At 67.7% G+C, this 55,790-nt stretch carries 47 protein-coding genes and 1 tRNA gene; 25 read left to right on the top strand and 23 right to left on the bottom strand.

Annotated elements, in window-relative coordinates; translation table 11 throughout:
* Positions 1–2 precede the first annotated feature (2 nt).
* Positions 3–87: transfer RNA gene (locus tag HMPREF9710_RS21440), tRNA-Leu, on the top strand.
* 89 nt (positions 88–176) lie between these two features.
* Here the strand turns inward: HMPREF9710_RS21440 and cueR are convergent.
* Complete coding sequence (gene cueR / locus HMPREF9710_RS21435; RefSeq protein WP_005669875.1) at positions 177–584, bottom strand: Cu(I)-responsive transcriptional regulator; 408 nt, start codon at positions 582–584, stop codon at positions 177–179.
* Here cueR and HMPREF9710_RS28685 point away from each other — a divergent pair.
* Positions 583–903 (top strand): hypothetical protein, encoded by a 321-nt coding sequence (locus HMPREF9710_RS28685; protein WP_229409906.1) that lies wholly within the window; start codon positions 583–585, stop codon positions 901–903. The two genes, cueR and HMPREF9710_RS28685, sit on opposite strands and share 2 nt — an antisense overlap.
* An 81-nt stretch (positions 904–984) precedes the next feature.
* On the top strand, positions 985–1,557 hold the full coding sequence (phaP, locus tag HMPREF9710_RS21425) for a TIGR01841 family phasin (RefSeq protein ID WP_005669871.1): 573 nt from the start codon (positions 985–987) through the stop codon (positions 1,555–1,557).
* A gap of 22 nt (positions 1,558–1,579) precedes the next feature.
* Here phaP and tssA read toward each other — a convergent pair whose 3' ends face one another.
* The 7 genes from tssA to HMPREF9710_RS21390 all read right to left on the bottom strand — a co-directional run bounded on the left by tssA (position 1,580) and on the right by HMPREF9710_RS21390 (position 8,969).
* Positions 1,580–2,569, bottom strand: coding sequence for a type VI secretion system protein TssA (gene tssA / locus HMPREF9710_RS21420; RefSeq protein ID WP_005669869.1), 990 nt, complete (start codon positions 2,567–2,569; stop codon positions 1,580–1,582).
* A gap of 10 nt (positions 2,570–2,579) precedes the next feature.
* Entirely contained in the window at positions 2,580–5,252 is a 2,673-nt protein-coding gene (gene tssH, locus HMPREF9710_RS21415; RefSeq protein WP_005669867.1) for a type VI secretion system ATPase TssH, read from the bottom strand.
* A gap of 40 nt (positions 5,253–5,292) precedes the next feature.
* Complete coding sequence (tssE, locus tag HMPREF9710_RS21410) at positions 5,293–5,763, bottom strand: type VI secretion system baseplate subunit TssE (RefSeq protein ID WP_005669865.1); 471 nt, start codon at positions 5,761–5,763, stop codon at positions 5,293–5,295.
* Positions 5,764–5,846: 83 nt separating this feature from the next.
* Positions 5,847–6,338: an Hcp family type VI secretion system effector gene (locus HMPREF9710_RS21405; RefSeq protein ID WP_005669863.1), complete on the bottom strand. Its 492-nt coding sequence runs from the start codon at positions 6,336–6,338 to the stop codon at positions 5,847–5,849.
* Between the two features lie 30 nt (positions 6,339–6,368).
* A complete protein-coding gene (gene tssC / locus HMPREF9710_RS21400) occupies positions 6,369–7,859 on the bottom strand; it encodes a type VI secretion system contractile sheath large subunit (RefSeq protein WP_005669861.1) in 1,491 nt (496 codons plus the stop codon).
* A gap of 1 nt (position 7,860) precedes the next feature.
* Positions 7,861–8,364, bottom strand: coding sequence for a type VI secretion system contractile sheath small subunit (tssB, locus tag HMPREF9710_RS21395; protein ID WP_005669860.1), 504 nt, complete (start codon positions 8,362–8,364; stop codon positions 7,861–7,863).
* Positions 8,365–8,390: 26 nt separating this feature from the next.
* Complete coding sequence (locus tag HMPREF9710_RS21390) at positions 8,391–8,969, bottom strand: tetratricopeptide repeat protein (RefSeq protein WP_005669858.1); 579 nt, start codon at positions 8,967–8,969, stop codon at positions 8,391–8,393.
* Between the two features lie 196 nt (positions 8,970–9,165).
* Between HMPREF9710_RS21390 and tssJ the strand changes: the two genes are divergently transcribed.
* Genes tssJ through icmH form a run of 3 tightly spaced genes read left to right on the top strand, consistent with a single transcriptional unit; the run spans position 9,166 to position 11,911 of the window.
* Positions 9,166–9,744 (top strand): type VI secretion system lipoprotein TssJ, encoded by a 579-nt coding sequence (gene tssJ / locus HMPREF9710_RS21385; RefSeq protein WP_005669857.1) that lies wholly within the window; start codon positions 9,166–9,168, stop codon positions 9,742–9,744.
* A 56-nt stretch (positions 9,745–9,800) separates the two neighbouring features.
* Positions 9,801–11,159: a type VI secretion system baseplate subunit TssK gene (gene tssK, locus HMPREF9710_RS21380; protein ID WP_005669855.1), complete on the top strand. Its 1,359-nt coding sequence runs from the start codon at positions 9,801–9,803 to the stop codon at positions 11,157–11,159.
* Positions 11,156–11,911, top strand: a complete 756-nt coding sequence (gene icmH / locus HMPREF9710_RS21375; RefSeq protein ID WP_005669854.1) for a type IVB secretion system protein IcmH/DotU — start codon at positions 11,156–11,158, stop codon at positions 11,909–11,911. Before tssK ends, icmH begins: the two co-directional genes overlap by 4 nt.
* 43 nt (positions 11,912–11,954) lie before the next feature.
* On the opposite strand, the gene HMPREF9710_RS21370 is transcribed toward icmH, so the two are convergent.
* From HMPREF9710_RS21370 to HMPREF9710_RS21355, 4 genes are all read right to left on the bottom strand, one after another.
* On the bottom strand, positions 11,955–12,740 hold the full coding sequence (locus HMPREF9710_RS21370) for an OmpA family protein (protein ID WP_005669852.1): 786 nt from the start codon (positions 12,738–12,740) through the stop codon (positions 11,955–11,957).
* A gap of 1 nt (position 12,741) precedes the next feature.
* The gene (tagF, locus tag HMPREF9710_RS21365; protein WP_040777698.1) at positions 12,742–13,716 is read right to left on the bottom strand and encodes a type VI secretion system-associated protein TagF; all 975 of its coding nucleotides are present in this window, start codon (positions 13,714–13,716) and stop codon (positions 12,742–12,744) included.
* On the bottom strand, positions 13,713–17,489 hold the full coding sequence (gene tssM, locus HMPREF9710_RS21360) for a type VI secretion system membrane subunit TssM (RefSeq protein ID WP_005669849.1): 3,777 nt from the start codon (positions 17,487–17,489) through the stop codon (positions 13,713–13,715). The genes tagF and tssM overlap by 4 nt, the downstream gene beginning before the upstream one ends.
* Before the next feature lie 124 nt (positions 17,490–17,613).
* Positions 17,614–18,453 (bottom strand): M15 family metallopeptidase, encoded by an 840-nt coding sequence (locus HMPREF9710_RS21355; RefSeq protein ID WP_040777695.1) that lies wholly within the window; start codon positions 18,451–18,453, stop codon positions 17,614–17,616.
* Positions 18,454–18,545: 92 nt separating this feature from the next.
* Here HMPREF9710_RS21355 and HMPREF9710_RS21350 point away from each other — a divergent pair, with 92 nt between their 5' ends.
* The 3 genes from HMPREF9710_RS21350 to HMPREF9710_RS21340 all read left to right on the top strand — a co-directional run bounded on the left by HMPREF9710_RS21350 (position 18,546) and on the right by HMPREF9710_RS21340 (position 23,196).
* Positions 18,546–19,190: a hypothetical protein gene (locus tag HMPREF9710_RS21350; protein WP_040777692.1), complete on the top strand. Its 645-nt coding sequence runs from the start codon at positions 18,546–18,548 to the stop codon at positions 19,188–19,190.
* Positions 19,191–19,272: 82 nt separating this feature from the next.
* The gene (locus HMPREF9710_RS21345) at positions 19,273–20,931 is read left to right on the top strand and encodes a VRR-NUC domain-containing protein (protein ID WP_005669845.1); all 1,659 of its coding nucleotides are present in this window, start codon (positions 19,273–19,275) and stop codon (positions 20,929–20,931) included.
* 6 nt (positions 20,932–20,937) lie between these two features.
* On the top strand, positions 20,938–23,196 hold the full coding sequence (locus tag HMPREF9710_RS21340) for an ATP-dependent DNA helicase (protein ID WP_005669844.1): 2,259 nt from the start codon (positions 20,938–20,940) through the stop codon (positions 23,194–23,196).
* A 3-nt stretch (positions 23,197–23,199) separates the two neighbouring features.
* On the opposite strand, the gene HMPREF9710_RS21335 is transcribed toward HMPREF9710_RS21340, so the two are convergent.
* The 7 genes from HMPREF9710_RS21335 to HMPREF9710_RS21315 all read right to left on the bottom strand — a co-directional run bounded on the left by HMPREF9710_RS21335 (position 23,200) and on the right by HMPREF9710_RS21315 (position 30,015).
* A complete protein-coding gene (locus HMPREF9710_RS21335; RefSeq protein WP_005669843.1) occupies positions 23,200–23,934 on the bottom strand; it encodes a LytR/AlgR family response regulator transcription factor in 735 nt (244 codons plus the stop codon).
* Between the two features lie 3 nt (positions 23,935–23,937).
* Positions 23,938–25,014 carry a sensor histidine kinase gene (locus HMPREF9710_RS21330; RefSeq protein WP_005669841.1) on the bottom strand — a complete coding sequence of 359 codons (1,077 nt, stop codon included), beginning with the start codon at positions 25,012–25,014 and terminating at the stop codon, positions 23,938–23,940.
* Positions 25,014–25,730 carry a LiaI-LiaF-like domain-containing protein gene (locus HMPREF9710_RS21325; RefSeq protein ID WP_005669840.1) on the bottom strand — a complete coding sequence of 239 codons (717 nt, stop codon included), beginning with the start codon at positions 25,728–25,730 and terminating at the stop codon, positions 25,014–25,016. The genes HMPREF9710_RS21330 and HMPREF9710_RS21325 overlap by 1 nt, the downstream gene beginning before the upstream one ends.
* Positions 25,720–26,094, bottom strand: a complete 375-nt coding sequence (locus HMPREF9710_RS21320; protein WP_005669839.1) for a LiaI-LiaF-like domain-containing protein — start codon at positions 26,092–26,094, stop codon at positions 25,720–25,722. The genes HMPREF9710_RS21325 and HMPREF9710_RS21320 overlap by 11 nt, the downstream gene beginning before the upstream one ends.
* Before the next feature lie 212 nt (positions 26,095–26,306).
* Positions 26,307–26,483, bottom strand: coding sequence for a hypothetical protein (locus HMPREF9710_RS28305; protein WP_005669837.1), 177 nt, complete (start codon positions 26,481–26,483; stop codon positions 26,307–26,309).
* Between the two features lie 66 nt (positions 26,484–26,549).
* Positions 26,550–26,711 (bottom strand): hypothetical protein, encoded by a 162-nt coding sequence (locus HMPREF9710_RS28300; protein WP_005669836.1) that lies wholly within the window; start codon positions 26,709–26,711, stop codon positions 26,550–26,552.
* Positions 26,712–27,012: 301 nt separating this feature from the next.
* Positions 27,013–30,015 (bottom strand): TonB-dependent receptor, encoded by a 3,003-nt coding sequence (locus HMPREF9710_RS21315; protein ID WP_005669835.1) that lies wholly within the window; start codon positions 30,013–30,015, stop codon positions 27,013–27,015.
* A gap of 239 nt (positions 30,016–30,254) precedes the next feature.
* Between HMPREF9710_RS21315 and HMPREF9710_RS21310 the strand changes: the two genes are divergently transcribed.
* From HMPREF9710_RS21310 to HMPREF9710_RS21270, 9 genes are all read left to right on the top strand, one after another.
* A complete protein-coding gene (locus HMPREF9710_RS21310; RefSeq protein ID WP_157225707.1) occupies positions 30,255–31,208 on the top strand; it encodes an N-acetylmuramoyl-L-alanine amidase-like domain-containing protein in 954 nt (317 codons plus the stop codon).
* 387 nt (positions 31,209–31,595) lie between these two features.
* Positions 31,596–33,647: a polysaccharide biosynthesis protein gene (locus tag HMPREF9710_RS21305; RefSeq protein WP_051205171.1), complete on the top strand. Its 2,052-nt coding sequence runs from the start codon at positions 31,596–31,598 to the stop codon at positions 33,645–33,647.
* 81 nt (positions 33,648–33,728) lie between these two features.
* Positions 33,729–35,057 carry a nucleotide sugar dehydrogenase gene (locus tag HMPREF9710_RS21300; RefSeq protein WP_005669830.1) on the top strand — a complete coding sequence of 443 codons (1,329 nt, stop codon included), beginning with the start codon at positions 33,729–33,731 and terminating at the stop codon, positions 35,055–35,057.
* Between the two features lie 60 nt (positions 35,058–35,117).
* Positions 35,118–36,179 (top strand): Gfo/Idh/MocA family protein, encoded by a 1,062-nt coding sequence (locus HMPREF9710_RS21295; protein WP_005669828.1) that lies wholly within the window; start codon positions 35,118–35,120, stop codon positions 36,177–36,179.
* A gap of 2 nt (positions 36,180–36,181) precedes the next feature.
* A complete protein-coding gene (locus HMPREF9710_RS21290; RefSeq protein ID WP_005669826.1) occupies positions 36,182–36,844 on the top strand; it encodes an acyltransferase in 663 nt (220 codons plus the stop codon).
* A 3-nt stretch (positions 36,845–36,847) separates the two neighbouring features.
* Entirely contained in the window at positions 36,848–38,071 is a 1,224-nt protein-coding gene (locus HMPREF9710_RS21285; RefSeq protein ID WP_005669824.1) for a DegT/DnrJ/EryC1/StrS family aminotransferase, read from the top strand.
* Positions 38,068–39,315 carry a lipopolysaccharide biosynthesis protein gene (locus tag HMPREF9710_RS21280; RefSeq protein WP_005669822.1) on the top strand — a complete coding sequence of 416 codons (1,248 nt, stop codon included), beginning with the start codon at positions 38,068–38,070 and terminating at the stop codon, positions 39,313–39,315. Before HMPREF9710_RS21285 ends, HMPREF9710_RS21280 begins: the two co-directional genes overlap by 4 nt.
* Positions 39,312–40,700: an O-antigen ligase family protein gene (locus HMPREF9710_RS21275; protein WP_005669820.1), complete on the top strand. Its 1,389-nt coding sequence runs from the start codon at positions 39,312–39,314 to the stop codon at positions 40,698–40,700. The genes HMPREF9710_RS21280 and HMPREF9710_RS21275 overlap by 4 nt, the downstream gene beginning before the upstream one ends.
* On the top strand, positions 40,606–41,799 hold the full coding sequence (locus HMPREF9710_RS21270; RefSeq protein ID WP_040777686.1) for a glycosyltransferase: 1,194 nt from the start codon (positions 40,606–40,608) through the stop codon (positions 41,797–41,799). Before HMPREF9710_RS21275 ends, HMPREF9710_RS21270 begins: the two co-directional genes overlap by 95 nt.
* Positions 41,800–41,897: 98 nt before the next feature.
* Here the strand turns inward: HMPREF9710_RS21270 and HMPREF9710_RS21265 are convergent, their stop codons facing one another.
* On the bottom strand, positions 41,898–43,232 hold the full coding sequence (locus HMPREF9710_RS21265) for an IS4 family transposase (RefSeq protein ID WP_040775003.1): 1,335 nt from the start codon (positions 43,230–43,232) through the stop codon (positions 41,898–41,900).
* A 241-nt stretch (positions 43,233–43,473) separates the two neighbouring features.
* On the opposite strand from HMPREF9710_RS21265, the gene HMPREF9710_RS21260 reads away from it, so the two are divergent.
* The 7 genes from HMPREF9710_RS21260 to HMPREF9710_RS26715 are packed head-to-tail and all read left to right on the top strand — an operon-like array spanning position 43,474 to position 49,846.
* Positions 43,474–44,118, top strand: coding sequence for a hypothetical protein (locus HMPREF9710_RS21260; RefSeq protein ID WP_157225688.1), 645 nt, complete (start codon positions 43,474–43,476; stop codon positions 44,116–44,118).
* Positions 44,115–44,897, top strand: a complete 783-nt coding sequence (locus HMPREF9710_RS21255; RefSeq protein ID WP_005669815.1) for a hypothetical protein — start codon at positions 44,115–44,117, stop codon at positions 44,895–44,897. The genes HMPREF9710_RS21260 and HMPREF9710_RS21255 overlap by 4 nt, the downstream gene beginning before the upstream one ends.
* A 20-nt stretch (positions 44,898–44,917) precedes the next feature.
* Positions 44,918–46,210 (top strand): glycosyltransferase family 4 protein, encoded by a 1,293-nt coding sequence (locus tag HMPREF9710_RS21250; RefSeq protein WP_040777862.1) that lies wholly within the window; start codon positions 44,918–44,920, stop codon positions 46,208–46,210.
* The gene (locus HMPREF9710_RS21245; RefSeq protein WP_005669812.1) at positions 46,203–47,420 is read left to right on the top strand and encodes a DegT/DnrJ/EryC1/StrS family aminotransferase; all 1,218 of its coding nucleotides are present in this window, start codon (positions 46,203–46,205) and stop codon (positions 47,418–47,420) included. The genes HMPREF9710_RS21250 and HMPREF9710_RS21245 overlap by 8 nt, the downstream gene beginning before the upstream one ends.
* A complete protein-coding gene (locus HMPREF9710_RS21240; RefSeq protein WP_005669810.1) occupies positions 47,417–48,007 on the top strand; it encodes a sugar transferase in 591 nt (196 codons plus the stop codon). Before HMPREF9710_RS21245 ends, HMPREF9710_RS21240 begins: the two co-directional genes overlap by 4 nt.
* A gap of 2 nt (positions 48,008–48,009) precedes the next feature.
* The gene (locus tag HMPREF9710_RS21235) at positions 48,010–48,624 is read left to right on the top strand and encodes a hypothetical protein (protein ID WP_051205155.1); all 615 of its coding nucleotides are present in this window, start codon (positions 48,010–48,012) and stop codon (positions 48,622–48,624) included.
* 22 nt (positions 48,625–48,646) lie between these two features.
* Positions 48,647–49,846: an acyltransferase family protein gene (locus tag HMPREF9710_RS26715; protein WP_005669806.1), complete on the top strand. Its 1,200-nt coding sequence runs from the start codon at positions 48,647–48,649 to the stop codon at positions 49,844–49,846.
* Positions 49,847–50,760: 914 nt separating this feature from the next.
* Here the strand turns inward: HMPREF9710_RS26715 and HMPREF9710_RS21225 are convergent.
* The 3 genes from HMPREF9710_RS21225 to HMPREF9710_RS26710 form a co-directional block, all read right to left on the bottom strand.
* Positions 50,761–53,034, bottom strand: a complete 2,274-nt coding sequence (locus HMPREF9710_RS21225; RefSeq protein ID WP_005669805.1) for a polysaccharide biosynthesis tyrosine autokinase — start codon at positions 53,032–53,034, stop codon at positions 50,761–50,763.
* A gap of 33 nt (positions 53,035–53,067) precedes the next feature.
* The gene (locus HMPREF9710_RS21220) at positions 53,068–54,177 is read right to left on the bottom strand and encodes a polysaccharide biosynthesis/export family protein (RefSeq protein ID WP_040777683.1); all 1,110 of its coding nucleotides are present in this window, start codon (positions 54,175–54,177) and stop codon (positions 53,068–53,070) included.
* A 229-nt stretch (positions 54,178–54,406) separates the two neighbouring features.
* On the bottom strand, positions 54,407–55,790 hold a 1,384-nt coding region (locus HMPREF9710_RS26710), incomplete at its 5' end, for an energy transducer TonB (RefSeq protein ID WP_005669801.1).

The raw sequence follows: 55,790 nt of genomic DNA, 5'->3' as shown, positions 1-55,790 counted from the left end.
GTGCCCACGTGGCGGAATTGGTAGACGCGCATGGTTCAGGTCCATGTGCCGCGAGGTGTGGGGGTTCGAGTCCCTCCGTGGGCACCAAAATCTACTTGTTTTTCGGACGCATCGTCCCGCAAAACGCCGTAGCCTTCTCATGAGGACTACGGCGTTTTGCGTTTTACCCTCTGTTTTCAATGCGTCGCCAGGTCGTCCAGGATCGGACAATCCGAACGATCGTCGCCATGACAGGATGCGGCGAGGCTCTCCAGCGTCCTGCGCATCGCTGCCATTTCCGCGATCTTGCGATCCAGCTCGGCGATATGCGCCAGCGCCATCGCGCGCACGTCGGCGCTGGCCCGGCGTTTATCTTCCCATAGCGCCAGCAAATCCCTGATCTGGTCCAGCGAAAACCCGAGCGCACGGCCGCGGTGGATGAATTGCAGCACCCGCACGTCCTGTTCGCCGTACAGGCGATATCCGGCCCCGGTGCGGTGCGGCGCTTTCACCAGGCCGATCGATTCGTAATGGCGAATCATCTTCGCCGTCACGCCGGACGCGCGCGCGGCGTCGCCGATGTTCAGCTTGGGTGTGGACTGCATGGCATTTCTCCCGTTGTTTTCCGACCTTTTTCCCGAGCAAGCATACACCTTCCCACCGTGGGAAGCTCAAGCGACGCTTGACTTGCGGTCGAGAACGTCCGAGCATGGAGCCATGCAGATTCTCCGACCCGCGGCCCTCGGGCTGGCACTCGTCCTCATCCTCTCCTCCGCCCTGGCCGGACCGGCGCCTTATTACCAATGGCGCAGCAAGCTCACCGGCGAGCTGGCCTGTTCCCAGACCCCGCTGGGCGAAGGCTGGGAAAAATCAAACGGCCCCTATCGGGACATGCGTTGCGAAAAACTCATTGTTGTTAAATAATGAAAGTGGAAGGCGCGGCGTGTTGACAAACATCGCCGTTCGATCTCATACCATAACAGAGCAGCCACTGAGGAGACGACCATGTTCACCAACCCGGAGCAGTTCGCAAACGCCACGAAAACCCTGTTCGACCTGCAGATGCAGACCTTCAACGCCCTGGCCGGCAAGACCGTCAAGGGCGTCGAGCAGGTCGTCGCCCTCAACCTGAACGCCGCCAAGACCTCGGTCGACAGCACGATGGCGGCCGGCCGCAGCATGGCCGAAGCCACCCAGGCCGGCAATCCGAAAGCGGCGTTCGACACCCTGGCCGCGCGCATGCAGCCGGCCGCCGGCGTCACCAATGCCACCGAATACGCGGCCCAGCTCAAGGCCATCATCGACGAGATGCACGACGAATTCCGCGGCGCCGCCGATGCCCACGTGGCGGAAGCGAAAAACACGCTGTCGGCGCTGATCTACGACGTCACCCAGAACGTCAAGCCGGGCTCGGAAAACGCGGTCGAGATCATCAAGGCCGCGATCGAGAATGCCTTCAAGGGCTACGAGCAGGTGACCCAGGCCACCCGCCAGGCGGTGCAGACCGTCGAAGCCCAGTTCGAGCGCGCCAGCGCGATGGTGACGCCGGGCGCCGCCAGGACCGAAAAAGCCGAGTAACCGGCCCCATGGACGTCCGGCGTCACGGCGCCGGATGTTCGATCCCCAGCAAGTCTTCCAGCCGCGCCAGCGAGGCGTCATCCTTGATCACCGAACGCAGCCAGGCGTGCAGCGGCTGCTCGCCCCAGCGCGCGGCTTTCTCGGCCAGGTAAGCCACCGGGCTATGCGGCTCGGTGCGGCGGAAAAATTCGGCGACCTGGCGCAGCTGGGCCAGCGCCTGGTCACGGTGCGCCACCTGTCCGTCGACCCGCGCCGGCAGCGCCGCCGTCGACGCCATACCCGCGCCGCCGGCCGCCGCCGCCTCGGTCGGCGCCGCTCCCGCCATCGCCACCGGCTTGATCAGGTCGTCCACGTCGCGCAGCGCGGCGCGTCCGACGCTGAATCCCGGCCCATCGGCGCCGAGCTGGGCGTCGACCACCCGTTCCAGCTCTTGCAAGGCGGCCTGGCAGGCTTCGCAATCGGCCAGCAGCGCCTGCACGACATCGCCCTTGATCCGCGCGCGCGCGGTCTCCAGTTCGGCCACCGCTTCCGGTCCCCTGGCGCGCGCGACTTCCCATGCCTGCAGGGTCAGCACGCCGTTCTCCGCCAGCGGCATGGTCTTGACCAGCGGCGCGATCCGGCCCGCCAGCCAGGCCAGGACCCCGATGCGGCGCTCGAAGCCATCCTCGTCGGCCTGCGGGTGCAGGCCTTCCCAGTAGCGCTCGCACAGCGCCGCCACCAGTCCCAGGCCCTCGGCCAGGCCGCGCATGCCGCCGGTCTTCGCGTTCGCCTCGGCCAGCCACACGGCCAGTTGCAAGTCCTTGCTGCGGGTTTGCAGCAAGCCGGCGCAGCGCTTGCCGACCAGCTTCCAGTCGGCTTCCTTGAGCGCCGTGACCCAGGCACCCTGCTCCAGCGACGGGTCGTCGGCCAGGCGCGCGCGTGCGATCTCGTCGACCTCGGGCGAGAAAGCCAGGTCGTCGCCGCAAGGATTGTCGGGCGCGATCGGCGCCAGCAAAGCATCGGTGTCCAGCATGGCGTCCTCCTCAGGCTTCTCTCGGTTCGATCGCGTACTTGAACTTGCCGGCCTTGGTGGCGCCGACTTTCACGCGGGCGATGCCGCCGCCGTCGGCCATGCGCGCCAGCACGTTGTCGGCGATCTCCGGCAGCAAGGTGCCGTTCAAGACATTGTCGACGTTGCGCGCGCCGGAATCGACTTCGGTGCAGCGCCGCAGCACGGCCTCCACCAGCGCGTCGTCGTATTCGAAGCTGGCCTTGTGGTTGTCCAGCACGCGCGCGCCGATGCGCGCCAGCTTGAGACGGATGATGTTGGCCAGCACCTCGTCGCCGATCGGGTAGAACGGCACCACCGCCAGGCGGCCCAGGAAGGCCGGCTTGAAGTGCTTCATCAACGCCGGCCGCAGCAGTTCGGCCAGCTGCTCGGGCGTGGGCAGCTCGCTCGCCGCCTTGTTCAGGCAGGCCGCCATCAGCTGGCTCGAGCCGGCGTTCGAGGTCAGGATGATGATCGTGTTGCGAAAGTCGATCTGGCGTCCTTCGGCATCGTCCATCACGCCCTTGTCGAACACCTGGAAGAACATCTCGAGCACGTCGGGATGCGCCTTCTCGGCCTCGTCGAGCAGCACCACGCTGTAGGGATTGCGCCGCACCGCCTCGGTCAGCACCCCGCCCTCGCCATAGCCGACGTAGCCCGGCGGCGAGCCTTTCAGGCCGGAGACGCTGTGCGCTTCCTGGTATTCGCTCATATTGATGGTGATGAGCTTGCGTTCGCCGCCGTACAGGATGTCGGCCAGCGCCAGCGCGGTCTCGGTCTTGCCCACGCCCGAGGTGCCGACGAACAGGAACACGCCCTTGGGCTTGTTCGGATCATCGAGGTTGGCGCGCGCGGTGCGCACGCGCTGGGCCACCACATGGCTGGCGTGGCCCTGGCCCAGGATGCGCTCGTCCAGCATCGATTTCAGGTTGACCACGGTGCGGATCTCGTCCTTGACCATGCGGCCCAGCGGAATGCCGGTCCAGGCGGCGACGATCTCGGCCACCGTATGGCCATCCACCTGCACCGGCACCAGCGGCGCCTCGCCCTGCAGCGCGCGCAGGGCTTCGTTCAGCGCGCGCAGATCCTTCGCGCCGCTGTTCTCGTCGCGGCTGCCGGAGGCCTCCAGTTCGGCGCGCAGCTTGCCGATCTGGCCGGCCAGCGCCTGCTCTTCTTCCCACCTGCGCTGCAGCATCTCCTGCTCGGCCGCGGCGCTGGCGCGCTGCTGGCCCAGCGCCGCCAGCACCTCGGCATGGTTCGAATTTGCGTCACTCTTTGCGCTGCCGTCGCGGTTCAGGGCGCTGATCCGGGCATCCAGCCGTTCGATGCGGCGCACGCAGTCTTCCAGCAGCGCCGGCGTGGCGCTTTGACCCAGCGCCACCTTGGCGCAGGCGGTGTCCAGCACGCTGATCGCCTTGTCCGGCAGCTGGCGGCCGCTGATGTAGCGGTGCGACAGGCGCACCGCCTCGGTGATGGCGTCGTCGTAGACGCGCACGCCGAAGTGCTGTTCCATCAGCGGCGCCATGGCGCGCAGCATGGCCGCCGCCGTGTCTTCGTCCGGCTCCTCGACCTTGATCACCTGGAAGCGGCGCGCCAGCGCGGCGTCCTTCTCGAAATACTTCTTGTACTCGCCCCAGGTCGTGGCCGCGATCGTGCGCAGCTCGCCGCGCGCCAGCGCGGGCTTGAGCAGGTTGGCGGCGTCGTTCTGGCCGGCCGTGCCGCCGGCGCCGATCATCGTGTGGGCCTCGTCGATGAACAGGATGATCGCGTGTGGACTCTTCTTCACTTCGTCGATGACGTTCTTGAGGCGGTTCTCGAACTCGCCCTTCACGCTGGCCCCGGCCTGCAGCAGGCCCATGTCGAGCGTATGGATCTCAACGCCCTTCAGCACGTCCGGCACGTCGCCCTGGGCGATGCGCAGCGCCAGGCCCTCGACCACGGCGGTCTTGCCGACGCCGGCCTCGCCGGTGAGGATCGGGTTGTTCTGGCGCCGCCGCATCAGGATGTCGATCGCCTGGCGGATTTCCATGTCGCGGCCGATCACCGGGTCGACCTTGCCGTCGCGCGCGCGCCCGGTCAGGCAGGTGGTGTACTGGTCGAGGGCCGGCGTGGCCCGGGTGGCGGCCTGGCTCAGTTCCGAGGCGGGGTCCGGCCCGGCGCCGACCGCTTCCTCGGCCTTGAGCTCGGGCGCCTCGACCGAGCCGCGCGTCAGGCGCTCCAGGTCGTGTTTCAGGCGGTCGAGCGGGAAGCGTCCGAACAGCGGCGATGCGCGCTGCGCCAGCTGGGCCAGCGACGGCTCGGTCAGCAACGCCAGCAGCAGATGGGCGCTGCGGATGCGGTTCGGCTGGCCCGAACCCAATGATGCGATCAGCCAGGCATGTTCGAACAGCAGCGGCAGGTGGCGCGAGAACACGGGCGTGCGCGCGCTGCCGGTGGCGAAACGCTCCACTTCGCGCCGCAGGTCGGCTTCCAGGCCGGTCAGGCTGATGTCGCACTGGCGCGCGATCGCGGCCAGATCGCTGCCCGGCTGTTCGATCAGGCCCAGGAACAGGTGCTCGACGTCGACCTCGTACTGGCCCAGCCCCATGCAGATGCTGGCGGCGCGGCTGGCGGCCGCGCGGGTGGTGTCGTTCAGCTTGGAGATGAGCGTCTTGAGGTTGATGTCCATCGTGGCTCCCTTGTCATGGTGGCGTGGTGGCGCCGCTTCTTCAGCCCCGGGGCGGCCGGGCGGCGCGGTTGATTTCGTAGTGCAGCGACGACGGCTGCAGCACCGCATTGAAGTTGACCGGCTCGAGCAGGCCGTCGACCGCCAGCCGGGCATGGATCGCGAAGTGCAGGCGGTTGACGTCGCCCGCCTCCGGCTCGAGCACGGCGCGCGCGTCGAGCAGGCGCGGCTCGTGGGTGGCGATCGCATCTTCGATGCTGGCGCAGACGGCGGCGCGGTCGATGCTGCTGGTCAGGCAGAAACCGGCGAAGTCGATCAGGCCGTAGTGCAGGATCGAGGTGCGCGCCGCCGGATAGCCTTCGAGGTGGGCGACGTCCAGCGCGATGCGGGTATTGAGCAGGGCTTCCAGGTCGCGCGCGACGCTGTCCTTGAGCTGCTCGACGCCCAGCGCGGCGCCGGCCGCGCCCTCGTCGACCATCAGGCGGTCGAGCAGGCCCGGCGTGAAGCCTTTCATGGTGCCTCCCGGGGATGTCGGATGCGCGGCGCGCTGCAATGCAAAAAGCGCAGCCGCCGCGCGAACGAGAGCGGCGACGCCGCTCAGACGACCTTGTTGGCCGCCAGGTCCCAGCCGCCGGAGGTGTTGCCGCCGGCGCCGCCGGTGACCTTCTGCTGGGTGTACTTCCATTTGATCTTCGAGAACTTCAGGCCGACCTGCTCCTGGATGATGCTGCCTTCGGATACGCTGGGGCTGATGCCGCCGATCAGGACGTTCTCGAGCTCGATCTCGAAATACTTGATGCGCTCGCCCTGGCCGTCGGCGCGCATGAATTCCAGCTTGGCTTTCGGGATCGTCTTGCCGGCCGAGCAGGTCTGCAGCAGGATCGGCGACGACAGGTCGGCCAGCTTGGTCAGCGCGATCTCCTGGTGCTCGCAGCGCTCGGCCGTGTGGCCGCCGCCGGTGGACGCGGTGGCCGAACGCGGCTGGCTCACGCCCCACGCCACCGAGGTGCACTCGATCCAGTCCTTGTGCTTGTCGTCCATCGATTCGCCCTTGATCCCGTCGATCTGCAGGTACACGTCAATTGCCATGTTCTACTCCAAGTAAGTTAAGAATAAGTGCTAGCTTTTGGTCGACTGCGGCAGCTCCGCGACCAAACGGAGCGAAACGGAAAGCTCATCGAGCTGGAAGTGCGGCCGCAGGAACGACACGGCGCGATACACGCCGGGGCGGCCCGGCACCTCGGACACCTGCACGCTGGCTTCGCGCAGCGGGAATTGCGCCTTCTGGTCCTGGCTCGCGTTATCGTCGAGCAGGACGTACTGGGTCAGCCAGCGGTTCAGGTAATCCTCGACGTTGGAGGCGGCGGCGAAGCTGCCGATCTTGTCGCGCATCATGGACTTCATGTAGTGCGCGATGCGCGACACGGCGAAGATGTACTGCAGCTGCGACGACAGCACGGCATTGGCATTGGCCGCCTCGTTGTTGTACTTGCGCGCCTTCTGGGCCGATTGGGCGCCGAAGAAGGCCGCATACGAGGTGTTCTTGCAATGCACCAGCGAGATGAAGCCGAGATCGGACAGCTCCTTCTCGCGGCGGTCGGTGATCGCGACCTCGGTCGGGCATTTCAGCGCCACTTCTCCTTCGTCGGTCTTGAAGGTGTGGGTCGGCAGGTTCTCGACCAGGCCGCCGCCTTCGACGCCGCGGATCGCGGCGCACCAGCCATAGTCCTCGAAGGCGCGCGTCAGGCGCGCGCCGAAGGCATAGGCCGCGTTGCACCACAGGTATTTGGAGTGGTCGCTGCCGTCCACGTCCTCGACGTAGTTGAAACCTTCGGTCGTCATGCCGTCGGCCGGGTGGTATGGCAGGCGCCCCAGGAAGCGCGGCAGGCACAGGCCGACGTAGCGCGAATCCTCGGATTCCCTGAACGCCTTCCACTTGGCGTATTCGACGGTGTCGAACACCTTGGCCAGGTCGCGCGGCTTGCCCAGGTCGCCGAAACTCTCGACGCCGAACAATTCGGGACTGCTCGAGGTGATGAAGGGCGCGTGGCTGGCCGCGGCCACATGCGACATCTGCTCGAGGAAGTAGATGTCCTCGGGCTGGCGCGAGATCTCGAAGTCGCCGATCAGGGTGCCGTACGGCGCGCCGCCGAAGGTGCCGAATTCTTCCTCGTAGATCTTCTTGAACATCGTGCTCTGGTCGAACTCCATCGCCGACTGGAAGTCCTTGACCAGCTCGCGCTTGCTGGCATTGAGCATGCGGATCTGCAGGTTGGCGCTCGTGGTGCTGTTCCTGACCAGGTAGTTGAGGCCAGTCCAGCTGCGCTCGAGCTTCTGGAATTCGGGCGCATGCATGATCGCCGAGAGCTGATCGGAGATCATGCGGTCCAGTTCCGCCAGGCGCGCATCGATGGTGGCCGACAGGTTGGACGAGATCACCATCGTCCCCTGCATCACCTGGGTCACCAGTTCCGAGATCAGGTCGCGCGCGCGTTCGTGCTCGCTGCTCGACGCCGCCACGCGGCTTTCTTCGACGATCTGGTCGAGCAGCGAAGCGTCCAGTTCCGGCGCCGCCGCCGCAGCTTGGGTGGATTCGAATACCGCCGCCATCTCACTCTCCCTTGCCCGATTTGCGCAGGCTGTCGAGTTTTTCGGTGTTGCCCAGCACCTCGGTCAGGATGTCTTCGAGCTTGTCGTTCCCGGCCAGCTTGTTGCGCAGGTCGGCCAGCTTGGTGCGCGCATCGAGCAGCCCGGCCAGCGGCGCCACCTGGCGCACCACCGACTCGGGCCGGAAGTCGTTCATCTCGCGAAACTGCAGCTGCACCCCGAACTGGCCGCCGTCCGGCGACAGGTGGTTGTCGACCTTGAAGGTGGCCACGGGCGCGACGGCGCCCAGCACCTCGTCGAAGTTGCCGGCGTCGACATTGACGAACTTGCGGTCCTTGAGGCGCTTCTTCTCGGCCTTGGGATCCAGGCCGAAGTCGCCGACCACGCCGACCACGAAGGGCAGCTCCTTGTTCTCGATCGCGTCGCCGATCTCGACGTCATAGGTCATCTGCACGCGCGGCGCGCGCACCTTCTGCAAGCGTTTTTGTACGCTTTCGCTCTTGGCCATGTCGACTCCAGTGGGGGAAGATGGATTTATTTCAGCACGTCGAACGGACTGCCGCTGCTGGCCGCCGGACGCGGCGGCGCCGCCACCGCCGGCTGGCTCGGGGTCCTGCGGCTCGACGCCGGGCGCGCGGCCGGGCGGGTCGTGACCAGCACCTCTTCGCCCAGGCTGGTGCGCAGCAGCTTGGCCAGGTCTTGCGCTTCGCTGCGCACCGAACCCTGCAGATTGTTCTTGCGCGTCAGGTCGGCCAGCGCCTTGCTGGCCACGCGCAGGCCGCTGACGGCCAGGATGCTGTAGGCCAGCGTGTCGTCGGGGTCGCGCGCCAGCGCTTCCTGCGCGCTGCTGATGGCGTCGCCGTACTGGGTGGCGTCGAAGCGGATCTGGGCCATGCGCACCCAGGGCTTCTTGTCGACCGGATGCGCCCTGCTCGCGTCCTTGAGCAGGCTCACGGCCTTGTCGCTCTGCCCGGCCGCGAGGGCGGCATCGGCTTCGGCATAGATATTCTCGGACACGGCGGCGCGCTTGGCGGTCGTGCCCGTGCCGTCGGTGGCGCACCCGGCCAGGGCGGCGACCCCGACCAGCAGGGGTAACAGGCGTTTGCGGATCATGTTCGTCTCTCCAGTGGGTGAACAAGCCCCCATTATTCGCATCGTGCTTGCCAAGAAGTTGTGCACTGTCAATGAAAAGCGAGTTCAAGCAAGCACTGTTGGATGTCGCTTGCGTTTGCGCGGTGTCAGCGTGCACCGGCGGGGATCGGGTTCAATCCAAGCCTGGTGCCTTAGGACAATTGCGAGGAGATCGTTGATGGGGACGCCCAACCCGTTCAAGCTGCCGGTCGTGGCGATCGCGCTGGCAGCGGCGCTCGCCGGTTGCGGCGGCGCCGCGCTGGCGCCGCTGGCGGGCGTGGCGCTGGAGGCGGCCGGCCTGCGCAAGCCGGCCGAACTGCCCGAGTCGCAAAAGCCGCCGCGCAACGTGCCGCTCAGGCTGCACGCCGCCACGCGCTTGAACGTGGACGCGCGCGGCCAGCCGCTGGCGCTGGCGGTGCGCCTGTACAAGCTGCGCCAGAAGGATGCCTTCGAGGGCGCGCCCTACGCCACCTTCCTCGATCCGCGCCTCGAGCGCGAGAGCCTGGGCGCCGACCTGGTCGAGGTGCGCGAGATCATGCTGGTGCCGGGCCAGCGCTACGAGGTCACGGAAAAAGTCGCGCGCGAAGCCGGCCACGTCGGCATCGTGGCCCTGTTCCATACCCCGGCCGCCGGCCGCTGGCGCACCGCGGTGAGCAGCCTGGAGGCCGAGCGCGACGGCCTGAACGTCGGCCTGCACGCCTGCGCGATGAGCGTCGGTTCCGGTACGGCGGCGCTGGGCTCTGTGCGCTGTCAATAATCGTTGTCGACTTTCCTGCAAGCTAGTCTTTTCTGAACGACGAGGAGGCGATTGTGATGCCATCCAAGGTCTTATGGGGCGAGGGATTGTTCCTGCGGCCCCAGCATTTCCAGCAGCAGGACCGCTACCACGAGGCGCGCCTGAACCAGACCGCCTGTGCGCTGCATCCGTATTGCTGGGGCGTGCGCAAGCTGGCGGTCGACCTCGACGCGCTGCGCAGCGACATCCTGCGCATCGACGAGCTGTCGCTGCTGTTCCCCGACGGCGAAGTGGTGCGCGCGCCGGGCGACGACGTGCTGCCGCCGCAGGTGCGACTTGGCGACCTGCCGCCGGCGCAGCAGACGGTTACCTACCACGCCGCCCTGCCGGCGCTGCGCACGCATGGCGACAATTGCGGCAACGGCCTGGAAGGACTGGAGACCATCGACGTGCGCTTCGGGCGCATCGACCGCGAGACCCAGGATTTATATACCCAGGCCGCCGACGCCCCCGTCACCTACCTGCGCAAGGCGCTGCGCCTGGTGGCCGACAGCGAGCCGCTGGAAGCCTATGAAAGCTTCGCGCTGCTGCGCCTGCGGCGCGTGGCCACCGGCGGCTTCGAGATCGACCCCGGTTTCATTCCACCCAGCCTGTCGATCGACGCCGTGACGATGCCCGGCGCCGGCCTTTACGTCGGCCTGGCGCGGCTGATGGAAAAGCTGCTGGCCAAGGTCAATGCGCTGTACGGCGATCTGCGCGAGCCGAGCCGCAACGTGGTCGAGATCCGCGGCGGCGACGTGTCCTCGTTCTGGCTGCTGCACACGGCCAGCGCCGGCTATGCGGCGCTGGCCCACTACCTGCACCACCGCGAGCTGCATCCCGAGTGCCTGTACGGCGCCATGCTCGAGCTGGCCGGCGGCCTGATGACCTATTCGCGCAGCTACCGGCTCGAAGACCTGCCTTCCTACGTCCACGCCGATCCCGGCCCGCAGTTCGCGCGCCTGGACGGCATCATCCGCGACCTGTTGGATACCGTGATCTCGTCCCGCTACTTCACCATCGCCCTGCACAAGGACCGCCCGTCCTACTACCTGGGCGCGCTCGATTCGGGCCGCATCAATGCCCAGACCACCCTGTACCTGGCGGTGGCGGCCGACATGCCGGCGCTGCGCCTGGTCGAGGCGGTGCCGCTGCAGTTCAAGGTCGGCGCGCCGGAAGACGTCGACAAGTTCGTGCTGTCGGCGCTGCCCGGCGTGAAGCTGGTGCATGCGCCCCAGGTGCCGAGCGCGATTCCGGTGCGGCCCGACACCTATTACTTCGTGCTCGAAGGCCGCGGCGCGCTGTACGAGGCGATGCTCAAGACCCAGGCGATCTCGGTCTACGTGCCGAACGGCGTGCGCGAGCTGCGCCTCGAACTGATCGCGGTGTCGGCATGAGCGCCTTCGTCGAGCGCCGCGCCGCGCACCGGGGCGAAGCCGCCAACCGCCGCCAGCGGCTGGTGGACATCATGTACGAAGGCTTCCACGCCCTGTTCCTGCTGAAGAACGGCTGCGGGCCGCAGGACAAGGGCGCCTTCGCCGACAATATGACCGCCTTCCTGGCCGACGTCGACCGCAGCGCCAAGGCGCTCGGCATCGCGGCCGAGGACGTGACGGCGGCCAAGTACGCCTATTGCTCGGCGGTGGACGAGATCATCCTGCGCTCGAGCTACGAGGTGCGCGAGGCCTGGGAAACCCGTCCGCTGCAGCTGCGCGTGTTCGGCGACCAGCTCGCCGGCGAGCATTTCTTCCACCGCCTGGAAGACTTGCGCGCCAAGGGCGCGCAGCAGGTCGAGGCGCTGGAGGTCTTCCATATGTGCCTGCTGCTGGGCTTCCAGGGCCGCTATGCGCTGGACGGCAAGGACAAGCTGGACTACCTGGTGGCGCGCCTGGGCGACGAGATCGCGCGCATGCGCGGCCGCACCCGCGGCTTCGCGCCGCACGCCGAGCGCCCGGACCAGGTGGTCAACCGGCTGCGCAGCGACCTCTCGCTGTGGGTGCTGGCCACGGTGTTCACGCTGGCCGGGCTGGGCGCCTACGTGGGTTTCCGCACCGTGCTGGGCAACGAGTCCGAGTTCGCGCTGGCGCACTACAACGACCTGGTCAAGCTGCCGCCGAAGGCGGCGCATGTGACCATCACCCTGCCCTGAAATGGGGAATGGCCCCGGGATCATCGGTCCCGGGGCCGCTGTTCTACTGGATGACCTTGAACTCGATGCGCCGGTTGCGCGCCTTGCCCTCCGGCGTGCGGTTGTCGGCCACCGGCCGGTCCGGGCCTTCGCCCGACACCGCGATCGATTCTTCCGCGATCCCCTGGCTTACCACATAGGCCTTCACCGCCTCGGCGCGCGCCTGGCTCAGCGACAGGTTGCCGGCGCGCGAGCCGGCGTTGTCGGTGTGGCCGATCACCTCGACCTTCACGCCGTTGAGCTTTTTCAGGGCCGCCGTCATCCCATCCAGCACCTCGGTGCCGGCCGGGGTCAGGGTCGCCTTGCCCGACTCGAATTCGATGATGCGGTCGGCCAGCGCCGCATCCAGCACGCTCTGCTGCGAGACGGTCACCCGCAGGCCGTTGTTGACCGTATAGGTCGGATTGAGCCGGGCCGCGATCTCGCCGGCGATCTGCTGGCGCTGGGCTTCGCTCGCCACGTCACCGCGCAGGCTGACGCTGTTGCCCTCGACTTTCAGCTGGCCGCCCTTCACCAGGCGCAGGTTCGGCCCGATCAGGCTGCCCACGTAATTGTTCCAGTTGGCAGGCGTCGAGACGGTGCCGACCGACAGCTGGTCGACCACGCGCTGCGCACCGTACACGGCGCGCAGGCGCTCGAGCAGCGCGGCCTTGGCGGCTTCGTCGGCCACCATGCCGCTGACCACGACCGGGGCCTCGGCCGCGCCTGGCGCCGTCTGCGCGGCCAGCGGCAATCCGGCGGCCAATCCGGCGGCCAATCCAAGCAACAGGGTCAGGGTGCGAAGTTTCACGTCAGGCTCCGATGAAGGTCTTCATGAACAGGTCGCGCGCCAGCGACAGCGGCAGGTCGGGCTGGGCCAGGTGGCTGGAGAGCTGGCGCACGTCGGCGTCGAACTGCAGCTGCTCGTCGATCCAGTCCGTGTCCAGCAGGCGCACCTGCAGCTCGGCGCCGACCAGGGGATCGATCACGGCGCGCAGGGTTTCGGCCAGCGCCGCGCAAAAGCCCACCACCAGCACCGGCCGTTCTTCCTGGCGCGTGATGAACAGCGCCAGGTCGAATTGCGCGCGGCGCAGGAAAGGCGTGATCAGCTCGAGCCAGAAGGCGGCCACCGGATAGCGCGCCGACGCGTTGTGCGGCAGCGGCAGCACCAGGCTCTTATGCAGCTCGGCCGGCTGGCTGTGCATGACCGGCTGCAGCAGCAATCCCAGCGCCAGCACCAGGCGCGCCGCGCTGGCATTCGCGCTGGCGCTCGACACTGCGCGGCCCAGCAGGCCGTCGAGCGAGGCGATCGTGCCGTGCTCCATCCAGCGCGCCAGCGCCGCCTCGTCTCCCAACCCGATCGCGCTGTCGGCGATCGCCTGCAGGTAGGCGGCGGGGTCGCCCTCGCCCAGCACCTTGGGGCAGATCTCTTCCAGGAACACCCAGAGCGGCGCGAACGCCAGCGGACAACGCGCGACGAAGGCGGCGGGATCGCTCACCGCCAGCGTGCGGGTGGCGAGAAAGGGAAAGCGCCGCCCCGACTGGTCGTGGCTGGCCAGCAGGTGGCCGGCCACCGCGTGGTGCCGCGCCGGGCCGACCAGGGCGAAGCTCACCGGCGCCATCGCATCGTAGTGAAAGCGCCAGCGCGCGTCCGACGGCAGCAGGGTCATCACCTGCGCCAGCCAGGCGTCGAGCATGCCGATCGCGGCCGGGTCGTGGGCCAGCTTGACGAAGTCGGCGCGCGCCGGGACCTTGCCGAAGTAGCCGATGCGGTCGGCGCGCATCATTGGCCTCCCGCGCTGGCCAGCGCCGGCGCCGCGTCCTGGGCTTCATGGCGGCCGACGATCGCCGGCGGCAGGCGCAGGCCGCGGAAACCCTGGGCCTGGCTCTGGCCGCCCCCGGTGGACTGCGGGCTGCTGACGATCTTCAGGTCGACCGCCACCGAGACGTTCTGCGCGCTCCAGCGCAGCTCGAACACCCCGCCGTCCTTGCGCTTGCGCTGGGCCGCCTCGAACAGGCGCTGCAGGCCGAACTGGCCCGGCTGGTTGAACAGCTCCACCGTGCGGCCATCGAAGGTGACCGCCGAGACCCGCGCGCCCGAGACGCCCTGCGGGCCCGGATGGACCATATTGTTCCAGCTGGGCGGCGTGTTCCGGTAGCGCAGCTGCTGGCCGTCGATCTCGAGCGTGTACTCGAGCGTGCCGGGCGCGCTCAGGGGCAACACCTGGAACACGGTCTGGGCCGCCCCGCTGGCCGCCACGCCGTTGTTCGACAGCGGCGCCACCCAGCCGGGGAAGGCGGCCACCGCCTGCGGCGCCAGCGAGATGCCGATGTCGGCCCAGGTGCGCGCCGCCAGTACGTCGCCGCGCCGCACCACCAGCGGCCCCATCGCCGTGCCCACGAACTTGGCCACTGCGCCTTCGGGGCCGAACACCTGGCCGATCTCGCCGGGCGTCGCCTCGACGCTGGAATCCTGGGCGAACGGGTACTTGGCGGCGAGCGTGCGGGTAAACGGCTCGACCACCTGCGCCTGCCAGGTCTTGTTGATCTCGGCCTCGGACGGCAGCACGATCATGGCGAAGGTCTGGGTGAGCGGGCGCACCAGCAGCGGGCGCAGCGCCTGTTTCTGGCTGTCGCTCATCCCGGTCAGCATCTGTTCGTCGACGTAGCGCAGCGCGTCGGCCAGCTCCGAGCCGCTGCCCTCCAGCGTCTGCTGCATGAACTGCTTGGCGCCGGGACCCGGATCGCCCTGGTTCTTCAATGCGTTGAGCCGCGTGCGCAGCCGCGACAGCGCGTCGAGATAGCCGGTCATCAGCGACGCTTCCTTTTCCCTGGCGCCGACCAGGCGCGCCACGCCGGCGAACTCGCGTCCGATCGGGCCGGCCCCCTGTTGTTGCTGGGCCAGCAGCTGGGACGGGTCGACGCTGTCGGCCAGCGTGCGCGCGTCGGACGGCGCCCGCCGCAAGACCACCTGCTTGAACCACTCGATCACGCCGCGCTCGGTCTTGCCGATGGGCGCGCGCAGGCCGCCCGGATTGTCCCAGGCCGTCTCTTCATAGATGGTGCGCAGCAGCTTGGCGATCGGCGAGGATTGCGGGTCGCCCAGGCGGTTCATGGCCTGCACGCTGGCGTCGAAGCCGCGCAGGTCGGCGATCGCCACGCCCTGCACGAACTTCGACCATTCGCGCGCATAGTCGGCCTTGTACAGGTCGATCAGCGCCTTCTGGATCTGTTCGGGGCTGCCCTCCAGGGTCAGGTCGTCGCGCGCGGTGGTCTTGAGCACCCAGTCGACCGTGTTCAGTTCCTTGTTCGAGGCATCCCGGATGGCGCCGAGCACGAACTTGTCCCAGGCCGCGCGGGTGAAGGCGCCGCTGACGGCGTGGCTGCCGGCCACCAGCGCCGCATCCTGCTCGCCGACGATGCGCGCCACCGTCACCGCCGGGAAGCGGGTGGCGGTGCGGGTCTTGATGTCGGCGTACACGCGCTCGCGCGCCGGCGTGCCGCGCACCACGCGGCGCAGGTGCTCGCGCGTGGTGTCGAGCAGGCTCAGTTTGGGCGAAATCTGCGGCCAGGCCGGGTCGTCGATGTGGGCCAGGTGGAAGGTCATCAGGCGCTCGGCGCTGCGGATCATCTGCTCGCGCGGCATGCTGCCGCGGTTCGCCTCCAGCCAGCCGCGCCAGTAGCGCGTGAGCTGATCGTTCAGGTGGCCCGGCTCGGCATACGATTTAGTGCCCAGCATCAGATAGGTCTTGAGCGCGTTGTAGGCGTCGCCGACATCCGTGGGCGACGCGTCCTGGTAAGGCTGGCCAAGCCTGGGCGCGCTGGCGGACACGGACGCGGGCGCGGCCACCTGGCGCCCCGGATCGAGGGCGGCTGCATTGTTGTTGACCTCCGTGAGCATGGTCTCGAGCGCGCCGGCGACCGGTTCGACCATCACCGCGCGCACCCCGGCGAAGTATTCGTCGCGCAGCTTGCGCGCCAGAATATCGCCCTGGTACAGGCCGAAGCCCAGCGCCCACGGCTTGTCGTCGGCATAGCGCTCCAGTTGCTCGATGCGGTCCTGCAGGATGTCGAGGGCCTCCAGGCGCGACTGCAGGTCGATGCGGCCCGCCTGCAGCTTCATCACCTTGTCGAGATCCGACTGCACGTTGGCGACCAGCTGGCGGTTGCCCATGTACGACCACGACCAGCCGCCCATCGCGCAGCCCAGCAGGATGGTGGCGGCGAAGAAGGCGCCCAGCTTCCAGCGCGCCGCGGCCGGATTCGTGTAGCGCTTGACCAGTTCGCGGTCGGCGAAGACCACCTTGCGGAACAGCTCGAGCAAGAAATAACCGGATTGCGCCCCCGCCTGCGAACCTGCCGGCTCCCCGGCACCCTCGCCCCCCTTTCTCTCCTGCAGCGCCAGGTCGAAACGGCTGGCCACGCGCCGGCTCGACAGGTCTTGCACGCTGCCTTCCTGCAACGCGCTGGTGAAGTAAAAGCCGCGGAACACCGGCTTGAACTGATAGGTGTTCTCTTCGAACAGCGTGGCCAGGAAGGCGCGCAGCGGCGTGCGCAGCGCCGCGAATTCCAGCGGGAAGGTGAACACGCCGGAACGCAGCGTCGTGCTGCGGTTGGCGCCCATGCCGGCCAGGCTCATTTCCTTCAGGCCGTCGACCAGTTCGTCGAAATGCTCGTCGAAGAAGGCCAGCACGTCCTGCGGCGCGGCGCGCCGGTTGTAGCGCAGGGTCGCGCCCCAGATCCGCTCGCGCTCGGCCTGTTCGCTGTCGTGGAAGAAGTCGAGGAAGCCGGCGACCAGGTCGGCCTTGGTGAACACCACGTACACCGGCGCGTGCACGCCCAGGCGCTCGGTCAGCTCCTGCACCCGGGTGCGCAGGTTCTTGGCCAGTTCGTGCGAGGCGGTGGCCGGGCCGGCCATCAGCTCGGCCACGCTGACCGCGATCAGGATGCCGTTGATCGGCGCACGCTGGCGGTATCGCTTGAGCAGGTCGAGGAAGCCGAACCACTCGGCGCGGTCGGCGTCCTGCACCGAGTAGCGCCCCGCGGTGTCGAGCAGGATGCCGTCGGTGGTGAAGAACCAGTCGCAGTTGCGGGTGCCGCCCACGCCCTGCAGCGCCTTGTTGCCGGGGATCGGGAAGCTCAGCCCCGAGTGCACGATGGCGCTGCTCTTGCCGGCCGCCGGGTTCCCGATGATCATGTACCAGGGCAGCTCGTACAGGGCCGCGGCGCCGCGGGTCAGGCCCAGCTTGGAGGTCTTGATGGTGCCGACCGCCTCCAGCAGGTTCTTGCGCAGCACCGCGACTTCGTCCTTGCCGTCGTCGTCGGTGGCGCCGGCGCCGGCGATGGCGCCCGCCAGCTTGCGCGCACGACGAGCGCGCCAGGCGCGGCGCAGCATCCACCAGATGCCCCAGCCGGCCAGCAGCGCCAGGGCGCCGATGGCGGCCCACACGATGCCGAGGCCGAGCAGGCCGGCGCCGATTACCAGGATGGCCGCCAGCGCGGCGAGACCGATCGCGGCCAGCACGCGGCTGTCGGTCAGATACTTCCAGAGTCGTGCCATGGCGGGATCTCTTGTAGAAAAATCTCACAGGAAATGGTCGCATGGGCATACGACGCGCTGCTTGACTCTGCGCAATGCAGCCAAAATCCGAAAAATCACGCAACAGCCCGCCGACGCTGGCGCCTCAGCGCCCCATCACGCCGCGCATGCGCAGCTCGATGTGGCCGAAATCCATCATCTTCCAGCGCCCGCCCCAGGTCAGGCCCAGCGATTCGGCCACCTGGCCATACAGCTGGTAGCCGCGCATGGCCCACGGGTCTTTTTCCGAGATCACCAGCTTGCCGTCGCGCAGGAAGGCGCAATCGGCCGCCAGGCCATACTGGTGCCAGCTCTGGAAGGCGCGCGCATTGGTGACGTGGCCGCCGGTCGCGGCCAGCTCATCCTGGCGCGCCGGACTGCGGTAGCCCTCGAGCAGCGCCATCTCGTAGCCATGCTGTTCCTTCATGATCTTGAACGCCAGCAGCAGGCGCTGGCTGAAGTCGGGATGCAGCAAGCCCCAGTTACGGCTGGCGCCGACCAGCATCGGCCGCACCAGCTCGACCTCGGCCGTGGTGAACACGCTGGGCGGCAGCGCCACCGGCGGCACCAGCTGCTCGCCGGCCAGCAGCGCCGCCACCTGTTCGTCGGGCAAGGCGCTGCTGCCCTCGTACACCGGCAGCATGGCCGGATTGCTCAGCGCCAGCGCCAGCAGCGAAGGAATCAACACCGCCGGCGCGCCGATGGCCAGCAGCACCTGGTGGCGGCGCACTCCCTGCACCACCCGCTCGCGCAGCGACAGGGTGACGCTGTCGCGCATGGCGCCGGCGGCGCGCGTGCCGGCATGGCTCCAGGCACCGGCGCGGCCGGCCAGGCCACGCATGGCATGCATCCCGCGCGCCATCCAGGCCCGTCCACTTGGAAAAAGAACAAGCCAAGCCAGGCCTGAAGCGAGACAAACGTACAGAAGGGCGATCAAGATCAGCATCGGACTCCCCAGGATTGTTTCTAATCAGAACAGGAGAAGCCAATCTTAGGAGTAATGTCGTGCGTCCATCAGACGAAAATCAAGACAACCGCATGCATGCCCATATGCGTCCCAACCTGATGTCGTCGGCGCGCCGCGGCGGCCGCGAAGACAGCATCCTCGCCAAGCTCGAGCGCGAGCCGGCGCGGCGCGCGGGCGCCGGTCACGGCGCGCGCCTGGCCTGGTATGGCGCGGCGGTGGCGGTCGCCGTCGGTTTGACGGCGACCCTGGCCTGGCTGGCGGCCGGCGCCGGTCCCGCGCCGATGGAAGTGGCGCGGCACGATGCGGCGCCCGCCCCGATCGCGAGCATGGACCCGGCGCCGGTCGAGACGGCCTTGATCGTCGACACGGCGCCCCAACCGGAGCCAGACCCGGTGCTGGCGGCGGCGCCTGCGCCCGTTCCGCCGCTGCGCCTGCTCGAACCGGCCGCCGCGCCTACGACGGCCCCAGCCAAGGCCGCGCCGGCGTCCGTCAAGACGGCCCCGGCGCGCCGTCCGGAAGCGCGCGCCGCCGCCCCAGCCCGCTCTCGCGTCCAGGCGCCACGCCAGGCCGCGCGTCAGGCCCGGACGGTGAATCCCGCACGCGCCGGCGAGGCCCAGGACGACAGCGACGTCGCCCTGATCTCGGCCGTGATCTACCATGCCAACGGTCATGCCGCGCCGGCGGAAGATGAAACCCCTGCCCCTCCTGCACGCTAGGCGTGGCAAATAGGCCGCACCTGGCGGGCGGCCGCCGCCAGAAAACGCTATACTGTATATAAGTACAGGTGGGCGTTCGGTGATGATCAGGGTGTTGGAAAACGAGTTTTATTATCTGGATAACTTCCAGCGGGTTCTCGATTGGATCGGCGAACGCTATGGCGATTTGCTCGACGACGGCGAACAGGCCTTCCTGGCCCGGTTCCCGACCTTGCCGCACAATGCGCGCGCCCTGTTCGTGCGCATGGTCATGCGCAAAGGTAACCTGTTCCGCGCCAGCAAACTGAGCTATGCCGAGATCGGTTGTCCGGTCGAGGCTGCCTCCCACCTGCTCGGCACCGGCTGGATCGAACCCGACCCCGAACTCACGCTCGACGAATTGTTCGACCTGCTGTCCAAGCCCGAGATCCTCGACGCCTTCGGCGCGCAGTTGCCGCGCAAGACAGCGCGCAAGGACGAACAGCTGGACGCCCTGCGCCCCGCATTCCCCGAGGCGCGCCGCTTCTCCGGCTGGCATCCGGCCTGTCCCGACGTCGCCTGGCGCATCCTGGTCAAGCCGCTGTGCGACCGCCTGCGCCTGGTCTTTTTCGGCAACCTGCACCAGGGCTGGACCGACTTCGTGCTGTCCGACCTCGGCCTGTTCCGCTACGAGAGCGTGGACATCTCGCCCGCCTCGCGCGGTTTTCGCCGCCGTGCCGACGTCGACCACTACCTGCAGCTGCATGCCTGCCGCGAGCGCTTCGCCGCCGGCGAAGACGTCGACGAGGTGGTGCGCGACCTGCCCGTGCACGCCTTCGACAACGACTGGCTCGAGAGCCGGCGCGAAAAACTGACGTTCCAGATCGGCCAGCACTACGAAAAGCTGAAGGACTGGGACGGCGCCTACGCCGCCTACGCGCGCTGCCGCTTTCCCGGCGCGCGGGCGCGCGCGATCCGCGTGCTCGAAAAACACGAGCGCTTCGAGCAGGCCCATGCCCTGTTGCTTGCAGCTCAGTGCGCGCCCGAGAACGAAGCCGAGCGCCAGCACCTGTCCCGCATCGCGCCGCGCCTGGCGCGCCGCCTTGGCCACGCGCGCCTGGCGCCGCGCGCCAAGACGCAGGTAGAGCGCATCGAGCTGTCGCTGGCGCCGCCGAACGGCGAACGCTGGGTCGAGGGCGCCGTGCGCGGCCACCTGCACGGGAGCGATGCGCCCGTGTTCTACGTCGAGAACGCGCTCGCCAACACCCTGTTCGGCCTGCTGTGCTGGCGCGCCGTGTTCGCCGCCATTCCCGGCGCCTTCTTCCACCCTTTCCACCGCGGCCCGGCCGACCTGCACAGCGCCGACTTCCACCAGCGCCGGCAGGCCGAATTCGCCGCCTGCCTGGCGGAGCTGGACAGCGGCAGCTACCGCGACACGATCCTGCGCACGTACCAGGAAAAAACCGGCCTGCAATCGCCCTTCGTGCACTGGGAGGGCGTCACGCCCGAGCTCATCGAGCTGGCCCTGGCCTGCATCCCGGCCGCCCACCTGCGCAAGTGGTGCGAACGCATCCTGGCCGACGTCAAGGAAAACCGCACGGGCTTTCCCGACCTGATCCAGTTCTGGCCAAGCGAAGGCCGTTACCTGATGATCGAAGTGAAAGGCCCGGGCGACCGCCTGCAGGACAACCAGCTGCGCTGGATCGACTACTGCGCGGCGCATGACATGCCGGTCGCCGTGTGCTACCTGCAGTGGATCGAGCCTACCGAGATGGCGGCCTGAGATTACGTGAGCTACACCATCGCCGTACGCGCCCTGTGCGAGTTCACCGCCAAGCAGGGTGACCTCGACCTGCGCTTCACCCCCTCCCCCAGCGCCCAGGAAGGCATTGCCGGCCATGCCGTCGTGGCCGGCCGCCGCGGCGACGGCTACCGCAGCGAGGTCGCGCTGTCCGGCCAATGGAACGAATTGCACGTGCGCGGCCGGGCCGACGGCTACGACGCCAATGAAAATCTGATCGAAGAGGTCAAGACCCATCGCGGCCGGGTGGACGCCATTCCCGACAACCACCGCCACCTGCACTGGGCCCAGCTGCGCGTCTATGGCCACCTGCTGTGCCAGGAACAGGGCATGGAGTCGGTCAACCTGGCCCTGGTCTACTACGACATCGTCAGCGGCGTCGAAACCGTGCTGCGCGAGACGCGCGACAGCGCCTGGCTGCGCGCGCACTTCGAAGAGCTGTGCCAGCGCTTCTCGGGCTGGGCCGCCAGCGAAGCGGCGCACCGCGCGGCGCGCGACGCCGCATTGCAGTCGCTGTCGTTCCCGCATGCCGACTTCCGCCCCGGCCAGCGCCAGCTCGCCGAAAGCATCTACCGCGCCAACGCCAGTGGGCGCTGCCTGCTGGCGCAGGCCCCGACCGGCATCGGCAAGACCGTGGGCAGCCTGTTCCCGGTGCTCAAGGCCATGCCGCGCGAGAAGCTGGACAAGGTCTTCTTCCTGGCCGCGAAGACCCCCGGCCGGCGCCTGGCGCTGGACGGCGCCGCGACCCTGTGCGCCGGCAGCAAAGCCCCGTTGCGCGTGCTCGAACTCACCGCGCGCGACAAGGCCTGCGAGCATCCCGACAAGGAGTGTCATGGCGAATCCTGTCCGCTGGCGCGCGGCTTCTACGATCGCCTGCCGGCCGCCCGCGCGGCCGCGACGGCCGTGCCCGTGCTGGACCGCGAGGCGCTGCGCGAGGTCGCGCTGGCGCACGAAGTCTGCCCCTATTACCTGGGCAGCGAGATGGCGCGCTGGTCCGACATGATCGTCGGCGACTATAACTATTATTTCGACGGCAGCGCCATGCTGTACGCGCTGGCGCTCGCCAACGGCTGGAAAACCAGCCTGCTGGTCGACGAGGCCCACAACCTGGTCGGCCGCGCGCGCTCGATGTACAGCACCGAGCTCGATCGCGAGCTGCTGCGCCTGGCCCGCGCCGGCTCGCCGCCAGCCGTCAAGAAGGTGCTGGAGCGCGTGGGCCGCGCCTGGACCGCGGTCGACAAGACGGCGCCGGCGCCCTACCAGCTGCTCGAGAAGATTCCAGCGAAGCTGGTCGACGCGCTGCAGGAAGCGGGCAGCGCCATCAACGAACACCTGGCGGCCTTTCCCGGCCCGCTCGACCCCGACCTGCAGCGCTTTTACTTCGACGCCATGGGGTTCGTGCGGCTGGCCGAATCGTTCGGGCCACACTCGCTGTGCGACCTGAGCCGGCACGCCGACCGTCCCACCGTACGCGATTCGACGATCTGCATCCGCAACGTGGTGCCGGCGCCCTTCCTCGGGCCGCGCTTCGCCGCCACCCATTCGAGCACGCTGTTCTCGGCCACGCTCGGGCCCTGGCACTACTGCCTCGACACCCTCGGCATGCCCGAAGACACGGCCTGGGTCGAGGTCGACTCGCCGTTCAGGGCGAGCCAGCTCGAGGTCCACGTCGCGCGCGGTATCTCGACCCGCTACCAGGTGCGCGCCGCCTCGGTCCAGCCCATCGCCGAACTGATCGCGCGCCAGTACCGCGAACGTCCCGGCAACTACCTGGCCTTCTTCAGCAGCTTCGACTATCTCGACAAGGTGGCGAACGCGCTGGAGCGGCTGGATCCGGCCATCCCGGCCTGGCGCCAGGAACGCCGCATGAGCGAGCACGAACGCCAGGGCTTCATCGACCGCTTCGACGTCAAAGGCGCGGGGGTCGGCTTCGCGGTGCTGGGCGGCGCCTTCGGCGAAGGCGTGGACCTGCCGGGCGAGCGCCTGATCGGCGCCTTCGTCGCCACCCTCGGCCTGCCCCAGGTCAATCCCGTCAACGAGCAGCTGCGCGAACGGATGCAGGCGCTGTTCGGCGCCGGCTACGATTACACCTATCTGTATCCCGGCATCCAGAAGGTGGTGCAGGCGGCCGGGCGCGTGATCCGCACCGAGCAGGATCGCGGCGTGGTGTGGCTGATCGACGACCGCTTCGCCCAGCCGGGCATCCGGAACCTGATGCCGGCCTGGTGGGAGCTCGGGTCCCGGTGAACCTCACGCCAGCCGTTCGCGTATCTTCTGGTAGCCGCTGCGGCTGATCGGCAACCTGACGCCGCCCCTGAGCACCGCGCAATGGTTGTCCTTGCTGACCGGCTCGATGCGTTCGACCGCGCAGACATTGACGATGAACGAGCGGTGGATGCGCACGAACACGACGCCGTCGAGCTGCGCCTCGAGCTCGGACAGGCGCTGGTGCTTCAGGTAGCCCTTCCCGCCCGCCATGATGCGCACGTAGTCGTCCTGGGCCTCGATGTAGTCGACGTTGCCGGCGGCGACCACGTGCACGCGGGCGCCGTCGCGGATCAGGATCCGTTCGAGCGGCTGCTGGCGTGCCTGCGCATCCTTCACCGCCGCGGCGATGCCGGCCCGGGCCGGCTGCGGCGCGCGCAGGCGCGCCTGCGCCAGCGCCTCGGCCAGGCGCTCGCGCGAGAACGGCTTGAGCAGGTAGTCGAGCGCGTGCACCTCGAAGGCGCGCAATGCGAACTGGTCGTAGGCGGTGGCGAAGATATAGTGCGGCCTGGCGCCGGCCAGCTCCACCACCTCGAAGCCGTCCAGCCTGGGCATCTGGATGTCCAGGAAGACCAGGTCGGGATCGTGCTCGGCGATCGCCTTCACCGCCTCGAACCCATTGGCGCATTCGCCCACGATCTCGACGTCGGGATGCGCCGCCAGGTACTCGCGCAGCAGCGCGCGCGCCAGGTGTTCATCGTCCACGATCAGGGTTCGCATCCCTCATTCTCCTGTGTCGGCGGGCAGCGCCAGCTCCACCCTGAAAATATTGTCGACGCGCGCCGCATGCACGCTCGCGTCGATCCCGTACTCCGCCAGCAGGCGCGCACGCACATTGGCCAGGCCGACGCCGCCGCCCGCAGCCGCATTGGTCCCATCCGCGCCATCCGGGTCGACGTCGTTTTCCACCCGCAGCCTGAGCCGCGAACCGGCGCGCTCGACGTGCACCCGCACCACGCCGCCCTCGGGCAGCTGGCCGATGCCGTGCTTGACCGCGTTCTCGACCAGCGGCTGCAGGATCATGGGCGGCAGCAGGCAAGCCTCGGCCTCCCGGTCCACGTGGCGCTCGACGCCCAGGCGTGGCCCGAAGCGCACCTGCTCGATCGCCACGAAGCGCCCGACCAGCGCCACCTCCTGGGCCAGCGTCACCTTGCGGTGCGCCTCGAGTCCCAGCGTATGGCGAAAGAAGCCCGCCAGCTGCAAGGTCATGTCGCGCGCCGCGCCGGCGTCGATCGCGGTCAGCGCGCTGATCGAATTGAGGCTGTTGAACAGGAAATGCGGATCGACCTGGGTGCGCAGCATGCGCAGTTCGGCGTCCTGGGCCAGGAGCTTGAGTTCGAGCTCGCGCCGCTCAAGGCCGCGCGCGCGCTCGAACTCCAGCGCCAGGTAGTGGGCGCAGGCGGTCATCCCGTACAGCAGCACGCCGACGCCGAACATCACCGCCGTCAGCGGCCGCGACATCGTCACGCCGTCACCGGCCGGCGCCAGCCACTGCCACCAGGCGGCCCAGCCGGACGCCGCGGCGCACCACAGCAGGGCCGCGCACACGGCGGTGAGGAAGAACACGCCCAGCACCGCCGGCGTCGACTTGCGCGCCAGCGGATAGGCGCGGCACAGGTAATACGCCGAGAAGCCGCACACGGCGGCGTAGACCAGCACGAGCGGCAGCACGAACAGGAGACTGGGCGCCAGGCCGGCGCCGCCGGTGGCGGACAGCAGCCCGGCCAGCATCAGCCCCAGCATCAGCCAGGCCGCCAGGTACAGCGCGGCGCCGCGCCGCGCCCAGAATCCGCCGCCCATCAGTTGCGGATTTCCACGCCACCCATGATCGCGTAGCCGCGGATGACCAGCCGCTTGGCGTCGTCCGGCGGCGCGATGGTCTTTTCCTCGAAGCCGCCCAGGATCGGCGTGCCGTGCAACACGATGGCCCAGTCGGGCGGGCACTTGATGGAAACGCCGCCCCAGAAGGCGAACACATTGATCACCGCCTCGCCCTGGATCGACGCGCCGCGCATATCGAGTTCGCAGCCGCCCATCACCGCCGTGATCTCGCCGCCGCGAAAGTTCCGGGTCGTGACGCGGCGCTCGTAGCCGCCCAGGATGGCGGTGATGTCCAGCACCTCGCCGGCGCCGGCGGGCGCGCCGTCGGCCAACGCCACGCCGTGTTCCAGCGCGCGCTTGCTGCGCACCGCCTTCGCCACCAGCAAGGCGCCGAAGCCGATCAGGACCAGCGGCCAGATGGTGCGCCAGCTGAAGTCGATGATGTCCATCCGGTCCAGCATCAGGAGGATGCCCACGCCGACCAGCCCGGCCCCGAGCAGCGTGCCGCCCTGGGTGCGGGTGTCGCACAGCTTGACGGCGCCGACGATGACGAACAACATCGGCCAGAACGAAAACGCGCGGTGCATGTCGACGAAGCCCAGGTTATCGAGCAGGAACAGCAACCCCATCCCGATCACGAGCAGGCCGAGCACGACCTGGCTCGTCACGCCTTTGGCATGCGGATCATTTTTCATGGCGGTTCCTCTGGTTGTTGGCGAAGCGGCGCGCGATGAATGGATCCAGCACCAGCTTGACGCCCCACATCAGGATGAACAGCGGCCAGCTGTTGCGAAAGGTCAGGCCGAAGGCGTTCTCCAGCACCGCGAACAGCCACAGGCCGGTGAACACGGTCCACAAGCCGCTGCTGAACTCCTTCGGGCTCGGGTAGCCGATGGTCTGGCCGATGCCGACCACGACCAGCAGCAAGGGGGCGTAATGCCAGTAGTCCTGGGCATCGATATAGTGCAGGCGGTCGAGCAGCACCACCGCGCCCACCACGATCAGGAGCAGGCCCCACAGCACCTGCTTGCGCCAGCGATAGGCGTCTTCAGTATCCATTGCGTCACTCCTCTCGTTATCGAACTGGATACACGATAACAAGCGGGAAGGCAATCGCGAAAGCGCTATTCGGCGAATGGCGGGTGGAAGGCGGCGAATGGCGAGCGCGCGCGGCGCGCGGCGGCGAATGAAGAAGATCGGGGACGATGGACGTAAAAAAGCCCGCCTCGCGGGCGGGCCGCAGGCGGGCCAAATAAGGCGTACGACGTGGATCAGGCGGCCGTCTGCGCCTGCTCGCGCTGGGTCTGGCCTTTCGGCTGGTTGCGGTACTTGGCGCGGGCTTCAGCCTGGCGTACCGCTTCGCGCGCCACGTTGGCGCGCTTGATCTCGAGGCGTTCCTTCTTGCCGCGGTGCTGGGCGATGTGTTTGCTGCCGATCTTGCTGGTCATGGATGTCTCCTGTGGTGGGGCTGGGCGCCGCGTCCTCGCGGGACGTCGGCGCGGAAAAAGTGACATTCAGGAGCGGTTGGTGCCCAACTTGAGGTCGGCCGGCATCAGCATGCCCCAGCCAAGCTGGCGCCGGATTTCTTCCGGGGTCGGCGGCGGTTTCGGGTCGCGCGAGCGACGTTCGAGATAGGCGCGCACCAGGTGCTTGGGTGGATGCTTGACATCGTACATGGCAACCTCCGCTTCCGTTACGGGCCGCGCCTGCACCAGCGGCGGCGCGGCCCTGAAATTGGTGCCGATCCTCGAGGCGACCGGCTAACCTGTTGAGGTTTCGGATGGCAGCGAATCGAATCGCGCGTTCCTCACTCAGACAGGTGCATCTTATCGAAACCCGGACAGGCGCACCGTTAGGTGACGCACACTGTGCGCGTCAATACGGCCGAGCAGGCCAGGTGACATGCGCGCGGCGGGACCGCCACGCCCGAAAAAAAAAAGGGAAGCCGAAGCTTCCCTTTTACCGTGCCCTGCCCGATCAGAACTTGTAGCGCAGGTTCAGGTAGTACTGGCGACCGCTGACATCCAGCTTCTGCTGCTCTTCTTCGCTGTAGCGATACTGGGCGCGCTTGGCATTGGTCAGGTTGGTCGCGCTGAACGCGAGTTCCAGGTTCTTGGTGAAGTAGTAGTTGGCGGAGAACGCCAGCGTGGTCACCGCGTCGGCATAGGTCGGCGCGGTCGGCATCGCGATGCCGTTGATCACCGAGAGACCCTGGCTGTTGGCGGTCGGCGACGGCGCGGTGGTGCTGTTCACGTACTCGCCACGGTAGTTCGCCACCAGACGTGTCGACAGCTTGTCGTCTTCGTAGTACAGGCCGACGTTGCCGGTCCATTCGGATGCGCCCACCATCGGACGGCCGTCGTCGACCTTGGTCTTGGCGCGGCTGACGTTGGAGGTGAAGCCGAAATTGGTCTTGCCGAACGGCTGCTCGTACTGCAGCTCGATGCCGTTGATCCTGGCGCCCTGCTGCGAGGCCGTGTTGATGAAGAAGGTCTTCACGGTCTGGTCGCGCGGATCGAGCAGGTCGACGGTGGCGCTGCCGACCGCGCCGGTCTTCGGATAACCGTCGATCGACGAGTGGAACACGCTCACCGCGACGATCGAACGCGGCGCGAAATACCACGACCACGACAGGTCGACGTTGTCCGAGGTTTGCGGCTCCATGTCCGGGTTCGGACCGGTCACGCGGCAGCCGTTGGCGTCGCAGCCCGGCGTGCCGAAGCCGCTGCCCAGCAGGTTGTAGTTCTGGCGGCCGATGGTGCGGCTGACGCCGAAGCGCGCCAGCATGTCGTTGCCCATGTCGTAGCGCAGGTTCATGCTCGGCAGCCAGTTGTCGAAGGTGCGCTTGGTCGGCGTCTTGTAGTACAGGATGCCGGCATTCGGATTGAACGGCACGCCGTCGAAGTAGGCGGTGGCGTCGCCGGCATCGGTGATCGCGCCCGGATAGGCGGCGCAGGTGATCGCCGGCTGGCCCGGCTCCACGCGCTGGCAGGCGCCGGACGGGATCGGGGTGGCGATGTTCGCCTTGACCTCGGTGCGGGTGAAGCGCACGCCGACGTCGCCCGACCAGCGCTCGCCTTCCAGGTTGGCCATCACGTAGGCCGCGCTCTGGCGCTCCTGCATGTCGATCTCGGAGTTCACGCGGCGTTCCCAGGCGTCGCTGGTGACCTTGGTATTGCTGGCGATGTAGTCCTTGATGCCTTCCGGGGTGTAGGTGAAGCCGGTGTTGTCCCAGCCGGCAGGGCCGTCGAGGTCCTTGCCGAAGTCGCCCGGGAATGCCTGCCAGCCGGTGAGCGGCGTCGGCGTGTTGGAGATCACGCGGCCGGTGACCGCATCGAGCGTGATGCCGTTGCGGAAGGCAGGGCCGCGGCGGCCGCTGGTGCGCTTGTGGTCGGCGAAGCGCACGCCGCTTGCCAGCGACTGCAGGAAACCGCGGTCGACGCGGTATTCGGCGTCGAACTGCGCGCTCCACTCCTTGTCGACGGTCTTGACGCCCGACGCGGCGCGGTCGACGATGGTGTAGCCGCTGCCATCCGCGTTCAGGCCGGGCTGGTTGCTGCCGGCGTTATGGTACTGCACGAACGGCGCGTCGTGCAGGTCGCCCAGCGCGTACGAGATGCCGGTGCCGTAGCGCGCCAGGGTCAGGCCCTGGTCGAGCCGGGTCTGGCCGACGCCGCGCGTGGTCGACAGCAGGGTCTTGACGGTGAGGTCGTCGTTGACGCGGTACTTCGCATCGAGGTCGAGGAAGGAGCTCTCGGCCTTGGCGCCGTCGCGGTAGAAGCCTTCCGAATTGCCCACGTACTGGGGGCTGGTGCCGTCGGCGAAGACGATGTCGGCGGCCTTCAGCACCTTCAGCGGGTGGCCGTAGACAGTGGTTTCGTCGACGATGACCGGGTTGCGGATCTGGGCGAACACCTGCTGGCCGTTGTGACTGGTGTTGACGGCGGCGGCGGTGGTGCCGCCCAGCGGCGCGTTCTTACCGAGCAGCATGGAGTAGATGGCGCTCGACGTCAGGCGGCCGTGGTTGTTGGCCTCCATCGCGGAGTGGAAACCGGTCATGGTGACGTCGAGGTCGCGGTTCGGCTTGAACTGCAGCGACAGCATGCCGCCCTTGCGGTCACGCACGCCTTCCACGAATTCCGAGCTCATCGAACCCGGGAGGCGCACGCCGTTCAGGTCCGCCGCGGTATAGCCGGTGCCGGCCAGCGATTCGTCGGTGATGCCCTTCATGGTGCTGGTGTTGATCACGTCCCAGCCGCTGTTGGTGCCGTAGGCGAAGCGCGACACCGAGTCGCGCCGCACATGGCGTTTTTCCGCGAACAGCGCGGCCAGCACGCCGAAGGTGCCCGCCTCGTTCTTCCAGGTGACCGAACCGTTCATGTCCGGCGCATAGCGGCCCGGCAGGTCGGCGTAGCTGGCGCCGACGCTGACCACGCCCGAGAAGCGCTCTTTCTGCGCCAGCGGCTTGCGGGTGCTGACGTTGATGGTGCCGGCCAGGCCGCCGTCGACGATGTTCGCCTGCGAGGTCTTGTACACGACCGCCTGCTGCAGCACGTGCGACGGCATCAGCGACAGGCTGGTCGAACGCGAGCTCGAGGCCTGGTCGGCGACGTACCAGTCGGCGCTGCTGACCGCATGGCCATTGAAGATGATCAGCGACATGTCCGGATTGGTGCCGCGCATCGACACCTTTTCCGCTTCGTCGTAGTCGGTGCGCACCGCCACGCCCGCCAGGCGCTGCAGGGAGTCCGCCAGGTTCTTGTCCGGCATCTTGCCCACGTCTTCGGCCGTGATCACCTCGACGTTGGCCGAGGCGTCCCGCTTGACCGACAGGGACTTGGCCAGCGAGGCACGGATGCCCGTCACTTCCACGGTCTGCATCGGCACCGGCGCTGCGGCTTCCTGGGCCATGGCCGGCAGGGCTGCGAGGCTCCAGACTGCCATCGATACGGCCGCTGCGAGCGGCTTCTGCTTGAACATGCTCTCTCTCCTGGGAATAGTGCTATCGTTATTGCTTAAGGCAGGCTGAAGGCTGCCATGCTCGGAGTATTCATGTTCATTTCACCGGTGAATAATCACTTGTGTTCGCTTCTATATAACTTGAAGGAATGTACATAAATGGCGCCCTTCCCGCGGTTATGGCTGGGCGAAGAAATTTCATTACCCAAGCCGGGCGCACCAGATTAGCTTGACGTTTTTACCCCACATTGATGAACGCCATGCGCCTTGCCTGCCTGCTGCTTGCCAGCGCCGTCCTGACCGGGTGCGCGACCGCGCCCGCCACCAAACCCATCCCGGGCGCGCCGCCGCCGCCCACGCCCCTGGCGGCGCTGCTGCAAAAGCAGGTCTACCAGATGACGCCGTTCGAGGCCGGCCAGTACATCGCCCACATGCAGGGCGCCGAGCCGGACCTGCGCAAGCGTATCGCCGCGATCGGCCGCCAGAACATCGGCCAGCCCTACTCGCTGCACCTGCTGGGGGAATTCCCCTACGAGATCCACGACAGCCTGCCTTTGTATAGCCTGGCGCAAAGCGACTGCGTGGTGTTCGCCGAGCACACCTATGCGATGGCCTTGTCCGGCTCGTGGGAGGAGTTCTTCTGGATGCTGCAGCGGATCCGCTACCGCGACGGCGTGATCGGCGTGGCCACGCGCAACCACTACACCGAGATGGACTGGAACGTGGCCAACGGGTGGCTGGTGACCGACGTCAGCGGCGAGCTGGCCGGAGCGGGCGGCCCGTGGTACGACATGAAGGTCGACCGCGCGCGCTTCCTGGCCACCCGCCACAACACGGTGCGCGACATCCCGGTCGAGACCAGCCGCCAGGCCTATGTGCCGAAGGAACAGGTGGCGGCCATCGCCAGCCAGTTGCAGGAAGGCGATTTCGTGAACGTGATCTCGACCCGCGACGGCGAGTACTGGGCCTCGCACGTGGGCCTGGTGGTGCTGGGACCGAACGGCGAGCGCCACTTCCTGCATTCGTCCGAACCGCAGGTGCGCGAGGAAACGTTCGAATCGTATATCGGGCGCACGCTCGAACGCCAGGAACGCAATGCGCGCGCGGGCAAGCGCGGCCAGGCGCTGGCCGGCTTCAAGTTCCTGCGCCTGAACGAACCGATCACGGTGCCGTCGATGGCGCCGCAGCCGCGTCCGGGGCGTCCCGCGGCCTGAGGCCCGACCTGACAGCGTCGCCAGCGTTCCGGCCTGCCGGGTCGGGACGCCTTGTTGTTTCCGCCATTCCCGTCGGCATTCGCCGATCCCGCCCTTGCCTGAATACGCCAGATTAAATAAATAGTAGCTGGAAATTATTATTCGAGGCCATTTCTTATATTCACTTCTTCACTTCAACTTCTCTATTCACGCATTATATCCCTGACCGCTGTTGAGTGACCTCAAGCCTGCCATTCAATCGCAGACAGATAATAAGCTTATACACACAAAACCAATCGGCTCAGCCCTATTCGACACAGCACATTATTCAAAACGACTGATCGTGCAGTAAACCACTATTTTGATTGCAGCAGCATGTCGTTCTCTTTCAGCGAGAAGCCGATTGCCATGTCAATTCAACGCCACACCCTGTCTCACCAGTTTTGCGCAAGAATCGTCTCCATGCATCGCACTGCGAAGGCCGCCCTGGCCATCGCGGTCGACCTGGTTGCGCTTCCCATGTGTTTTTTAATCGCAATGATATTGCGCGGTGGCGATTTACAGCTTGCAAAACAATTCAGCCCCGGCTCTTATTTACTAGTGGCGGTGCTGACGATTGCGGCTTTCTGGCTATCCGATTTATACCGGGCCGTCATCCGCTTTATCGACCATCGCCTGCTCACCCTCACCGGCCTGGCATTGGGCATTGCCGTATTATGCGCCTATCTCACTTTGGTATTCCTCAATGAGGCGAGATTTCCGCGCAGTGCGCTGGCAATATATTGGTTTATCGCTTTTTCTTATGTCGTCATGTCGCGTATCGGTGTGCGCAAGCTGCTGCGCAGCAAGCGCGGCCCCTGCGCCGGCAAGGCGCTGGCGGTCGCCATCTACGGCGCCGGCGAGGCCGGCGCCCGGCTGGCCCAGACCATGCGCGACGGCGACGAATACCGCCCCCTGTGCTTCTTCGATGACAAGCACGCGCTGAACGAGCGCACCGTGGCCGGCCTGCGCGTGTTCCACACCTCGCGCCTGGTCGAGCTCGGCGCCGCGCTCGGCATCCGCACCATCGTCATCGCCCTGCCCGCCGCCGCGCCCGAGCGCCTGCGCGAACTGATGCAGCGCCTGGGCCAGGCCGGCGTGCCCACCAAGATCCTTACCCGGCTGGTCGACCTGGCCGACGACAAGGCAAGCGACAAGTCGGTCCTGCGCGACGCCATCCGCGAAATCAAGTTCGAAGACCTGCTCGGCCGGCCGCCGGTGCCGCCGCGGCTCGACCTGTTCGCGCGCTGCGTGCGCGGCAAGGGGGTGCTGGTGACGGGCGCCGGCGGTTCCATCGGCAGCGAGCTGTGTCGCCAGATCGTCACCCTGAGCCCGGCGCGCCTGCACCTGATCGACCATTCCGAATACGCGCTGTACACCATCCGGCAAGAGCTGGCGGCGCGCTTTCCCGACCTGCCCATCCACGCCCACCTGGGCTCGGTCTGCAATGCCGACCTGGTCGAGCGCGTGCTGGCCGCCGGCGGCATCGACACCATCTACCATGCCGCCGCCTACAAGCACGTGCCCCTGGTCGAGACCAATATCGTCGAAGGCCTGCGCAACAATGTGCTGGGGGCCCAGATCATCGCCGCCGGCGCGGCGCACCACGGCGTCCAGACCTGCGTGCTGATCTCCAGCGACAAGGCGGTGCGGCCGACCAATATCATGGGCGCCAGCAAGCGCATCGCCGAGCTGATCTTCCAGGCCGCCGCCGCCCGCGCCGCCGGTGGCCGCGCACCTGGCGACGGCGCCGGCACTGGCGCCGCCAATGGCCCGACCCATGGGACAGGCAACCGGACGGGCACGACCTTCTGCATGGTCCGCTTCGGCAATGTGCTGGGTTCCTCGGGCTCGGTGATTCCCCTGTTCCAGCGCCAGATCACGCGCGGCGGGCCGGTGACGATCACCCATCCCGAGGTGTCGCGCTACTTCATGCTCATCCCCGAGGCGGCCCAGCTGGTGATCCAGGCCGGCGCCATGGCCAAGGGCGGCGACGTGTTCGTGCTCGACATGGGCGAACCGGTGCGCATCCTCGACCTGGCGCGCACCATGATCGCCATGCACGGCCTCACCGAGCGCACGCCCCAGCAGCCGCGCGGCGACATCGAGATCCAGTTCATCGGCCTGTTCCCGGGCGAAAAACTGCATGAAGAACTGCTCACCGACGGCACCGTCTTCCCGAGCGAGCACCCGCGCATCATGCGCATGAAGGAAAGCGCGCTGCGGCCCAATGTGCTCGAGACCTGCATCACCTGTCTCATGATGGCCTGCGAGACCCACGAGCGCGGCCCCATCGAGTCGATGGTCAAGGCCATCGTGTCCGAATACCTGCCATCGACGCCGGCGCCGTTGCCGCAGGCGCCCGCCGAGGAGCCCGCGCCTGCCGGCCTGATCCGCAGGTTCGTGCCATTCCGCATCTAGGGCCGGCCAGCGCCGCCAATCCACGCCGCCACCATCGTTGCCGTCCTACCCGCTGTCATACCGTCACTGTCGAGGAAACCCATGCGAGACGAGAACCAATCAATTCACCTGGAACAGCTGCTGGCCCGGCTGCGCGACCGCCATGCCGTGATCGGCATCATCGGCCTCGGCTACGTCGGCCTGCCGCTGGCGCTGCGCTACGCCGCCGAGGGCTTCCGCGTCCTCGGGATCGACGTCGACGCCGACAAGGTCGCGCGGCTCAACCGCGGCGGCAGCTATATCGCCCACATCGGCGCCCCCGCCATCGAGGCGGCGCGCGCCGCCGGCTTCATGGCCAGCACCGACTTCGCGCGCACGGGCGAGGCCGACGCCCTGATCATCTGCGTTCCGACCCCGCTCACCGCCTACCGCGAACCCGACCTGTCGTTCGTGATCGGCACCGTCGAATCCCTGCTGCCGCACATGCGGCCCGGCCAGCTGCTGTCGCTCGAGAGCACCACCTATCCCGGCACCACCGAGGAAGAACTGCGCCCGCGCCTGGAGTCGCGCGGCCTGCGCGTCGGCCAGGACGTGTTCCTCGTGTTCTCGCCCGAGCGCGAAGACCCGGGCAATCCCGATTTCCATACCCGCACCATCCCCAAGGTATGCGGCGGCTCCACCAGCGCCTGCCTCGAAGCCGGCCTGGCCCTGTACCGCGCCGCGATCGACACGGTGGTGCCGGTCAGCTCGACCCGCGCGGCCGAACTGACCAAGCTGCTCGAGAACATCCACCGCGCCGTCAACATCGGCCTGGTCAATGAAATGAAGATCATCGCCGACCGCATGGGCATCGACATCCATGAAGTGATCCGCGCCGCCGCCACCAAGCCGTTCGGTTTCACCCCGTATTACCCCGGCCCCGGCCTGGGCGGGCATTGCATCCCGATCGATCCCTTCTATCTCACCTGGAAGGCGCGCCAGTATGGCCTGCACACCCGCTTCATCGAACTGGCCGGCGAGATCAATAGCGACATGCCGGGCTGGGTGGTCGGCAAGGTGGCCGACGCCCTCAACGAGCGCGGCCGCGCGGTGATGGGCAGCCGCATCCTGGTGCTGGGCATCTCCTACAAGAAGGACGTCGAAGACATGCGCGAATCGCCCTCGGTGGCGCTGATGGAGCTGCTGCGCGCGCGCGGCGCCGCGGTCGACTATTCCGACCCGCACGTCCCGGTCTTCCCGCGCATGCGCGAGCACCGCTTCGAACTGTCGAGCGTGCCCTTGAGCCCTTCCTCGCTCGCGTCCTACGATGTCGTGCTGCTGGCCACCAGCCATAGCGCCTTCGACTACGACCTGGTGCGCCAGTACGCCAACCTGATCGTGGACACCCGCGGCGTCTACCCGAACCGGCTGCCGAACGTGGTGCAGGCCTGAGCGGCCGGCCGATCGTCCATGTCCCACATCATCGATCCCACCGCCACGCCCGGAGCCCGCATGCGCCACTACCCTCCCCCCATCCTCGACCGCAAGATCCGCTTCGCCCTGGTCGGCTGCGGCCGCATCGCCCGCAACCACATGAACGCCATGCGCGAGCACGCCGACCGCTGCGAGCTGGCCGGCGTCTGCGACATCGACCCGCGCGCGCGCGAAGAAGCGGCCGGCATCACCGGCGCCCGCCCGTATGCCAGCCTCGACCGCATGCTGGCCGAGCTCGACGCCGACGCCTTCGTGCTCGCCACCCCGTCCGGGCTGCACCCGGGCCAGGCGATCCGCATCGCCGCGGCCGGCCGCCACGTGATCACCGAGAAGCCGATGGCCACGCGCTGGGAAGACGGCAAGCGCATGGTCGCCGCCGCCGACGAGGCCGGGGTGCGGCTGTTCGTGGTCAAGCAGAACCGCCGCAACGCCACCCTGCAGCTGCTCAAGCGCGCGGTCGACAAGAAGCGCTTCGGCCGCATCTACATGGTCAACCTCAATGTGTTCTGGACCCGCCCCGACGAGTACTACCGCAGCGCCGGCTGGCGCGGCACCTGGGAATTCGACGGCGGCGCCTTCATGAACCAGGCCAGCCACTACGTCGACCTGCTCGAATGGATCGTCGGCCCGATCGAAAGCCTGCAAGCCTATACCGCCACCCTGGCGCGCGACATCGAGGTCGAGGACACCGGGGTGATGAGCCTGCGCTGGCGCAATGGCGCGCTGGGCTCGATGAACGTCACCATGCTGACCTGGCCGCGCAACCTCGAAGGCTCGATCACCATCCTCGGCGAGCATGGCAGCGCGCGCATCGGCGGCGTCGCCGTCAACGAAGTCCAGCAATGGGAATTCGCGCAAGGCGATCCCGACGACGCCCTGGTGGCTGATGCCAGCTACCAGACCACCTCGGTCTATGGCTTCGGCCATCCGCTCTACTACGACAACGTGATCCGCGTGCTGCGCGGCGAGGCCGAGCCCGAGACCGACGGCCGCGAGGGCCTGAAGTCGCTCGAGGTGCTGGTCGCCGCCTACCGCTCGGCGCGCGACGGCCGCCGCGTCGCCCTGCCGCTGGAGTACTGACCATGGCCATCATCATCCATTCCAGCGCCATCGTCGACCGCGGCGCCCAGCTCGGTGATGACACCCACGTCTGGCATTTCGCCCACGTCTGCGCCGGCGCGCGCATCGGCGCCGCCTGCTCGCTGGGCCAGAACGTCTTCGTCGGCAACGACGTGAGCATCGGCAACGGGGTCAAGATCCAGAACAACGTGTCGATCTACGACGCCGTGACGCTCGAAGACGATGTCTTCTGCGGTCCCAGCATGGTGTTCACCAACGTCTACAACCCGCGCGCCGCGGTGCCGCGCAAGCACGAATACCGGCGCACCCTGGTGCGGCGCGGGGCCACCATCGGCGCCAACGCCACCGTCGTGTGCGGGGTGACGATCGGCCAGTACGCCTTCGTTGCCGCCGGCGCCGTGGTCAACCGCGACGTCGCGCCGCATGCGCTGGTGGCGGGCGTGCCGGCGCGCCAGATCGGCTGGGTCAGCCGTTCCGGCGACCGCCTGGCCCTGCCTTTGCGCGGCAACGGCGCAGCCCGCTGCCCGCTTTCCGGCGAATCCTACATTCTGCAAGACGGCGCCTGCAGCTCGGCCGACGGCCCGGCTGGCAGCCCGTCAGGCGCGCGCGACCTGACGGCCAGCGACCCGAATCCAAGCCCGAGCCAAAACGCCGCACGAGGATAATCCATGGAATTCATCGACCTGAAATCCCAGTATCTCGCCTCGCGCGAGCTGATCAACAGCCGCATCCAGGCCGTCCTCGACCACGGGCAGTACATCCTCGGCCCCGAAGTCGCCGAGCTCGAGGCGCGCCTGGCGGCCCGCACCGGCGCGCGCCACTGCATCACCGTGTCGTCCGGCACCGAGGCCCTCATCATCGCCTTGATGGCGCTCGGCATCAAGGCCGGCGACGAGGTGATCACCACCCCGTTCTCCTTCATCGCCGCGGCCGAAGCGGTGATGCTGGTGGGCGCCACCCCGGTGTTCGCCGACGTCGAAGCCGCCACCGGCAACATCGACGCGCGCCTGGTCGCCGAGCGCATCACGCCGCGCACGCGCGCCATCCTCCCGGTCTCGCTGTACGGCCAGCCGGCCGACATGGACGCCATCAACGCCATCGCCGAACCCTACGGCATCGCCGTCATCGAGGACGCCGCCCAGAGCTTCGGCGCGACCTACCGCGGGCGCCAGAGCTGCCACCTGTCCACGATCGGCTGCACCAGCTTCTTCCCCAGCAAGCCACTGGGCTGCTATGGCGACGGCGGCGCCCTGTTCACCGACGACGACACCCTCGCCCAGGCCATGCGCGAAATCCGTGTCCACGGCCAGTCGCACCGCTACGTGCACGCCCGGCTGGGCGTGGGCGGACGCATGGACACCCTGCAGTGCGCCGTGGTGCTGGCCAAGCTCGAACGCTTCGAATGGGAAGTCGGGCAGCGCCAGCGCGCCGCGGCCACCTACGACGCCCTGCTGCGCCACCATATTCCCGTCCTCGCCGTGCGCAACGACCGCAGCAGCGTCCACGCCCAGTACACGGTGCTGGTCGACGACCGCGAACGGGTGCGCGGCGAGCTTGCCGCCGCCGGCATCCCGACCGCCGTCCACTATCCGGTGCCGATCCACCGCCAGGCCGCCTATGCCCACCTGGCGCCGGACGCCTATCCGGTGGCGGAAGGACTGGCCCGGCGCGTCCTGAGCCTGCCGATGGGGCCGTTCCTCGACAACGCCGGCGTGCAGCGGGTGGCCATGGCCCTGCTCCAAGCCTGTCGCCAGACTGGCGGCGCGCTGCCGGCCGTCACGACGGACGCGGTGGCGCCCGCGCCGGCTGCCGCCGCTGTCGCCGCTGTCGCCGCCGCCTCAGCCACTGCCTCGACCTGCGCAACGACCGTTACGCCGGCCGCGACTTCATGAGGCAACTGCCGCCATTCTGGCGTCACGTCGCCACCGTCCTCGGTGGCGCCCTCGGCGCCCAGGCCCTGCCGCTGCTGGCGGCGCCGCTGCTGACGCGCATGTGCACGCCGCAAGAGCTGGGCGCCTACAGCGTCTGGCTCGGCGTGATCGCGCTGTCGGCGATCGGCGCCACCCTGCGCATGGAGGCGGCGATGATCCTCGACCACGAAGAACAGCACCAGCGCACCTGCTTCCGGGTCGTGTTCTACAGCGCCACCATCGCCGCATTGCTGCTGACCCTGGTCGCCACCGCGGCGCGGCTGGCCGGCTTCGAACCGGCCCTGCACCTGCCATGGGCGGCCCTGCTCACCATCGGCGCCGGCGCCTGGCTGATCGCCTGCATGCAGACCACGCTCGCCTACGCCACCTCGCACAACGCTTTCGGCAAGGCGGCGCGCGCCAAGGTGGTGGCGGCCGCCGTCATCGTCCTCACCCAGCTCACGCTGCTGTACGTCGGCCTCGGCGGGTCCGGCCTGATCGCCGGCCACCTGTGCGGCCTGCTGGCCGGCTACCTGTACGCGCGCCGCCTGCTGCGTCCGCCGCGCGCGCCCATCGCCTGCCTGCCCGACCCCGACCAGCGCGCCTACCTGCGGCGCCACCAGGCCTTCTGGCGCTACTCGCTGCCGTCCAACCTGCTCAACGGCGCCGTCAGCCAGTTGCCGCTGTTCCTGATCGGGATGCGCCACGGCGCGCTGGCCGCCGGCCTCTACGCGCTCACCCAGCGCGTGCTGTCGGCGCCGGTGTCGCTGCTGGCGGCCTCGGTGCTCGAAGTCTTCAAGCGCGAATCGGTGCTCGAATTCCGCGAGCACGGCAATTGTAGCCGCACCTACCGCCATACCTTCAAGGCGCTGCTGGTGATGGGCATCGGCCCGGCGCTGCTGCTGATGGCCTTCGCCCCGACCCTGTTCGCCACCGTGTTCGGCCCCTCCTGGCGTGAGGCGGGCGAGCTGGCGCAGCTGATGGCGCCGCTGTTCCTGCTGAACTTCGTCGCCAGTCCGCTGAGCTATGTGTTCTTCGTGGCCGGCCGCCAGAAGGCCGACCTGCTGTGGCAGGTGACGCTGTTCGCCACCACCCTCGGCGCCTTCCTGCTGCCGGGCAGCGTGCACGAGAACGTGCTGTGGTACGTGATCGGCTACTCCTGCCTCTACCTGGTCTACCTGCACATGTCCTGGAACTGCTCGCGCAACGGGCTGGCCGCCGCATGAATCCCTCGTCCACGCCGCATCTCGCTCCGCCTCTCGCTCCGCCTTCGGCGCCGCCTTCGGCCCTGCATGCCGGCGGCGCGGCCGATACCTGGCAGCAAGCGCTACTGCGCGACCCCGCCCGGCAGCGCGGCGCGGCGCGCGCCCGGCGCGAGCAGTGGCTGATGATCGCCTGCTTCTTCATGCTGTTCCCGGGCTTCTTCTTCTACCATACCCTGCTCGGCACCGGCACCACCGGCGCCTTCCTGGGCGGCTACTTCGCCCCGGTGGCGCTGGCCTTTGCCGGTCCGATGTGCCTGGTCTACCTTGCCCGCATGCGACGCGAGGCCCAGCGCCTGACCCTGGTCGACGTCCATTACGGCGTCTTCTTCGCGTACTTCGTCGGCGTGGTGGTGGTCAATGCGGCGGCCGGCGCCAACCGCGCCATCGTGGCCTACCACATGCTGGCCATCCTGTTCATGGTACTGGTCTACCTGCAGTTCTGCTTCATCGACTTCGACAGCCGCCGCTTCCGCGTGGTTGGCCTGCTCAGCCTGGCAGGGATGTCGACCATCGTGTTCTCGTACTCGGTCGACGGCGTGTTCTACCTCGGCGCGCTCGGCATCGCCAAGGATGCCAATTCGCTCGCCACCTACCAGGGTTTCTCGCGCTCCTACCTGTTTACCTACCTCGCGGTGGTCACCTTCACGCGCAACCTGCCGCTGCGCCTGGTCCTGCATGCCGTGGGCGCGGCCACCCTGTTCGTCAACACCGCGCGCAGCGAGTTCGTGGCCCTGCTGTTCGCGATCCCCCTGATCGAATTCTATTATTCGCGCCACAAGCTGTACTTCGTGCTGGCCGGCGTGTGCATCGCCGCCGCCATCGGCCTCTACCTCGACCAGATCCTGGCCTCCCTGCCCTCGAACCGCATCCTCGAACTGTTCGACCTGTCGCACTCGACCTCGGCCAACAAGCGCCAGCAACTGACCGTGCATGCGGTGCAATCGATCGCCGCCCATCCCATCCTGGGCGACTATGGCAGCTACAAGCCCGGCCACTACTCGCACAACGTGCTGTCGGCCTGGGTCGACCTGGGCCTGTTCGGCATGCTCTATGTGGCCGCGCTCGCCATCGTCCCGATCACGCCGATGTTCTTCCACGAGTATTTCGCCGCGCGCCGGCGCCCGCTGTTCCTGCTGGCTTTCGCTTTCGCCTGCGTGACCGTGCTGTTGCTGCTGTCGTCCCACTACTTCACCGATATGCTGCTCAGCGCCACCCTCGGCGCCTGCAGCCGCTATGCCTACGAGAGGAAACATGCCGCGCATCGTCCACCTGACCTCGGCGCACCCGCGCTACGACACCAGGATCTTCTTCAAGCAATGCCGAACGCTGGCCAGCCACGGTCATGAGGTGATCCTGGTGGTGGCCGACGGCCTGGGCGACGAGCTGCGCGACGGGGTCCGGATCGTCGACGCCGGAAAACGCGCCGGCGGGCCATCCGGACGCCGTCCAGGCGCCGTCGTGGGACGCCGTCCAGGCGCCCTCGTGGGACGCCTGGACCGCATGCTGTGGACCACGCGCCGGGTCGCGGCGCGCGCGCTGGCGTTCGATGCCGATGCCTACCAGTTGCACGACCCGGAACTGCTGCCGGCCGGCCTGCGCCTGCGGCGCGCCGGCATGCGCGTCGTGTTCGATGCCCACGAGGACGTGCCGACCCAGTTGCTCGACAAACCCTACCTGGCACATAGCGTCGCCCGCGCGATCGCGGGCCTGTACGCGCGCTATGAACGCTACGCCTGCAGCCGCCTCGACGGCCTGCTGGCCGCCACGCCCCCCATCCGCGAGCGGCTGGCGCACTGCAATGCGCAAACGATCGACGTCGCCAACTATCCGCTGCCCGAAGAATTCTCTCCCGAGCGCAGCTGGGATGCGCGCACCGATATCTGCTACGTCGGCAGCATCTCGGCGATCCGCGGGATCCGCGAGATGGTGCAGGCCTGCGCCCTGCTGCGCACCCCGGTCCGGCTGGCCCTGGCCGGCGGCTTCGCCGACCCGGCGCTTGCGCGCGACGTGGCGCTGCTGCCGGGCTGGGCCCGCGTCCGCGCGCTCGGCCACCTCGACCGCGCCGGCGTGGGCCGGGTCATGGAAAACGCGTTCGCCGGCCTGGTCACCCTGCTGCCGACCGCGAGCTACCGCGATGCGCTGCCGGTCAAGATGTTCGAATACATGGCGGCCGGCATCCCCGTGATCGCGTCGGACTTCCCGCGCTGGCGCGCCATCGTCGAGGCCAGCGATTGCGGCCTGTGCGTCGATCCGCGCGATCCGGCCGCGATCGCCGCCGCCATCGACCGCCTGGCGCAAGACCCAGCGCTGGCGCGGCGCCTGGGCGCGAATGGCCGACGTGCCGTCGAGCAGACCTATAACTGGAAAAACGAGGCGCAGAAGCTGGTGCGATTTTATGCCGACCTGACCCGGCATCCATTGGCACACCGCCTGGAGCTGACCTAGCAACCAGCACTGAACTTCCAAAAATACATGAGATGGCATAAATGAATTCATGCTGCGCCGGTGCCCATCATTTAATCCACCTCGTTATACACAACTCGTCAGTCTCCAAGTTCGCGTAGTGCTTGAAGGGTGAGAGCTGAGGCGCGCACGTCGCGCAGCCCTTCCCAGAGGGTCTTGGCACCAGGTTCGCCATCACCTTTTCGGCCCAAGAAGCCGCCCGCGCGGGCGATCAAGCGTATTACTTCGTTTAACGCCGGGTTGGGCTGGGGGCGTAATTTGTTGAGCAAGTAGGCGCCGCGTATCTCATCGGGATCAAAGAACAAGTGGGCATCCAGGTTCGGGCAGGTACGGCCCATGCGTACCAGATAGGCAATGCGCCAGGCTACGACCAAGTACAGCGCCAGTGCGCGCTCGATGCGCTCGATCGTGCCCAGCTGAAGTTCCTCGACCTTGCAGCCGTTCTTGAGCACATTGAACAGCATTTCAATTTCCCAGCGGGCGCGATACCAGTCGATCAATTCGGCCACCTCGGCCGCGCTGGTGGCGACCCGGTTCGTCAGCAGGCGCCATTCGATCGGCTTGACGCCGGCCGGAGCGCCGTGTTCACGCGCCACGATGCATGTGGCGGTCACCACCTTGCCCTTGCCCGCGTTCAGTTCGACCCGGCGTGCCCACAGCTGCTGGCGCACGATGCGCGCCTTGGCGCCCGGCCGCGCGGCCAGCGCGAACTCGATTTCCCCCAGCGGCGCGCCTTCCGTGGCATGCGGCCACAGCTTCTCGCTGTTGGGCAAGCAGCGGTTGTGCGCGGCGCGCACCAGCCAGTCCACCGGGCAGTCGAGCTGCTGCGCCCGCGCCATCAAGGGCAGCATGTCCGCCTCGCGGTCGGCCACATACACCAAGCGCGTGGCGGGCAGGCGCGGTGCCAGTTCCGCCAGTCTTTCGTAGCCTTCGATCCAGCGCAGGCTTTCCTTGGGGCCGCCGCGCTGGCCGTTGGTGTCGCGCAGCGCGCGCGCCCACATCCACACGTCCAGGATCCCCAGCGGCTCGCGCGCCGTCGTCACCGCGTAGGTGGGGTGGACGTACATGCCGCGCTGCGCTTCATAGCTGAGCGGTCCGAGGCCGCGCGCCTGCTGTCCGTTAAAGTCCAGTTCGGTCGTGTCCTGCAGACACAGCACCACCGACTGCTCGGCCATTCGCTGTTCCGTTTGCTGCCAGTGCGGCTCCAGGATTGCCCGCCAGTCGACGCCGTCATTGTCGAAGAAGCGATACGCGGCCATCGTCTCACCCCAGCCGTTACAGGCCTTTGGCACGCTCGCCGTCGGTGCCCCCGCCATTGTTTCCATCAGTGTCCTCGCTCGCCGGTTCAGGCGCGCGTCGCCCAGGTCGAGTTGCTCAAACTCCGAATCGGTCCATCCCTTCGATTTGCTCGCCAATTGCGCCACGCAAAAGACGAGAGTAAACGCGATTTTGCAAAGGTTTACAAGGGCGCTGGCAAGTCATTGAAAGTAAACGGGATTTTCAGCCGGCGTGGTGAGGCTGGCGGACTTGTGTATAACGAGGTGCATTTAATCGGTTTCAAGGAATTGCACGGCAATCCACCTTATCGTGTATTGCAGACTTATAGGTGAGAATATGTTCTTGCAACACTACAATACATTTATTCAAGCGATTAGTTTGCCGGTAGCAAAACTCTGCTTTCACGAGCATATCGATCCGGCGGATATCCGCACCACCTACCGCGCATTTACCCGGCCGCATCCGCGCTTTCGCATCATTCGCGCCAAGACCGTCGGCGCGGCGCTGATCGACCTGTCGCGCTTTGCCGACCGCCATGCCTACCATGAGCAGATCAAGGCCAAGAACCACGGCGGCTATCACGCGAAACGGGCGCGCAACCGCGGCTACCGTTTCGTCGACATCGACCGCAACGATTATATCGACGACATCCACGCCATCAATACTTCGCTCGATACGCGGCAAGGCCGGCCAATGGACCATAAATATACCGAGAAATGCGAGGCATTCGACACGCTGCCGCATTTCCGCCATCACGGCATTCTCGATCCACAGGGAAAACTGGTCGCATATGCGAGCCTGGGCATCTATGGCAATTTCGCCGCCTTTTCGCAAATGCTGGGCTATCGCAATAACCACGGCATCATGCACCTGCTGCTGGTGGAAACCATCAGCCGCCTGATCGACGAACAGCAAGTGCGCTACGTCATGTACGACACTTTCTTCGGCGCCCAGCCCGGCCTCAAGACATTCAAGACCATCCTGGGCTTCCAGCCCTACCGTGCGCAGTATTCGCTGCAATGAAGACGTTCATCAACCGGGTGTATGCCGACTACCTGATGCCCAGCCGCCTCGGCGAGTACGCGGCGCTGCTGCAGGCGGCGAACGACGCCGGTTACGCACAGGTATCGGTACGCAGCTTCTTCCGCAACCTGAACCGCCAGGAGGCGCCGCGCAAGACGCTGGTGCACCGCCATGACATCGACAGCGACCTGCGCACGGCCAAGAAGATGTTCGCGCTCGAGGCGCGCCACGGGGTACGGGCCAGCTATTACTTCCGCCTGTGCACCCTCGACTACGGCTTCATGCGCGAGATCGAAGGGGCCGGCAGCGAAGCCAGCTACCACTACGAAGAGGTCGCCGATTTCGCCAAGCGCCACCGCATCCGCAAGGGTGACGAGCTGCGCCTGCGCTTTCCCGAGATCCGCGAGCTGTTCGCGCGCAATATCGGCCAGATCGCCTCGCGCCTGGGCGCGCCGCTGGCCACCGTGGCCAGCCACGGCGACTTCGCCAACCGCCGCCTGAACGTGATCAACCACGAGCTGCTGCGCGATCGCGCGCTGCGCACCCGCTGCGGCATCGAATGCGAATCCTACGACGCCGAATTGCTGCGCGGCTTCGACCTGTACATCAGCGACCGCAAGCATCCCGTCTACTACACGCCGATGTCGCCCTTCGCCGCCCTCGGCCACTACGAACGCATCTGCATGCTCACCCACCCGGTGCAATGGGAGACCAACTGGATCGAGAACACCCGCTGCAACTGGCGCCGGCTGGTCGAAGAAATGGCGTGGCGCATATGACGAGCATGACGCATCTGCATATGAATATTCTGCTCATCAACCACTACGCCGGCTCGGTCCACCACGGCATGGAGTACCGCCCCTATTACCTGGCGCGCGAATGGGTACGCGCCGGGCACCGGGTGCACATCGTGGCCGCCTCGCATTCGCACCTGCGCCGCCAGGGTCCCGCCATGGCCGGCCGCGCCCGTCTGAGCGAGGACATCGACGGCATCCACTACACCTGGCTGCGCACCCCTGCCTACGCCGGCAACGGCGCCGGCCGCGTGCGCAATATGCTGGCCTTCGTGACGCGCCTGTGGCGCGAGGCGCCGCGCCTGGCGCAGACCTTCGCGCCGCAAGCCGTGATCGCCTCCAGCACCTATCCGCTCGATATCTGGCCCGCGCACCGGATCGCCCGCCTGGCGGGAGCGCGCCTGCTGCACGAAGTGCACGACCTGTGGCCGCTGTCGCCGATGGAACTGGGCGGCCATTCGCGCCACCACCCGTTCATCATGCTGCTCCAGGCGGCCGAGAACCACGCCTGCCGCCACGCCGACGCCATCGTCTCGATCCTGCCCCGGGTACGCGAACACCTGGAGGCGCGCGGCATGGCGCCGCACAAGCTGCACCTGATCCCGAACGGCGTCGATCCGGACGAATGGCCGGCCGCCGGCACGCCGCCACATGCGGATGCGCCATCCCGCTGGCCCGATCCATTGCCGCCCGCCGCCGTCCCCATCCTTGCCCTGCTCGGCAGGCTGCATGCCGAGGGACGATTGATCATCGGCTATGCCGGCAGCCACGGCCTGGCCAATGCGCTCGACACCCTGCTCGACGCCGCCCACCTGCTGCGCCAGCGGCCGCTGTCCTTCGTCCTGGTCGGCGCCGGGCCCGAGAAGGAGCGGCTGCGGCGCCAGGCGCGCTCGCTGGGGCTCGACCACGTCCACTTCGTCGATCCGGTCCCGAAGCGCGCCATCCCGGCCCTGCTGGCGCGCTTCGACATCGCCTTCCTCGGGTGGCGGCGCCAGCCGCTGTACCGCTTCGGCATCGCCCCCAACAAGCTCCTGGATTACATGATGGCGGGCTGCCCGGTCCTGCATGCGGTCGAGGCCGGCAACGATCCGGTGGCGGAAACCGGCTGCGGCGTCAGCGTGGCGCCCGACGATCCGTCCGCCCTGGCCGAGGGACTGGCGCGCCTGATGGCGCTCGATCCACGCACGCGCCGCGCGCTGGGCGAGCGCGGCCGGCGCCATGTTCTGGACCAGCTGAGCTATCCAGTCCTGGCCCGACGCTTCCTTGCCGTACTCGCACAGGAGACCCACCATGCCTGACCACACCGCATCCGCTTCCGCTGCCGACACTTTCCTGCCCTTCGCCCTGCCCGACATCGGCGAAGAAGAGATCCGCGCGGTCGAAGCCTGCCTGCGCTCGGGCTGGGTCACCACCGGGCCCGTCACGCGGCGCTTCGAAACGGCCTTTCGCGACTACCTCGGCGGCGAGGTCGAGGCGATCGCCGTCAATTCCGCCACCGCCGGCCTGCACCTGGCGCTGGAAGCGGCCGGCGTCGGGCCGGACGACGAAGTCATCGTGCCGACCCTGACCTTCACCGCCAGCGCCGAGGTCGTGCGCTACCTCGGCGCCCGGCCGGTGTTCGTCGATGCCGACCCGCACACCCTCAACCTGGACCCGGCCGCGGTGGCCGCCGCGATCACGCCGCGCACGCGCGCCATCGTGGCCGTGCACTTCGCCGGGATGGCGGCCGACATGGACGCCATCGGCCGCCTCGCGCGCCGCCACGGCCTGCGCGTGATCGAAGATGCCGCCCATGCCTTCCCCACGCGCCACCGCGGCCGGCTGGTGGGCACGCTCGACAGCGACGTGACGGTGTTCAGCTTCTATGCCAACAAGACCATGACCACCGGCGAGGGCGGGATGGTCGTCACGCGCGACCCGCGCCTGGCCGAACGGATCCGCTGCATGCGCCTGCATGGCATCAGCCGCGACGCCTTCGACCGCTACACCGCGCGCACACCATCGTGGTACTACGAGGTGGTCGCCGCCGGCTTCAAGTACAACCTGACCGATATCGCGTCCGCGATCGGCATCGAGCAGCTGCGCAAGATCGACCGCTTCCAGCAGCGCCGCACCGCACTGGCCGAGCGCTACGACGCGGCGCTGGCCGGGCTGCCCTTGACCCTGCCGGCGCGCCCGGCGCCGGGTTCCGGCTCGACCCACGCCTGGCACCTGTACGTGGTGCGCCTGGACCGCGCGGCGGCGGATGGCGCGGACAGCGCGAGCACGGCGCAGCGTGAACGCGACGCGCTGATCGCCAACCTGGCCGAACGCGGCATCGGCACCAGCGTGCACTTCATCCCGCTGCACCGCCAGCCCTACTGGCGCGGCAGTTGCGGCCTGCGCGCGGCCGACTTCCCGGTCGCCGAGGCCGCCTTCGGGGCGATGCTGTCCCTGCCGCTGTACACCCGCATGGGCGATGCCGACCAGCAGCGGGTGATCGCGGCGCTGCACGATCTGCTGTCATGAGCAAGCGCCTGTTCGACCTGGCGGCGTCGCTGGCGGGATTGCTGCTGCTGTCGCCCTTGCTGCTCGCGATCGCCTTGTGGATCAAATGGGATTCGCCGGGCCCGGTGTTGTATCGCCAGCAGCGCGTCGGGCGCGGCGCGAGCTTGTTTACGATCTATAAATTCCGCACCATGCACCAGAGACTGGACGGCGGTCCCGAACTCACGGTCGGCGCCGACCCGCGCATCACCCATGCCGGCGCCGTGCTGCGCCGCTACAAGCTGGACGAGCTGCCGCAGCTGTTCAACGTCGTCAATGGAAGCATGAGCCTGGTCGGGCCGCGGCCCGAAGTGCCGCGCTACGTGGCCCACTATCCGGAGCCGCTGCGCCGCATCGTGCTGTCGGTCGCACCCGGCATCACCGACTGGGCCTCGATCCTCTACAAGGACGAGAACGCGGTGCTGGCGCGCGCCGGCGACCCGGAACGCGCCTATATCGACACCGTGCTGCCGGCCAAGCTGCACTACTACGTGCGCTACGTGCGCGAACGGACGTTCTGGATCGACATGAAGATCATCCTGCGCACGCTGGCCGCGATCGTTCGCTGAACATGTCACTGGACGATCAAGCGATGCTGCGCGTGCTGCACCTGGGCGACCTCGAAGTCGCGCTGCCGCTGGGAGCGGCGCTGGCGGTATGGTTGCTGGCCGCCGGGGCATGGCGCACGGCGCTGCGCTGGGGCGCGTGTTTCGGCGCGGCGGTGGTGCTGGTCGGCGGCAGCAAGATCGCGCACCTGGGCTGGGGCACCGATTTCTCCATGCTCGAGTTCAAGGCGATCAGCGGCCACGCGACGCTGGTCGGCGCGCTCTATCCGTTCGCGGCCTGGGTGTTGCTGGTACGCCAGGGCCAGGTCGCGGCGCGGGTGGGCCTGGCACTCGGCCTGCTGCTGGGCCTGGCCGTCGCGGCGCTGCTGGTGGCGACGGGCGAGCATACGACCGCCGAGGCGCTCAGTGGCTGGCTGCTGGGCGCCGGCGTCAGCCTGCTCGGCGCAGCCTGGTCCGGCGACCTGGAGCGGGCCCGGCTAATGCCGGCGATCTGGTGGTCGCTGCCGGTCTTCGCGGTCGGCGCCTGGCTGATGGAATTCGCGCACGTCGGCTACTGGATGATCCTGGTGGCCCTGGCGCTGTCGGGCAACAGCCATCCCTATCCCTGGGATGCCTGCTAACACTGCAGAAAGGAGTTTCACCATGCCGTCCCTCTCGCTTCCCACGATCCGCTGTCGGGCCCAGTCCAACCTGCACGACTATCCGCTGCAATCGCTGGCGCTCTCGCTGCTGCGCGGCGTCGCCGCGCTCGAGGTCGCCGCCGGCCACCTACGCTCCGAAATCTATCCGGGCCTGCGCTCGCTGCAAGACCCGACCTTCGCTTACCAGGTATTCGCCTTCGTGACCGGTTTCGCCCATCAAGCGGTGGTCGTGTTCTTCCTGATCAGCGGCTGGCTCGTCGGCGGCAGCCTGATGAACCGCCTGCACCAGCCGCGCGCCCTCGCCAACTACACGATCGACCGCGTCACCCGGCTGTGGACCGTCCTGCTGCCGACCCTGGTGCTGATCCTGCTGATCGGCCTGGCCATCGGCGTGGCGCAGCCCGGGGCGATCGATCTGTCGCCGTCGAATAACTACTCGGCCTCGAGCTTCGTCGGCAACCTGCTCGGCCTGCAGACTTTCCTCGTCCCTAATTTTGGCGGCAACTACGCCTTGTGGAGCCTGACCTACGAGACCTGGTACTACGTGCAGTTCCCGCTGCTGGCCCTGGTGCTGTTCGGCCATGGCCGCTTGAAGCGGCTCGCCTGCGCGGCCGCCTTCGTGGCGCTGGTGATCGTGCTGCCGAAGATGATCTCGATGTACTTCATGCTGTGGCTGCTGGGCGCGGCATTCTCGCGCATCGAGCTGCATTGCGGGAACGGCTTGCGCGTGGTGCTGGGCTTGCTGACGGTGGGCTTGTTCAGCTATTACCGCCTGACCGGCAGCAATAACGAACTGGTGCCGGAATCCTTCGTGCAAGACATGATCTGCAGCGTCCCCCTGCTGCTATTGCTGTCCTCGCTGCACCAGCGGGTCGATCCTTCCGCGTCGCGCTTCCTGCGCATCAATCACATCGCCAACTTCTTCTCGGAGTTCTCGTTCACCCTGTACGTCACCCACCTGCCGCTGATCTTCCTGGCGATCCACATCGGCGGCAAGACGTTCGGACGCGAACAGCTCGATCCCTTCGTGACGCTGGATTACCTCTGGTACGGCGCGCTTCTGCTGGGCCTGGTCGGCTTCGCCTATGTGTTCTACCTGGCCTTCGAGCGCAATACCTTCCGCATCCGCCGGGCGATGAAGGACTGGCTGCTCGCTCCACGCACCAACCGTCCCTCCGTCACGGTCCTGTCGCCGGATTGAGTGGGCCGGTGTCGGCCAGTGAGTGCGCCCGCCGGTGCCTGCGCTGGTCGGTGCGTGCGCTGGCCAGTGAGTGCGCTGACCGGTGCACTCGCTGGCCAGTGTATTTGCAAGCCGCAGTAGTCGCTGGCCGGCGCAATCGCGAGCTGGAACGCTCGCTGGCCGGTACGCCGCCTGATGAAAAAGATGCCGTACTTGCGCCGCGATGCGCCAGGTATGTCAGGTCCGCCGGGCCTCTTGCGCTTTGCCCACTGCGGCGCACCCGATGCGGCATGGTCAATGCAAGCTGCTATCGAAGATGTGGGCAAATGTGCTCAGCGTCCTCTTCCTGCCCGAGCCGTCCAGTTGACCGCGTTGGTATCTGACGGGCGTGACTTTCCCGCCTCCCGCCGACAAGGTTCGGCCGCAGTATCTGACGTCACGGCCAGACTCGCCACGGGTAGCGCCGTTCTCGCTGCAGGAGTGATGGTGGCGTGCCGTGGTTCATATGCCACCTCGTTACTGACCGCATGCCATGCACATCCAACGTCTTCGATCTCTGTCGCATGGTTTTCGCGGCAAAGATGAGTCATATGATGGCGTGCCTCTTGCAAGAGTACGCGTCATCAGACACCGGGATAGGGCTAGAGTTCGCTCCGCGATGCCTGTCGATGCGACACGGGACATGACAGCCCGGATGCGGCGCCTTCGTCACCAGGAATGGACGCACCACACCTCTCAGGAAACGATCTCGCCCCACCAGCCCCTGCGGCGTGGCAGCCGGCAAACACGAGCATAAACGGCCCCGCAGGCACATCATGGCAACCGGACGCCGGCCGCCCTCGCTCTCCCCCTTGCCCTTGCCCTTGCCCTTGCCCTTGCCCTTGCCCTTGCCCTTGCCCTCGCCCTCGCCCTAGCCCTCGCCCTAGCCCTCGCCCTCAGGCCGCGTACCCCAATTGCGCCGTCCCGTACTGCGAGCGATATTCGCCCAGACGCAGCGCCATGTCGTTGAACAGCACCCCGCGCGGCGAGATGCCGGCATGGTTGAGGCGCTTGATCGACTCGTTGATGTGGTTCTCGGTCGTCACACCCGAGCGGGCCACGATGAACACGGCGCCGGCATGGGTGCCGATGATGAGCGCATCGGCCACCGCCAGCAATGGCGGCGGGTCGAGCAACACCAGGTCGTAGCGCTCACTGACCAGCTCGAGCAGATTACCAAGGTTCAGTTGCAGCAGGAACTCAGAACGGTTGGTCGGCAACTCTCCGGTCGGAATGAAGTCCAGGTTATCGAGCACGCTCCGGTGGATGACCTCGTCGACCGGCATGGCGCCCACGATTGCCCGCGACAGGCCGCGCGAGCGATCGACGCCGAAGTAGCGGTGCAGGTGCCCGTTGCGCAGGTCGGCGTCGATCAGCAGTACGCGCATGCCGCTGGCCGCCATCACCGCCGCGAAATTGGCGGTCACGAAGGATTTGCCCAGCCCGCGCGTGGGGCCGGCGATCATGACCACGTTGTTCTTGAAGTGCGGCATGGAAAAGCGCAAGGCGGCGCGGAAGCTGCGCAGGCTCTCGACGGCGGGGTCCTCGGGCAAGACCTGGGCCAGCAGCGGCAGGCCGCCGTCCGGCTTGACCTTGCGCATGAGCTTGTCCTCGTTGCCGCTGTGCGGAATGGAGGCATACACGACCCGCGCCCGCAGCAGCCGCTCGATCTTGGCCGGGTCGTCGATCCCGCCGCGCATGGCCTTGCGGGTAAAGGCGATCAGGGTGCCGAGGAACAGGCCGGTGACCACCGCCAGCGCCACGATCAGCGGCCGGTTCGGCTTGATCGGCCGCTCGGGCTCGATCGGCGCATCGACCAGGCGCACGTTGCTGACCCGGCCAACCGAGATCAGGCGCAGCTGCTGGGCCGTGTTCGACAGGGCCGTGTAGAGGTCGGTGTTGACCTTGATGTCACGGGTCAGGCGCGCCTCGTCCTGCTCCATTACCGGCAAGGTGCGGATGCGGGCCGCGATCGCCTCGATCTCGGCATCGACCTCGCGCCGCTGGCGATTGACGGCGGCGACCACCGGATGGTCTTCGGTGAAGCGGGCCAGCAATTCGGTCTTTTTCTGCATCAGTTCCATGCGGCGCGCACGCGCGGCCGCCGCCTGCGCCAGGCTCATGCGCGCTTCTTCGCGCAGGTCGACCGTGCCGTGGGCATTGCGGAACTGGTTATAGCGGTCTTCGGATTGCTCCAGCTGGCGCTTCAGGATCGGCAGTTGCTGGTTCAGGAAAGCCAGCGACTTCTCGGCTTCCTCGGTCTTGCGCGCCAGGTTCTGGCGCATGTATTCACGGCCGATCTCGCTCAGCAGGCTGTTGATGCGGTCGGCGTCCTGGCCCTGCATCTTGACCTCGATCACGCCCGACTGCTTGCCCTGCTCGGTGATGACCATGGAGCGCTGGATGCCCTGGATCGTGCCCAGGCGCGACTTCCGCTTGATCTTGAAGCGCGCGCCGGGATTGGCTACCAGCCGGTCGACCTTGATCTCGACCAGCCCGTCCGGCGTCTGCACCCGGTAGCGCTGGCCGACGCTGGCGTCGAAGGCGATGCGCTGGCCGCCTCCGGAAAAGCGATAGCGGTTGTTGGCGCGCGCGGTGATCACGAACTCGCGGTTGAGCCAATTGTCGGGGACTTCGAAGACCGATACCGCGGCGCGCTCGCCACCCCAGACGAAGCCGCCATAGCCGAACAGCCCGGGCTTGGACAGCGCGCCGCCGTTCTGGTTCGCGAACCACGAGCCCAGCACCGGGAAGTACTTCGGCTGCACCTCCACGTACAGCTGCAGGTTGTCGACCGCGCGCGAAACCACCATGCGCGAGCGCAGCAACTCCATTTCGGCGATCGCCGCCTTCTTGGTCTCGAACAGCGACGACGCCTCGCTCAGGATGTTCTTCGAGGCGTTCGGACTTTCTTCCTCGACGTGGATCATCAGGTTCGCTTCGTAGACCGGGTTGGCCACCAGCGCATACAGCACGGCGACGATCGTGATGATCGCCGTGATGCTGCCGATCAGCCAGCGGCTGTCGTACAGGGTATTGAGATAGCCTTTCAGGTCGACCGTGGATTCTTCTGGCAACGGTTCGGGCGGGCGTGGGTCGAACGGCACCGACAGCACCGGCGGGCTGTGCGAGACCTGTTTCAGCGAATGCGCCTCGTGCGGGCTGGTCATGGCGAGACTCCTCGGGACAGCGGTGGCAGCTGCTCAGGGACGATTCGTGACGCCGACGGCATTCGTCAACGCGCCAGGGAACAGCAGGCTCAGGTGGCGGTTCCAGTTCGCCAGCGGCGAGGCGGCGACGTAGACGACGTCCTTGGGCCGCAGCTCGAAGGTCTCGGCCATCGCCAGCGCGCCGGAGTCGCGCGCGTCGAGCCGGAACACGCGCGTGCGGTCTTGCGCCTTGCGCACCACGTACACCTGGCGCGCGTCGCCGCTCAGGGGGCTGATGCCGCCGGTCTCGCCCAGCGCTTCGTTGAGCGTGAGGCGGCCGTCGTGCATGGTGAGCGCCTTCGGCGAGATCACCTCGCCCGACACGAACACCTTGCTCTCCTCGCGCGAATGCACGCGCACGACGTCGCCATGGGCCAGCAGGATGGCGCCCGGATTGACGCCCTTCTGCACCAGTTCGCGCAGGTTGACGTGGTAGCGGTCGTCGCCACGCTCGATCACGATGCGGCTCTGGTCGGCCGCCGGCTGCATGCCGCCGGCGCGGTTCAGCGCCTCGACCAGCGTCATCGGGATGTCGTCGATCGCCTGCAGGCCGGGCGTGCGCACCTCGCCGTCGACATACACGCGGCGGCTGCGGTAGGCCTGCACGCGCAGGGTGACGTTCGGATTGGCGATATAGCGCGCGAGCTTGCCGGTGAGCAGGGCGCGCGCTTCTTCCTCGGTCTTGCCGTCGATGCTGAGCAGGCCGATCAGGGGGAACTGGATGCGCCCCTGGTGGTCGACGACGAAGCCGGGCGGCGTCGCGTTCGGCTGGACGACGCCGCTGTCGGCCGCCGAGGTGGCCATGGTCATGCCGCCGGCGGCCAGCTCGGGATGGTCCCAGACCACGATCGACAGGATGTCGCCGCGCCCGATGGTGTAAGGCGGCGGCCGGGACACGAACAGCGGTGTGAGGTCTTGCCGGGCGACGCTGGCCTGCGCCGCGCGCTCTTGCTCGATCAGGGTTTCGGTGATCAGCTCGGCGGTGGGCGCCGACGCATTGCCGGGACCGCCGGAGCGCGCTGCGTCGCCGAACCCGATGCCGGTCGCACAGGCCGACAGGGCGAGACATAGCGCAAGCAGCAGGGCGATGGTGAACGCAGACACTGGCGCGCGAGGCGACTGCGGTCCACACCGTAGAACCCGCAACAAATCCCTTATTGCAACTGAACGAAGCCGAGCCATGATTGTTGCCTATCAAAAATAGTCGCAGTAGGTGAACGATTCAGTTCAGAGTACGGCGTCCATCGGGCTTGGCTTTGCAGCGCATCAAATGGCGAACGGCGGCGTCAGGTCGGGTGCGACGGGCAACTGCGTGGCGGGCTTCGCACAGGGCTCAGCGCATCTCTTCGATCAGCTTGAGCCCATCGGCGAAGCGCCAGATGCGGCGGATCTCGATGATGTCGAATCGTGCGGCGACATTCGGCGGAAACGCGGAATAGCGGGCATTCAGGCGCACGAAGCGGCGCACCGCGTCGTCCATGTCGGCCCGCCCGCTCGATCGGATGATGGTGACGTCGTCGATGCTGCCGTCGCTGCGCAGCGACACGCTGACCAGGGGATCGATGCGCACGTCGTGCAGCGACAGGCGCGCGCCTCCCAGCACCGCGTTGCGCTCCAGCTTCTGGCGCACGCTGTCGACATAGAGGCGCAGCGGCGCGTCACGCTCGCCGCCGTCGGCCAGCACCCGGCGCCCGCCCATGGCGCGCTCGGCCGGCGTGGCGGGCGCATTCACGTTGGGGATGGTCACGCCGCGCAGCAGCTCACGCGCGCGATTGCCGGGCAAGCCGGCCAGCGATCCGGCGCCGGGCTGGCTGCCGCCGCCGCTGCCGGCGCCACGCCCCGCGCCCTGCCCCGGCCCGACGGGCATCGATTCCATGGCCGCCGCGCCCGCGCCGGGAGCGGGCGCCTGTGCCTGCATCCGCTGCGCCGCCGCCTGGCGCGCCGCGTCTTCCGCCTGCTGGCGGGCCAGGCGTTCGGCCTCGGCGCGCGCCCGCTGCTCCGCTTGCTGTTGCGCTTGCTGTTGCGCCTGCTGTTGCGCTTGCTGCTCCGCCTGCTGTTGCGCCACCTGGCGTGCGCGCTCCTGCTCCTGTTCCTGTATCTGCGCCTGGCGCAGCGCGTCTTCTTCGGCGCGCTGGCGCGCCAGCGCCTGTTCCTGCATCCGCTCTTGCAGCGCCTGCTCGGCGGCCTGCTGCGCCAGCCGCTGCTCGGCCTGCTCGCGCGCGGCCTGTTCCCGGGCCTGCAAACGCTCGGCCTCGCGCAGTTGCGCGATCCGGGCTTCGTCGTCGGCCACACGGCGCTCCTGCTCGCGCCGCTCCTGTTCCAGCCGCTCCTGTTCGACCCTTTCCTGCGCCAGGCGCTCGGCGACTTCACGCTCGGCCTGGGCCAGCCGTTCCAGCTCCTGCTGCTCTGCCGACAGGCGCTGGCGTTCTTCCTCGGCCGCCTGCGCAACGAGATCCGGACCCGGGTCGGGCAACTCGGCCGGCTCCGCCGGCGGTTCTTGTGCGACCGCGTCGGCCAGCGCCGGCGCATCGAGCGCCGGTTCAGGGACGACGTCCGGCAAGGGCACGGGAACGGTAAATTCCGATTCCGGATCCGGGGCGGCCACGATCACCGGGGGCGGCACCTCGCGCAGCCTGCGCTTCGGCGCGGGCGGCTTGGTGCGCTTCGGCCGCCGGGCCTGGGCCGGTGGACGCGCCTCGGCCTGGACGATCGGCGGC

Origin of the sequence: Massilia timonae CCUG 45783 (assembly GCF_000315425.1) — a bacterium.
In the GTDB taxonomy this organism is placed as follows: Bacteria; Pseudomonadota; Gammaproteobacteria; order Burkholderiales; family Burkholderiaceae_D; genus Telluria; species Telluria timonae.
The sequence above is the reverse complement of the archived record's forward strand: the minus strand, read 5'-3'. Positions and strand labels throughout refer to the sequence as shown.

Coding starts and splice junctions, on each gene's coding strand:
- HMPREF9710_RS28300 (WP_005669836.1), bottom strand. CDS start 26,711: ATGTACGATGTCAAGCATCCACCCAAGCACCTGGTGCGCGCCTATCTC.
- HMPREF9710_RS21315 (WP_005669835.1), bottom strand. CDS start 30,015: ATGTTCAAGCAGAAGCCGCTCGCAGCGGCCGTATCGATGGCAGTCTGG.
- cueR (WP_005669875.1), bottom strand. CDS start 584: ATGCAGTCCACACCCAAGCTGAACATCGGCGACGCCGCGCGCGCGTCC.
- HMPREF9710_RS21295 (WP_005669828.1), top strand. CDS start 35,118: ATGCGCCACTACCCTCCCCCCATCCTCGACCGCAAGATCCGCTTCGCC.
- HMPREF9710_RS21320 (WP_005669839.1), bottom strand. CDS start 26,094: ATGGATACTGAAGACGCCTATCGCTGGCGCAAGCAGGTGCTGTGGGGC.
- HMPREF9710_RS28305 (WP_005669837.1), bottom strand. CDS start 26,483: ATGACCAGCAAGATCGGCAGCAAACACATCGCCCAGCACCGCGGCAAG.
- HMPREF9710_RS21280 (WP_005669822.1), top strand. CDS start 38,068: ATGAGGCAACTGCCGCCATTCTGGCGTCACGTCGCCACCGTCCTCGGT.
- tssK (WP_005669855.1), top strand. CDS start 9,801: ATGCCATCCAAGGTCTTATGGGGCGAGGGATTGTTCCTGCGGCCCCAG.
- HMPREF9710_RS21325 (WP_005669840.1), bottom strand. CDS start 25,730: ATGAAAAATGATCCGCATGCCAAAGGCGTGACGAGCCAGGTCGTGCTC.
- HMPREF9710_RS21285 (WP_005669824.1), top strand. CDS start 36,848: ATGGAATTCATCGACCTGAAATCCCAGTATCTCGCCTCGCGCGAGCTG.
- tssJ (WP_005669857.1), top strand. CDS start 9,166: ATGGGGACGCCCAACCCGTTCAAGCTGCCGGTCGTGGCGATCGCGCTG.
- tssE (WP_005669865.1), bottom strand. CDS start 5,763: ATGAAAGGCTTCACGCCGGGCCTGCTCGACCGCCTGATGGTCGACGAG.
- HMPREF9710_RS28685 (WP_229409906.1), top strand. CDS start 583: ATGGCATTTCTCCCGTTGTTTTCCGACCTTTTTCCCGAGCAAGCATAC.
- HMPREF9710_RS21310 (WP_157225707.1), top strand. CDS start 30,255: ATGCGCCTTGCCTGCCTGCTGCTTGCCAGCGCCGTCCTGACCGGGTGC.
- HMPREF9710_RS21300 (WP_005669830.1), top strand. CDS start 33,729: ATGCGAGACGAGAACCAATCAATTCACCTGGAACAGCTGCTGGCCCGG.
- icmH (WP_005669854.1), top strand. CDS start 11,156: ATGAGCGCCTTCGTCGAGCGCCGCGCCGCGCACCGGGGCGAAGCCGCC.
- HMPREF9710_RS21270 (WP_040777686.1), top strand. CDS start 40,606: ATGCCGCGCATCGTCCACCTGACCTCGGCGCACCCGCGCTACGACACC.
- HMPREF9710_RS21250 (WP_040777862.1), top strand. CDS start 44,918: ATGAATATTCTGCTCATCAACCACTACGCCGGCTCGGTCCACCACGGC.
- HMPREF9710_RS21345 (WP_005669845.1), top strand. CDS start 19,273: ATGATCAGGGTGTTGGAAAACGAGTTTTATTATCTGGATAACTTCCAG.
- HMPREF9710_RS21240 (WP_005669810.1), top strand. CDS start 47,417: ATGAGCAAGCGCCTGTTCGACCTGGCGGCGTCGCTGGCGGGATTGCTG.
- HMPREF9710_RS26715 (WP_005669806.1), top strand. CDS start 48,647: ATGCCGTCCCTCTCGCTTCCCACGATCCGCTGTCGGGCCCAGTCCAAC.
- HMPREF9710_RS21350 (WP_040777692.1), top strand. CDS start 18,546: ATGCATGCCCATATGCGTCCCAACCTGATGTCGTCGGCGCGCCGCGGC.
- tssH (WP_005669867.1), bottom strand. CDS start 5,252: ATGGACATCAACCTCAAGACGCTCATCTCCAAGCTGAACGACACCACC.
- tssA (WP_005669869.1), bottom strand. CDS start 2,569: ATGCTGGACACCGATGCTTTGCTGGCGCCGATCGCGCCCGACAATCCT.
- phaP (WP_005669871.1), top strand. CDS start 985: ATGTTCACCAACCCGGAGCAGTTCGCAAACGCCACGAAAACCCTGTTC.
- tssB (WP_005669860.1), bottom strand. CDS start 8,364: ATGGCCAAGAGCGAAAGCGTACAAAAACGCTTGCAGAAGGTGCGCGCG.
- HMPREF9710_RS21255 (WP_005669815.1), top strand. CDS start 44,115: ATGAAGACGTTCATCAACCGGGTGTATGCCGACTACCTGATGCCCAGC.
- HMPREF9710_RS21355 (WP_040777695.1), bottom strand. CDS start 18,453: ATGCTGATCTTGATCGCCCTTCTGTACGTTTGTCTCGCTTCAGGCCTG.
- tssC (WP_005669861.1), bottom strand. CDS start 7,859: ATGGCGGCGGTATTCGAATCCACCCAAGCTGCGGCGGCGGCGCCGGAA.
- HMPREF9710_RS21225 (WP_005669805.1), bottom strand. CDS start 53,034: ATGACCAGCCCGCACGAGGCGCATTCGCTGAAACAGGTCTCGCACAGC.
- tssM (WP_005669849.1), bottom strand. CDS start 17,489: ATGGCACGACTCTGGAAGTATCTGACCGACAGCCGCGTGCTGGCCGCG.
- HMPREF9710_RS21305 (WP_051205171.1), top strand. CDS start 31,596: ATGTCAATTCAACGCCACACCCTGTCTCACCAGTTTTGCGCAAGAATC.
- HMPREF9710_RS21330 (WP_005669841.1), bottom strand. CDS start 25,014: ATGGGCGGCGGATTCTGGGCGCGGCGCGGCGCCGCGCTGTACCTGGCG.
- HMPREF9710_RS21390 (WP_005669858.1), bottom strand. CDS start 8,969: ATGATCCGCAAACGCCTGTTACCCCTGCTGGTCGGGGTCGCCGCCCTG.
- HMPREF9710_RS21245 (WP_005669812.1), top strand. CDS start 46,203: ATGCCTGACCACACCGCATCCGCTTCCGCTGCCGACACTTTCCTGCCC.
- HMPREF9710_RS21235 (WP_051205155.1), top strand. CDS start 48,010: ATGTCACTGGACGATCAAGCGATGCTGCGCGTGCTGCACCTGGGCGAC.
- HMPREF9710_RS21335 (WP_005669843.1), bottom strand. CDS start 23,934: ATGCGAACCCTGATCGTGGACGATGAACACCTGGCGCGCGCGCTGCTG.
- tagF (WP_040777698.1), bottom strand. CDS start 13,716: ATGATGCGCGCCGACCGCATCGGCTACTTCGGCAAGGTCCCGGCGCGC.
- HMPREF9710_RS21275 (WP_005669820.1), top strand. CDS start 39,312: ATGAATCCCTCGTCCACGCCGCATCTCGCTCCGCCTCTCGCTCCGCCT.
- HMPREF9710_RS21405 (WP_005669863.1), bottom strand. CDS start 6,338: ATGGCAATTGACGTGTACCTGCAGATCGACGGGATCAAGGGCGAATCG.
- HMPREF9710_RS21290 (WP_005669826.1), top strand. CDS start 36,182: ATGGCCATCATCATCCATTCCAGCGCCATCGTCGACCGCGGCGCCCAG.